Source organism: Bacteroidales bacterium, assembly GCA_035353855.1.
Classification (GTDB): Bacteria; Bacteroidota; Bacteroidia; order Bacteroidales; family CG2-30-32-10; genus DAOQAK01.
This window is the reverse complement of sequence record DAOQAK010000035.1, coordinates 1-42,932: the sequence shown is the minus strand read 5'-3', so window position 1 is coordinate 42,932 and position 42,932 is coordinate 1. Positions and strand designations below refer to the sequence as shown.

The window sequence follows — 42,932 nt, the reverse complement described above, 5'->3', positions numbered from 1 at the left end:
TGAAACCGAAAAATGAAATATTTGGAACATTGATATAATCAGCAGACCCTAATTAGTTGAATTTTTTAAGTTTTTTCAAATAGGTATAATAAAATCATAAAAGCAAAAGAATGCTCTTTTCTTTTAGGTTAAAACTTGTTCTCTTTTATAAATGCAATTGCATTAGTAATGTTTTAAATAATGTGTTTTGCGTAATTCAATATTATTTTAATTTTATATTTCCCCAATACCATTTCACTGCTTCTTTCAACCCTTGCTGTAAGTTATGTGATGGATTGTAACCCAATATTTTTTGCGCTTTTGCAATACTAGCATGCGAATGGGGAATATCGCCTTTCCTTTGCGGACCATAAATTATATTGATATTTGCAATTTCAGGATCAAAAGTGCTGAGATATTCTTTTAAATATTTCACCAGCATATTCAAATCATTACGTTCTCCAACTGCAGTATTAAAAACTTGTCCGATGGCTTCTGCTTTTGTATTGAGAGAAGCTATATGATTCATCTGGATTACATTGTCAATATATGTGAAATCGCGGCTTACTGTGCCATTGCCATTAATTACAGGCGATTCATGAGCTATGAGTTGTATCACAAATTTAGGAATCACAGCGGCATAAGCGCCGTTGGGATCTTGCCGGCGACCATATACATTAAAATAACGAAGTCCAATAATATCCAGCCCATAATTCAAATGAAAAACATGAGCGTACAATTCGTTAACATATTTTGTAACAGCATAAGGAGAAAGAGGCATACCAATACGTTCTTCAATTTTTGGTAATTCAGTACTGTCGCCATAAGTAGAAGAACTGGCAGCATAAACAACACGTTTTACTTTAGCATCACGTGCCGCTACTAATATATTTAAAAATCCATTAATGTTGTTATCATTAGTGTTTAATGGATCATTTATAGAGCGGGGAACAGAGCCCAATGCGGCTTCCTGTAATACATATTCAACTCCATCAACAGCCTTTTTACATATTGTAATATCACGGATGTCGCCTTCGATCAAATGAAAATTTTTAAACTTAATAAAATCAGCAATATTTTCATGTTTGCCTGTAGAAAAATTGTCCAGGCATATTACTTCGTTATTATATTTTAGTAAATCTTCACAAAGGTTGGAGCCTATAAAACCGGCGCCGCCGGTAACTAGTATTCTTGAGTTGCTAATTTTTAAATAAGACATTAAAGTTTAAAATAGTTATTTATAGCTTCGCCCTTTCACTTACATTTTTAATATAAGTTAAGAGCATGAAAAATAGTTTGCAAAGATACAAAAAATACCTGCATATGTTTTCTTATTTTTCAATTTTTTCAATAAGTGTTTTGCTCGTTTCAATTAAGAGGCTTTTTCCAATAGAATCAATGGAGATCATTATTTTACGATTGTTGTTGTAATTAATTACTTTTCCATAGAATCCTTTAAATGGTCCTGATTTTATACATATTTCTTCACCTTCAGAAAAGTTTTGTTCAATTACATATAGTTTGTCCGGAATTTCTTTAATAGCGATGTCTATTGCTTTAACCTGTGTATCGGAAATAGTTGCGTCAGCATTGTTATATCTTAAGAAACGTACAATACCGGGAGTATTTAAAACCTGAAACCGTTTTGATTCATCATAACGAATAAATATGTATCCGGAAAATAAAGGAATTTCAACAATTTTTTTTCTGTCGCTCCATTTACGCATTACTTTTTGAAGTGGAAGAAATACTTCAAAACCTTGTTTGATTAAAAGTTGTTCACACTTTTTTTCATGACGGGAGCGTGTAGTTAAAACATACCAGTTTTGATTGTTTTCAGTATTCATATTAAAATTTTATAACTGATATATTTCTAAAATTAATTTATAAAGGTAATTTATTTTTTCTCGTCAATTTTAAATTGTCTTTCCATGAATTCCTTTAACTGCTCTACATTCAATCTTTTTGCAAGAATCTTTTTATTTTCATCGAGTAGATAAATTACCGGAGTGCTAATAATATCATAGGTTGCATGAAAGCCGGTAATATTTTGTATGTCCATCACATTTAACCATTCCAGTTTATTGTCGATTATATATTTTTTCCACTCGTTAATATTAGGATCGGTGCAAAAGGCAAATACATCAAACCCTTTTATTTTAAGACTATCGTATAAAGCTTTTAATTTTGGTGTTTCTTTTTGGCAGTGGCCACAGGTGGGATCCCAAAAATAGAGCACGGTATATTTTGCCTTAATATTATAGAGTGTATGATATACACCACTTGTATCCTGAACAGTGATATTAGGAATTTTCACTCCTAATAGCAAATTCTTTAAAACTTTCGCGCGGTTGTTAATTTTTTCAAGATTGGTTTCGGTTACCCAATAAGCCTGGTTTGTCATATAATATTTTTCCACCATATGCACGAATATTGCATCGAATCCCATAATTTTAGATGTTTCTGACCAGTTAGTGAAATACCATACCAAATATTTAAATACTTCTTTGTTAACACGTGCTTTTTCAATTAACGAGTCACATTCTTTATTTATTGAATCAGGATGCTGAACAGTAAGGGTTGTTATGTATTGGTTTATTTTACTGTGAAATACGGGTGTTCTCAGGAGTCTGTCATCAGAAAAATCAACATTGTCAAAAAAATGTTTTTTATAATATTTAAAAACATATAACGAATCTTTTTTGCCATTTGGAAGAATTGGGGCTTCAGGAAGTTCGGGTTCCATAGATGTTTTGAATACTTTTGCAAGAAAGGTTTCGGAATGTTGCTTTATATAGTTGAGTTTATAATTTTGTACATCTTTGTCAATCGCATTGATATTGTCTTTTAAAATTTTAGAAGAATCTTTATTGTCTTTTAATTTGGTTAAACTTTCACGTAGCGGTGCAACCTTTTTTTGTTGGATATTGATGTATTTTTGATAGTCATAAAAAAGCTGGTTCTCCTTAGAGTCTTTTATTTTCATGGTACCTATAAAATCAGAAGTGTCGGTTTCTAATGAGAAAAATTTTTCTGTATTTATTATAAGTTCGAAATATTTTTTTGAAGGGATTATTACAACGTAGATTCCGCCTAAAAGTTCTTTATTCCCTTTAAATTCACAAAGCCCTTTCGAGTCAATTTTTGCTGTATCTACAACACTTATATGAGGTGATTCGCCATAATAATTTCCCAGGAGGCAAGTTGTGTCTTTCAAATTTGCAAACTTTATTTTAATATCGTATTTTGGTTTTTCCGCAAAGAGTAGGGAAGGAATAAAAAAAGCTAATAGTAAAAAGTTCCTGATATTAGTATTCATAGTTTAATTATTTTGTTAGCAAAAATACAAAAACCATAAACATTTTTTATTTTCTGAAATATTAATATTTGTTAAATACTAATTGTTGAATTATAAAAATGGAATTCATTAAATTTATTTGAAGAATATTTATACGGATATTTTCTTATTTTTGAAAAATAAAAATCATCAATATGAAAAATATTTCACTTGTTTTATTATTTATAGTAACATGGCAATTCTCTTTATTCGCAGAACCAATTGATAGCTTAAAGTCAAGACGAGAATTACTATATCAGAAATATACTGAAAAAAATATTCCAGGCAAAAGGCTTTCCAGGGATGATTTAAAAGACATTGTTGATATTTTGAAAGACATCGTAATTGTTGATACACGTATTATAAAGGAATTTGCTGCTGATGAAAATGAGTTGAAAGAAAAAGCAACAGAGATCAAAAATTTAAATTCAGAAATAGATTCCATTGAAAGCGAAAAAAATGATGTTACAGGATATCTTTATGTGATATATATTACAGGCGGTTTTATTATTGCTATTTTGACGATTGCTTTGATACTTCTGGTTATTTACATGTCAAAATATTATAAGCTGAAAAATAAACAAAATATTTATTCCGATAAATTAAAAGAGGCGGATAGCGATCGTGTGAATATGGCGAAATTAAATGAAGACATATCATTAAAAGTTAAAGAAATTGAAATGTTGGAAAAGAAAATACAGGATTATAAAAACAGGAATGAATTATTGGATGAAAAGATTAAAACTCTTGAAGGCTCATTGGATGATTTACAACAGTCCGATTCGGAATATAACGATGAGATGGAAAAAGTAAACATTAATATGTCGAAAATTGAAAAGTTGGGGAGAATGCGTGAATTAGGAATTGTAACCGATGAAGAATTTAATACTTTTAAGAAAAAGTTTTTAGAAGACATAAAATAATGAAACTGAAATTTAAATTTCAGTTTCATTAGGTACACCTGGGAAAATAATATTATGTAATGCCATTTGAAGTTTAATAATTTTATTTCCCCAATGCGTTGCAAATAAACGATAACATTCTGCCACTGCATTAATTTTAGCTGCCTGAGTGTTCTTTTGATAAAGAATAATAAAATCTTTTAAATCCTGGTAAATATCGGCAATTTGCTCGGAGATACTTTGTTTTATAATATTCTTTTCAGAAACATCTTCATTGTTATTAAATGATAAGAAATTATCTTCCTGTCCTATTTTTTTATTTAATGAAATAAAAATATGCTCCCAGATTTCTTCGGTTACATATCTTTCGGTAATTTCAAAATCACATTCTTCAACAGAAGGAAGAAGTATTCCTTTTAAATATAATAGAGGACAAATTTTTAAATAATAATAAATAATATCTTCTTTCTGGTACTGCTCTGCCTTCTCCGTAAAAAGGCAGTATTCGTTAGCAACAGTTAATAATTCTATTATATTTTTTGAATAAATAATTTCGTTTTTATTTTCAGTTAGCATCGTTTCTAAATTTAATTGCAAAATAAATGAAAATAATTATTGATATTTTTTAAATAAAACTATAACATTAATCTTAGATTTTCGTTTAACTACAGAATTATATGAAAAACAGTATTATAGCTTAGTCAGCTAAATATATTTTTCTTAACTTCAGTTAAAATATTTAATTTTGCAAATTCTTTTGAAGTTGGGACAAAAATATGTAACCGACAGGGCGAAGCTGTAAATAGGAAAATCAAAATATTAATATGAAAACTGCACTGATTAGTGGTATTACAGGTCAAGATGGATCGTATTTAACAGAACTATTAATTGAAAAAGGGTACACTGTTCATGGAATTATTCGTCGCTCCAGCTCTTTCAATACTTTTCGGATCGACCATCTTTATTCTGATAATTCAATTTTAAATAAAAAGTTATTTCTGCATTATGGTGATTTAACAGATTCAAGTAATCTGAATCGTTTAGTTGAAAAGGTACAGCCCAATGAAATATACAACCTTGGTGCTCAAAGTCATGTTCAGGTTTCATTCGAAGTGCCTGAGTATACAGCAGAAGTAGATGGAATTGGTACTCTTCGTTTTTTGGATGCTATTAAAGAAACAGGGTTGAAAACTCGTTTTTATCAAGCTTCAACATCAGAATTATATGGGAAAGTACAAGAGATTCCTCAAAGTGAGAAGACACCTTTTTATCCACGTAGTCCTTATGCTGCAGCAAAATTATATTCATACTGGATTACGGTGAATTATCGTGAAGCATATAATTTGTACGCATGCAATGGAATACTTTTTAATCACGAAAGTGAAAGACGAGGAAAAACTTTTGTTACTCGTAAGATATCGGTTGCTGTGGCTAAAATAGTTTTAGGTCAACAGGAAAAATTATTACTTGGTAATTTGGATGCAAAACGAGATTGGGGTTATGCTCCTGAATACGTTGAAGGAATGTGGAGAGTATTGCAGGCTGATAAACCTGATGATTATGTTCTTGCAACAAATGAAACTCATACTGTGAAAGAGTTTGTTGAGGAATCGTTTAAAGTTTTGGATGAAGAAATAATTTGGAAAGGCAAAGGGAAAGATGAAGTTGGAATATTGAAGTCATCAAATAAAGAGGTGGTTGCAATAGACCCAAAATATTTTCGTCCGACAGAAGTAGAGATATTAATAGGAGATTATTCTAAAGCAAAAAATATATTAGGATGGAAGCCAAAAACTACTTTTAAAGATTTGGTGAAAATAATGGTGCAGGCTGATTATAAAAAAGCTAAAAAAAGAGCTTTATAAATAATGATGAAAAAAGATTCAAAAATTTTTATTGCCGGGAATACAGGATTGGTGGGTTCTGCAATACATCGTTGTTTGTTAGCAAAGGGATATTCTAATTTTGTTTTTGCTTCAATCGAAAATATTGATCTTACTCGCCAGGCAGAGGTTGAAACTTTTTTTGAAAAAGAAAAACCTGATTATGTAATTGATGCAGCTGCTAAGGTTGGTGGTATTCTTGCTAATAGTACTTATCGTGCACAGTTTATATACGAGAATCTGGCAATTCAAAATAATATTATTCATAGTGCATATAAATATGGTGTAAAAAAATTATTATTTCTTGGAAGCTCGTGCATATATCCTAAATTAGCTTCGCAGCCATTAAAGGAAGAATATTTATTAACAGGAGAACTGGAAAAAACAAATGAGCCTTATGCCATTGCTAAGATTGCGGGAATTAAAATGTGTGAAAGTTATTATCAGCAGTATGGTTCAAATTTCATTTCAGTAATGCCCACTAATCTGTATGGGCCTAATGATAATTATGATTTGGAAAAATCGCACGTTCTTCCGGCAATAATTCGTAAAATGCATTTGGGGAAATGTTTGGAAAATAACGATTGGTCAGCAATAAAAAAAGATTTGAATAATAAACCTATTGAAGCTATTGACGGTTCATCTGATGAATATAAGATTATTGAAATATTATCTAAATATGGTATTACAAAAAAATCATCAGAAGTTGTAGTTACATTATGGGGAACTGGGAATGTTTATCGTGAATTTTTGCATGTGGATGATATGGCATCGGCTTGTGTTTATGTATTAGAAAATATCGATGCGGAAAAATTAATTAAAACAGAAGGTGTCTCATTTCTGAATATAGGAACAGGAGCTGATTTAAAGATATATGATTTAGCTTTACTAATTAAAAAGATTGTCGGATATAAAGGAACTATAAATTGGGACAATTCAAAACCTGATGGAACCCCAAAAAAACTTTTAGATGTCTCAAGATTAAATAAATTCGGATTTAAGCACAAGTATAATCTGGAAGAAGGAATTACTATGGTATATAATGAATACATTAATTAATAATTCAATCATATAATGGAAAAATATAAAAATATTATAATAGTTTTTGTTCTGGTAATTTTTACTTCATTTTATAATAATGCTTTCTCTCAATCGCAGAAAATAGATAATGTCGATTTAAGTAAAGTAAAAGTTGATGAACTTTCAGATACGCAAGTAAAAGCTATTGCTGAAAAGGCAGGAATGTCGGGCATGTCAGAAGATCAAATTGAAACTTTAGCAAAAGCAAAAGGAATGTCTGATTCTGAAATTCTTAAACTTAAAAGCCGTATTTCAAAATTAAAGACTACTATAAAAGATGATAATAGTTCAACAGGCAGAACTCGTAGTGCTGAAGTTAAAAATGATTCGCTTGATAAAGAGGTAAATCCTTATGCAAATAAAATTTTTGGATTTTCATTGTTTACAAATAAATCGTTAACGTTTGAACCAAGCACCAACATTGCAACTCCATTAAATTATCAGTTAGGTCCGGGTGATAAATTAATAATTGATGTGTGGGGTGCATCCCAGGAAACATACGAACAAAAAATCACTGCCGAAGGTTATATTATAATAAGTAATGTTGGTCCTATTTATCTTAGCGGTATGACAATCGAACAGGCGACAAATAAAGTTAAAAAAGAGCTTACTTCAATTTATACCGGTTTATCAATTGGAAATACATTTTTAAAAGTTAGTCTTGGTGCTGTAAGAAGTATTAAAGTTAATATTGTTGGAGAAGTTGCACTTCCCGGAACATATACATTATCATCATTAGCTACAGCATTAAATGCATTGTATGTAGCAGGAGGTCCTTCAGAAAATGGTTCCTTGCGTAATGTGAAAATTATAAGAAATAACAAGACTGTGGCGGAACTGGATATTTATGAATTTCTGTTAAAAGGTGAACTACCAAAGAATATGAGGCTTCAGGACGAAGATGTGATTTTTATTCCAGCATACGACAACCGTGTCGAAATAAAAGGTGAAGTAAAACGAACAGGTTTATTTGATTTGAAGACTTCAGAAAAATTAAAAGATTTAATTTATTATGCCGGAGGTTACACTGACAAGGCATATACTGAGAATGTAAAAGTATTAAGAAAAACAGGGAAACAATATAAAGTCTTTGATGTACCATCAATACAACAGGATTCATTTAAACTATCAAACGGTGATGAAGTTTCAGTTGACACAGTTTTGAATAAATACGAGAATCGTGTTGAAATAAAAGGAGCGGTGAATCGTCCGGGAATATTTGCTTTAGACAATAATACGACTTTAGGTGAACTGATTCGTAAAGCCAGTGGCTTGCGTGAAGATGCATTTAAAAGTCGTGTTATAATTTATCGTACTTTAGATGATTTGACAATAAAAACAATTCCTGTAGAAATAAAAGATACTACACAATCGTATCAAACTTTATTATTAAGAGAAGATGTTGTATCTGTATCATCAATATTTGATATACAAGAAGAATATACAATTAAAATTGATGGAGAGGTCCGTGTACCGGGAGAATATCCTTATACAAAAAATACAACCATCGAAGATTTAATAGTAAAGGCAGGAGGTTTGCTCGAATCTGCATCATATGCAAAGATTGAAGTTGACAGAAGAATAAAAGATAATTATGCTACAGCATCAAGTGATAAAATTGCGGAAGTTTATCAATTTCAAATTTCAAAAGATTTGAAAGTGTCAGATTCCGCATCAAATTTTGAGTTAATGCCTTTTGATAATGTTTTTATTCGTAAATCTCCCGGATATTCATCGCAAAGTATTGTTAAAGTTGATGGCGAAGTTTTATTCCCCGGTTTTTATAGTATAACAACTAAAACCGAACGTATATCAGATTTGATTAAACGTGCTGGAAGCACTACTCCTGAAGCATACGTAAAAGGAGCAAGATTAACAAGACAAAATTCTGCTGCGAAAAAACTTCAATTAAAAGATATTGAAAAGTTAAAAGAAAGAGTGAATGATACCTTACCTATAGATGACCAAACAATTAATAAAACAGAAACAACAATAAGTATTGATCTGGAAAAAATTCTTAAAAAAGCGGGGTCTAAGTATGACTTATTCTTAGAAAAAGGAGATGTTATAAAAATTCCAAAAGAACCGCAGACAGTTGGTTTAAGCGGAGCATTATTATACCCGGTTGTGGTAAGATATATGAAAGGCTACGGAGTAAGAAAATATATTTCTTCATCGGGTGGTTTTTCGGACGATGCAAAACCTTCTAAAATATATGTTGTAAATATTAATGGTTCTGTAAAAAGAACATCTCGATTTTTATTTATTAAAAATTATCCTAAAGTAGAGCCGGGAGCAGAGATTGTCGTCCCACAAAAAACATTGAAAAAAGGTATGAGCACGACAGAAGCAATAGGTTTTGGGACAGCTATGTCATCTTTAGCTTTGATTATAATAACAATTGTGAATGCTTTAAAATAAATTTTGAAATAATTCATAAATGACAGAAACGCAAACAAAAAAAGAAAATAAAGATAGCGAAATCGATTTAATTGATATTGCAAAAAAAATATGGAGTGGACGAAAAATAATAATAAAATCCATGATTGTTTTTTTTGTATTAGGTATTTTTATTGTTATATTTTCTCCAAAAGAATATAAATCAGAAATTACTTTAGTAGTTGAAACCAGTAGTAGTGGAAGTGGCATGTCAGGTTTATTGCAACAGTTTGGAGGATTGGCAGGAATTAGCATGAATAAAACTGATAAGGAAGCTCTTGTGCCTGATTTGTATCCTGAAGTTATTAAAAGCACACCATTCCTGCTTGAAATAATGAAACAGAAAGTTATTGAATCGAAATATGATTCCACATTAACTGTTGAACAATATCTTGACAGGCATACTCGTTCTTCGTTAGCAGGTTTCGTGGCTAAATATACAATTGGATTGCCCGGAAAAATAATGGAATGGATAAGAGGTAAAAATGATAATATTACAGGTAAAAAACTTCTTGTTGTTTCATCAGATTCACTAAAAGATATATCAGTAGAACCTATTCGTATTACAAAGAAACAGTCTGATATTATTGAGGCATTAGCGGGATGTATAAGCACAGAACAGGATTTTAAAAAATCAAATAAGTTTGTTATTGGTGTTGAAATGCAAGACCCACTTGTTGTTGCTCAAGTTACAAGTTATGTAGTAAAAGACCTTAAGAGATATATAATTGATTACAGAACTAAAAAAGCAAAAACCGATTTAAAGTTTGTTGAAGCACGTTCGAATGAGGCTGAAGCAAAATATATGGAAGCACAGCAGGCATTGGCAATATATAAAGACCGGAATAAAAATGTGATATTAGCCTCTGTTCAAACTGAAGAAGAAAGACTTCAGTCCGAATATGATCTATCGTTTAGTTTATATAGTGCTTTAGCGAAACAATTAGAACAATCAAAAATTAAAGTTCAGGAAGAAACACCTGTTTTTAATGTAATGGATCCTGCTCAAATTCCTTTAAAAAAAAGTAGCCCTAAATCAAGTTTAATTATAATTACAATGTTATTTTTAGGAGGATGTGTAGGAGTGGGTATAATTTTATTAAAAAACATGAAAGTTATTTTAATTAATAATAATCAAAAAAACAAATAATATCTGTGAATTTAAAGTATCAGCTTTCTATTCTTAAAAAATATTTAAAATCAATTTTTCCTGAATTTATAATTAATTATTTTACTCAAGGAAATGAAAGAAGTTTAAAAACTAAAAAGAATATTGCTGCATCAGTAATAATAAAAGGGTTAAATATAGCTATAAGCTTATTATTAGTTCCTCTTACCATAAATTATATAAATCCGACAAAATATGGTGTATGGCTAACATTAAGTTCTGTTATTGGATGGTTTGGTTTTTTTGATATTGGTTTTGGCAATGGATTGCGAAATCGATTTGCCGAAGCATTAGCAAAAGGAAAGCATGAATTGGCACGTATATATGTTAGTACTACATATGCTATCTTGAGTATAATTATTGGAGTTGTTTTAGTAATATTTATTTTCATTAATCCATTTCTAAATTGGGCAATAATAATAAATACGCCTTCTACTATGACAACTGAACTTTCGCTATTAGCTATGATTGTTTTTGTATTTTTTAGTGTGCAGTTTGTATTACAATTAATAACTACAATTATTACAGCAAACCAGCAACCAGCTAAATCTGCATTCTTATATTTATTAGGAAATATATTCTCGTTAATTGTGATATTTATTCTTACAAAATCAACGTCAGGAAATTTGCTATACCTAGGGATAGCATTAAGTTCAGCACCAGTATTAGTATTAGCATTGTCTAGCCTTTGGTTTTATGGACACAGTTATAAAAATTATGCTCCTTCTTTTAAATATGTAAGATTTAAATTTGCAAGAGATTTAATGAGCCTTGGGGTTAAATTTTTTGGTTTGCAAATTGCTGTAATTTTATTATATCAAACTAGTAATATTATTATTTCTCAGCTTTTTGGCCCCGAACAAGTAACTCCATATAATATAGCTTTTAAATATTTTAGTATTATTACAATGGTATATAGTATTATCCTTACACCATTTTGGAGTGCATTCACAGAAGCTTATACCAAGAAAGATTTAAACTGGATAAGACTTTCCATGAAAAAATTAAAATCTATATGGTTGCTTTTAATTGGAGCTATAATATTAATGATATTATTTTCTAATACATTTTATTTTCTTTGGGTAGGGAATACAGTTCATGTTCCTATGTCAATCACGATAGTAATGGCACTTTACGTTATGATAAATTTATGGAATGCCATATATAGTACTTTTTTAAATGGTGTTGGTCATATTAAATTTCAATTGGTTGCAGGATTGATAGGTGCTTTAGTAAATATACCTCTTTCAATATATTTGGGTAAAACAATAGGAATATCAGGTGTTATTCTATCAACAGCTATACTAGGGTTGCCAGGGTTTATTTTTTATCCTATGCAGTATCATAAAATAATACACTTCAAGGCGAAAGGAATTTGGAGCTAATGAATATTTTACATATCTCTTCTCCGGATTTTAAAGCATCCGGAATAATGACTGAAATTTTTCATCTTGAATTAAAGAAAAGAGGCTATAATTCAAAAGTGTTGCTATTGCATACTCATAAAGCTACAAATGATATTAATGCTGTTTATGTAGGCTGTTTTTCAAAATTATATTTGCGGGGAATTAATTTTTTTAAAAGAAAAATATATACTTTTTTTGCAAAGTTTAGCATTGTGAAAAATATTAAAGCTGATGCAAAGTATTGTTTTTTATACCTAAATCAATATAAAACACTTGTTAGAACTAAGCAAATTGTAAGAAAAATTTCAATTAAACCAGATGCAATTATTCTTTATTTTTTACAAGATTTTATTCATCCCAAAAATATTTATGAGCTCTATATAATTTACAAAGTACCTATTTTGTGGGTGTTTCCGGATATGAACCCTATGACTGGAGGTTGTCATTATAATTGGGGGTGCGAAGGTTATAAGTATGAATGCGGTAAATGCCCGGCTCTTAAATCTAATGATCCAAATGATATTACACATAAAAATTTTATTTTTAAACAAAGGTATTTCAAGTCGGTAAAATTTATAACTTTTTTTGGCGGGGATGAAATAAATTATAGCTCTATTTTTAAAAATATCACAAACAAAAAGCTTCAGGCTCCTATAAATCCTGATATTTTTAAGCCTAATAATAAAATTGAAGTAAGGGCAAAAATGGGACTTCCTACAGATAAAAAAATTATATTTTTTGGTGCTCAGTATATTAACGAGGAAAGAAAAGGAATTAAGCTTCTTATCCATGCATTGAATTTAATAAAAAAATATAAACCTCAGAATATTGAAGATGTTTTTTTAGTTCTTGCTGGACGATGTGATGATACATTATTAGAATCATTACCATTTCCATATAAATTTTTAGGGTTACTTGATGCAAATAGAGAGTTACCGGCTGCTTTTCAGGCAGCAAATGTTTTTGTAAGTCCTTCTATTCAAGATGCGGGGCCAATTATGGTAAATATGTCAATAATGTGTGGAACTCCTGTTGTCTCTTTTAATATAGGTGTGGCAAAGGATTTGGTAGTTGATGGGGAAACAGGTTACAGAGTAGAGTTGGGAGAATTAAATAAATTTGCTGAAGGGGTTCAGCGAATTTTGGATTTGAATTCTTCTGAATATATTAAAATGTCGAATAATTGCAGAGAACTTGGATTAAAATTATCTACAACAGAACGGCAGGTGGATGTTATTCTGGAAGCTATAAAAAATAATAATTAATAATGATAACAAATTTATTAAAAAAAAATAGTAATTGAATCTATCTTTTCCAGTATGAAGATTAACATCATTGAATATTTTATAGACACAGTTAATGTTGCTAATAATAAGATAGCAGTGATTGACGGCGATCGAAATGTTTCTTTTTCAGAACTTAATGCTAAAGCAAAAATAATTGCTTATGAAATTATTCGATTAAATAACTGTATCAACAAACCTATTGCGGTTTTCTTGCCCAAAAGCATTGAAAGCGTTGTTGCTGATATTGCGATCATTTATAGCGGAAATTGTTACATGAATCTGGATGTAAAGTATCCGCAGGCTCGGTTGAAAAATATTATCGAACAGGTCAGGCCTCAGTTCATTATTACCAGCTCGGCGTATTCGTCGGCTCTTGAAGCATTGGGTAGCCATGTACCGGTAATCAATATGGACCTGATCAATGTTGATATTAATTTCAATGAAGAAAAACTGCGATCAAATGTAAAACGGATCATAGATACAGATCCATTATGCATAATCAATACTTCGGGTTCTACAGGTACTCCCAAAGGAGTTGTGCTTAATCACAGGAGCTTCTTTGATTTCACGGAATGGGCTGTTGAAACCCTGGGCATCACCGACCATGAGATTGTTGGATCCCTGTCGCCTTCGATATTCGATATTTACAGTTTTGAATTGTGCATGCTGATGGCAAAAGGAAGCACTCTTGTTCTTATCCCGGAGCAAAACAGCGCATTTCCTGCCACGATTCTAGATATCATGCAGAAAAATGAAGTAAGTTTTATTTTCTGGGTGCCTACCATTATGGTGAACATTGCCAATATGGACCTGCTGAGCAAGATCGCACTGCCCAAACTGAAGACCGTTTGGTTTGCAGGAGAGGTTTTTCCCACCAAGCAATTTAATTACTGGAAGAAGAATTTACAAGGAACTAAATTTGTGAATCTATATGGTCCCATTGAGATCACCCTTGATTGCACGTATTATATTGTTGAAAGAGACCTGAAGGACGAAGAACCCATTCCGATAGGCTTTCCCTGTCGCAATACTGACATCCTGGTGCTGAAAGAAAATGACCAGCCCGCCGGGATCAACGAAGAAGGCGAATTGTGTGTGCGCGGAACGTCATTGGCCATGGGTTATTATAATAACCGTGAAAAAACAGAGGCTGCTTTTGTACAGAATCCACTGAATACTTCCTATCCTGAGATCATTTACCGTACTGGTGATATTGTCTTCATGAACGAACGGAGCGAACTCATCTTCAAAGGCAGAAAAGACAGCCTGATCAAGCATCTTGGTTACCGCATCGAGCTGGGCGAGATCGAACATGTTATCATTAATACCTTGAAACTGGTAGATAACGGATGCGTAGTATATAACACAACAAAAAAAGAAATCACGCTTATTTATGAATCAACCCAAGAAAAATCTATTGCCGAAATGAAGCGCGCTATTGCTCAGATGTTTCCAAAATATATGGTACCAACCGCATATCATAAGATGGAAAAATTGCCAAGAAATACAAATGGAAAAATCGACAGGCTGAAATTAAGCAGCGAGATCTGTTGACAAAAATAAAAACCTATGGAGTCGAAAATCTTAGAGATCATAAATTATATCAGAGAAGGAAAAGGCATGGATAAGCTGAATGAGTTGACACCTGCAGATAAACTCCGTGATGATTTTGGATTTACCTCATTTGATCTGGCCGAATTGACCGTACGCATTGAAGATGTTTTTGATGTAGATATTTTCGAAGACGGTCTGGTCTCTACCGTTGGCGAGATATTATTAAAACTAAAAAAATAATGACGTTGTTCTTGTCCGACATAGAAAAGGAGAAGAGCTATGAAGAGCTTATTCGTGATATAAATGAATCGAAAGGCTATTGTAGGGTCTTTAAATCTGGAGGATTGTACGATTTTTTCCTCAATTTTCTTGTAGGACTTGTTGCCGGAAAGCAATTGGTTCTGCTTGACTCAGACCTAAGCAAGGATGAGATCGGTAAATTAAACATCGATGGAATAAATGTCAGTGAAACATTGTTACAGAATGATTTCAAAGATTTTAATGCTGTAATTGACAAAATTCAGAATTCGGCATCTGAGATCATTATTTTTACTTCAGGAACCACCGGTCAGCCAAAACAGATACTGCATTCTGTATCATCGCTGGCCAGGGCTGTTCAGAAGAAACAAAATTTCACCAATACAGTCTGGGGTTTTGCACATAATCCTACCCACATGGCCGGGCTGCAGGTTTTTTTTCAGGCATTTATGAATAAACACCCCCTGATCAACCTGTTCAAGAAAGAAAGAACGGGTATTTACAATGCCATTTCAAAATACCAGATAACACATATTTCGGCAACTCCTACATTTTACAGGCTGTTGCTCCCTTTTGAAAGGTCTTATCCGTCTGTAATCCGCTTGACCTTTGGAGGCGAGAAGTCGGATAAAAAATTACATGAAAATATGCTTGGGATCTTTCCGAATGCCAAGATCAATAACATCTATGCTTCAACAGAAGGGGGGTCTTTATTGGTGTCCAAAGGAGAATATTTCCAAATTCCTGAGCATTTGAAAGAAAAGATCATTGTTGCAAATAATGAATTATGGATACATCAGTCCTTGCTGGGAAATTCGGCAGAGATAAATCTGGACCACGAATATTATCACACCAGCGATTTGGTGGAATGGGTCGATGAGACGACAGGGACCTTTAGGTTTCACGGCAGAAAGAATGAACTGATCAATATTGGAGGTTTTAAAGTTAATCCTGCAGAAGTGGAGGAAGCATTATCCGGGAAACCTGGCATAAAGCATGCGATCGTATACAGCAAGCCGAACTCTGTACTGGGAAATATCTTGTGTGCAGATGTTCAACTGTACAGCGGCATAAATATTTCCGAAATAGAAATTAGAAAATATCTATCAGAAAAATTACAAGACTATAAAGTACCGAGAAAAATCACTTTTGTTGAAAACATCAGTTTAACAAGAACCGGAAAAATAAAGCGATCATGAATGTACTCGTCACAGGCGCATCAAGAGGAGTGGGCATTGCTATCTGCAGGTCTTTGCTTGAGCAGGGTAATAAGGTATATGCCATCAGCAGGAGTTTTTCTTCCGAATTAAAAACGCTTGAGAAAAAATATCATGGCAAGCTCTTTTTTAAAAGTTATGATCTATCTGATACAGCAAATATTCACAAGGTTATATTCAAGGAATTCATCCCTAATACCATCGTAGTTCATGGGTTTGTGAACAACGCAGCAACAGCCTATGATGATATCATCACCAACCTAGACTTGTATCAATTGGAAATGATGTTCAGGGTGAATGTATATGCCCCAATGATGCTTACCAAATATGCCATACGCAATATGATATTCAATAAGACCAGGGGAAGTATCGTGCATATCTCATCGGTCAGCGTGCATACCGGTTACAAAGGACTTGCCATGTATGCTTCCAGTAAAGGCGCACTAGAGGCATTCTCGAAGAATACGGCAAGAGAATGGGGATCAAAAGGGATCAGGTCCAATGTGGTGGTTCCTGGTTTTATGGAAACTGCAATGAGTGCGACACTTACTACCGAACAAAAAGAAAAGATATACAACAGGACATCGTTAAAAATTCCCACAAACATTGATTCGGTTGCTCAAACTGTTTCATTCATGTTATCTGAAAAAGCAAGTTCAATTACAGGCCAAAATATTCATGTAGATAACGGAACGATCTGAAAATGGAAGGTGTAGTACAATTTAAAATATATAATATTAGCGACTTCAGGACTATTTTGAATGATTATAGAAAGCGAAAGATTATTTATAATAATTTTTATGATTATTCGGAGAATTCTGAGATAGAGGCTTATTGCGGTGATAATACTATTTTAATACGGAAACCAGACAATGATTTTTATCGTTGCTATATTACCTCGTCCGACCATCAGGAAACAGTCCGGGTTTTAAAGAAATTACGTTTTGAACATGCTATAAATATTCCATCAAAGAGTTCAATTGATAACTGGAATAAAATACTTGATGAAAGTGGATATACCTGTATAGGTATTTACGAAAGAATGTATTATAAAGATGTTAAAAAAAGGACAAGTCGTAGTACCCAATTTGCTGAACGTTCTCATTTAAATGATATATATAATTCATTATATTCTACTTTTAATAAAATTGTTGATCATTTGCCTACAATTGGAGATATAAAAAAAATGATCGATAATCAACAAATTGTAATTAGCCAGAATAATAGTGTGCAAAAAGGATTTCTGATTTTTACAATAAAGGATAAAAAGTGTTATCTTAATGCTTGGTTGGATAAATCAGGTGAAGGCTTGTTACTTTTATTGGATATTTTCAATATTATGATTTTGCGAGGAATAAATTATGCGTATTTTTGGGTGAATTCAGAAAACACAGAAGTGAAAAAAATTCACCATTTACTAGGTGCGAGATTCGATGGATTAAAAGATTATACTTTTATTAAAACAAAACAACATGAAGAATAAAATTATTGAAATATTAAAGGAATTACGACCTGAATTTGATTTTATGGAAAATTCAGATTTTATTGAACAAGGTATGTTAGACTCATTTGATATTGTAAACCTTGTAACCTCGCTCGATAAGCATTATGGTATTTCCATTGATGGTATGGATATTATACCTAAAAATTTTTCAAGTATTGCTGCGATTATATCATTATTGAAAAAAAACGGAGTAAGCAATGAATCTTAAATTCAGGAATAAAAAAATAGAAGGTATACTCACTATACTTCCAGCCAATGAAGTTAAATTTGAAGATGAGATGGGAAATTATAATTTCTCTGAGGCTAAATGTATGAAATTAAAATTGGCAATGGGATATAATAAACACAGAATAGCAAATGATGATGTATGTGTTTCCGATTTTGCTGTATTTGGTATGGAGTACCTGCTTGAAAAAGGGTTGTTAAAAAAGGAAGAGATCGATGCACTTATCCTGGTTACTCAGTCATCCGATTATATCATGCCGCCTACCAGCAATGTCATTCAGGGGCGGCTGAACCTTAAGCACGACATGATATGTATGGACATTAATCAGGGCTGTGCTGCATACGAGATTGGGCTAATTCAGGCATTTTTATTGCTTGAGCAGGATGCTATAAAAAAAGTAATATTGATTAATGCGGATATTCTAAGTAGAAAAGTTTCTAAACGCGACAGAAATAGCAATCCTCTTACCGGAGATGCTGCTTCAATTACAGTTGTTTCTAAAACAACAGATGAAAATACAATTTTTGGAAACATAAAAATGGATGGCACAAATGCTGATGTACTTATGATTCCTGCTGGCGGCTTTAGAATGCCATCAACTCCTGAAACTGCTTTAATGGAAGAAGATAAAAACGGGAATTTCAGGTCTAAAGATAATTTAGTTATGAAAGGCGATGATGTTTTTAATTTTGTTCAAACAGCTGTTCCTCCAATGATAAACGACCTACTTGAATACTCTGGCTGCCCGAAAGAAAATGTAGACTATTTTATGTTTCATCAGCCCAACAAATTCATGCTGCAAAAACTTGCCGATAAAATGGGTGTTCCCTATGAAAAGATGCCCAATAACATTGTTGAAAACTTTGGAAATGCCAGCGGAGTAACTGTGCCTACTGCAATCACTTTCAATTTAGGTGAAAGACTGCTTACGAAAAAATATAAAACCTGCCTTGCTGGTTTCGGTGTTGGTCTTACATGGAGTTCATTGCTCACCGATCTTGGTCCTCTTGATTTTTGTGAAATGATAGATTACTAATTTAACTTAATTGAATATGGAAGAATTTTTGAAAAAACTTGCAGATATACTGGAAGTTGAGAAAGTAGAAATGAATAATGTGCTTACCGATTTTGATGAATGGGATTCTCTTACCTCGTTATCAATCATTGCCACAATTGATGCAGATTTTAATGTAAATATATCTGCGGAGCAACTGGTATCTGTTTCTACTGTTGGCGATCTGATTAACCTGATAAATGAAAAAATAAAAAGATAATGTCACGGGATTTTATTCTGATTACAGGCGCTGCATCCGGGATCGGGCAAAAAATTGCTGTTCATCTTTCCCGGGATCATCGCTTGCTCTTGTGCGACAAGAATCGCGACGGACTGAATTCAACACTTGAGCTGTGCTCGGGTAATGCGGCACACCTGCTTTGGGAATTCGATCTTTCCAATGTTGCAGAGATAAGGGTTTCGATCGAGAAGATACTGAAGGATTCCTATTCCCATGTGGAAGCATTTGTTCATTCGGCCGGGATCATGAAAGTGATGCGCATGAAAGACGCCGATTACCAGAATGCGATGCAGATATTCAATGTGAACTTTTTCTCTGCAGCCGAGATTATTTCATCGCTGCTTAAGAAAAATATCAACCAGAACAGCCTGAAAAACATCATTTTTATTTCTGCGATTTTGGGAAAATTCGGGGCAAGAGGGCATAACCTGTATTCCTCCACCAAAGCAGCACTTGACGGTTTAATGAAATCTCTTGCTGTAGAATTGGCACCTGCAGTAAGGGTGAACAGTATTTTGCCGGGAGGTGTCAGAACCCCGATGGCTGAATATGCGCTGACCGATCCTGATATTGTAGAGAAAATCAAACAAGATTATCCTTTAGGGTTAGGCGAGACATCGGATATTGCCAACCTGGTCGAGTTCCTTCTTTCCGAAAAATCACGCTGGATCACAGGCCAGCAGATTATCATCGACGGCGGCAGGACAGCCAACATGTCGCAGAAATAAAATAGAAAAACTAATTTGTCTTCATCATGGAAGAAATAAAACTTTTTCAGACCATAAAGAATGAATGGGTCTCCAATCATGATATCCTGAAAGCCCTCGAACAATGCGATGCTCATCGATGCAAGATATTATATATCCATACAGGACTTTCCTTCGGGATACCGAATCCTGCTCTGCATAAAAATGATATCCTGCAGATTCTTTACCAGACCATACAAGAATTAAAAGTTCCGACCATCTGCGTTCCTACCTTTACTTTCAGTTTCTGCAATGGCATGGATTTCGACCTTAGAAAATCCAAATCAAAAATGGGTTCCCTGAATGAATTCATCCGTAAACAGCCTGAGGCCGTGCGATCTGTTGATCCGTTGATGTCGGTAGCCATGGTAGGCGAAGATAAAGATATTGCCACTGGTATAGGCCATGAGTCCATTGGAGAGAATTCCACGTTCTCCAAATTGCATTTCAGAAAAGACGTGCGTTTTCTTTTCCTTGGGGTGAGGCTGGGAGATTGTTTTACCTATATGCATTTTATCGAAAAATTCCTCAATGTGGATTATCGTTACGACATGGATTTTACAGGAAAGATCACCATCGATGATAAAACCTATACCGATACATTTAAGTTGTTCGTAAGGTTCCGCAATATACTTCCGGGCAAGGGAAGTTATGTGTATGAGGATATGCTGCTGGAAAATAAAATGGCAAAAAGAGCGCTCTGCGGAAACAGTTTTATTTCCAGCGTTGAAGAACCCCCTGCATTTGAACTTTACAAAAAGCTCATCGAAAAAGATCCGAATTATTTCATCGACCCGAAATCCGTTTTTGATCAGGATAAAACATTTGAAGTAAAAGATATGGTGGCATTATAAAAAAATACTATGGAAGCAATAAGGAATTATACGGATTCAACAGTCTATGGAAAAAATTTTCTTGATATCCGAGACTTCAACTGTAATGAGAATTTTGAGGAGTTTGAAAAGGAATATGTAAAGAAATACGAACCCTTTTATGTTGCCGCAAAACTGCCTATTGAAAATATTAGCGATATCCATTGCCTGGAGAGATACGGATTCCGGTTTATCGAAACACAGATCCGCGAAACATTGAAGCTGAAGGATTCTTTCAGCCCCTTTGCTTTCTTTCCTTATGATATGAAATTGGTCAGCACCGAAGCAGAGCTCAATGCCGTTCTCGATATAGCTGGCAGCACATTCAGGCATGACAGGTTTTCTGTAGATCCGCTTGTTCCCCAGAATTTTTCGGGCGACCGGTACAAGTCATTGGTCAAGCAATCATTTAAACTTGATAATGAATACCTTTACAAGCTAATTAATACCCAAACAAAAGAGATACTGGGATTTAAAACCCATAAAATAATTTCGGAGAATGAAGCCCTGATGTACCTTGGAGGAATTGCAGAAAAATATAAAAGATCGCCTCTTCCCGCTATCAGCGGCTATCTCGAGCTGAACAAATTATTCGAAAAAGGTGTTCGGAAAATAACAACGCATATATCTGGAAGCAACTACGGTGTCCTTAATCTAGAAGTAAAGGAATTTGGCTATAAAGTTTCACAGGCATTTGTTGTACTTAGAAAAATTTATCAATGATTGAGGTTTTAACTTTTTTTTCACCCGAATATAATTCAAATACATATATCCTTGTAAAAAAAGATTCGGGTCGGGCTGTAATAATTGATCCCACTCTTTCAAGCATAACAAATATTCTGGCTTATTTAAAAAAAAAATTACTACAGGTTGATTATATCATTCCCACCCATGGTCATTTTGATCACATTGAAGGTGTCGACGAATTACGCAGGCACTATAAAACAGATGTGATTGCAAATAAGGAATGTGCACTGTCTTTTCAGAATCCCAAAAAAAATTATTCCACTTACTTTGAGAATAAAAATATAGTTATTTCTCCACCGTCGGTGATTATTGATAATGATGAACATCAGTTAAACTGGAAAGGAGATATTCTTCATATCATAAGAACACCAGGGCATTCTCCATGTAGTATCTGCATATATACCGAATATTTTTTATTTTCTGGCGATACCATTTTGATAGAATATAGCCCATTCAATAAATTTCCCGATAGTAATGCTGTTTTGCTAAAAGAAAGTATTAAGAAAATCTTCACGATGTTCTCAGGAGATTTATTAGTTTATCCAGGACATGGGCTCCCCTTTAAACTAGGAACAATTTCTTCAAAGTTTGAATTTCTTATTTCATAGGAATAAAATATTCAGAAAGAATATTTTATACTTTAATGGAGTAGCAATAAAATACCTATAGGTTAGATTTAGTTTGCAATAAAATTTAAAAAATGATTCCTTTCAATAAACCCTATTTAACAGGTAAAGAAACAGAATATATTAAAAAATCGGTTCTCTCGGGTAAAATCTCAGGTGATGGGATTTATACTAAAAAATGCAATCTGTTTTTTGAAGAAAAGTATAAATTTAAAAAAGTATTGCTTACTACTTCATGCACCGATGCTCTTGAAATGTGTGCTATTCTTTCCAATATTCAACCCGGTGATGAAGTTATAATTCCATCTTACACTTTTGTTTCTACAGCAAATGCTTTTGTATTAAGAGGAGCTAAGATTGTATTTGCTGATAGCCGAAAAGAAAACCCGAATATTGATGAAACCCAAATAGAACAATTAATTACTAAAAATACTAAAGCTATTGTAGTAGTTCATTATGCAGGAATCGCTTGCAATATGGATACTATAATGGCTATTGCAAATAAATATAATTTAATAGTTATTGAAGATGCTGCACAGGCAATTGATTCATTTTATAATGGAAGAGCGTTAGGTTCAATAGGTCATTTGGCTGCTTTTTCTTTTCATGAAACTAAAAATGTAATATCTGGTGAAGGGGGAATGATTGCTATCAATGATGAACGATTTATAAAAAGAGCTGAAATTATTCGTGAGAAAGGCACCAACCGTTCTGCGTTTTTCCGCGGTGAAGTAGATAAATATGGTTGGGTCGATATTGGTTCTTCTTTTTTGCCTTCTGATATTATTGCTGCATTTTTATATGCTCAACTGGAGAATATTATAGATATTCAAAATAAAAGAAAAAAAATATGGGATACTTATTATCAAAATTTAATTCCATTAGCAAATAAAGGTTTTATTAAGCTTCCTTTTATACCTGATTTTGCTACAAATAATGCACATATGTTTTATTTGGTATGCAGAAATATTGAGGAGAGAACTGGTTTGATACATAAACTAAAAGAAGAAAATATTAATGCGGTATTTCATTATTTATCCCTCCATAAATCTCCCTATTATAAGGACAAACATGATGGTCGCAACTTGAATTTCACCGATATGTATACTGATTGTCTGGTGAGATTACCTTTATTTTATGAATTAGATAATATAAACGTGAAGAGAATTTGTAAAGTAATAAATGATTTTTATTTATAGTATTTTAAATATATGCATGACATTTTCTATAAGATAATCGCTTAAGGAATTTAAAAAAATAAATATATGAAACCTTTTTTAAAGTTGGGAAAATTATATTATCCTCCATAAATCATTATTAAAGATAAATAGTCGTTAATTTTCGAAAAAGTAGACAACATCATTTAAATTTAATTTTTTTAAAACAATTATCAATGCGCAAAGATACTTTAATGGATTATATTAACCTTAATGACATGACAGGTTATATGCATTACCATGCACCTCGATACAAAGTTCTGCACAAATTAATCCATGATTATAATTTTGATAAAGCAAAAATACTTGATATCGGAAATTCCAAATTTTCAGAAATGTTGTCTGAGTTGATTAATTGTCAAGTGGATGAACTTGGTTTTAACAAAGATTCTAACCGGTCATTTGGAAAAACGATTCAGTTTGATCTTAATGAAGCTCAAAATAGAGAACTTTGGCGAAAAGATATTGGGTTGTATGATATAATAGTATTTGCCGAAGTATTAGAGCATTTATATACTTCTCCATGTTTGGTGCTTAAATTTCTTTATTCCTTGTTAAATAAAAACGGAAAACTCATCATCCAAACTCCAAATGCAGCAGCCATTCATAAAAGACTTAAACTTCTTTGGGGTATAAATCCATATATGCTAATTAGAGAAAACAATAGTGATCCAGGTCATTATAGGGAATACACAAAAAGGGAGCTAATAAATTATGCGATAGAAAGCGGATTTGAAATTGAAGGTTTTTCTTTTTGTAACTATTTCGATTATAAATATACAAATCATCAATCAGATATTATTAATAAAGCAAAACATATGGGTATAATTAACTTTATGTTTTCAATTTGTCCACCTGATTTTAAACCAGGTATGACATTGATACTTAATAAACGAAATGATTCCTAACAGTCTTTTGCTTTCAGTGATAGGTTAGTGCTTCCTTAAATAATAGCCTAAGTAAATATCAACGAAAAACCATCAACTTGTTGATTGCAATTGAGGATTTCGAATAAAATGGAAAGTTAATGAATAAATATATTAGTTATAATAAAATAAGTTCAAAAAGATAAGAGAAATTTAAAATAAATATCATGAAAATAAAAATTAAAAATTTTATTAAATTTTTTATTTTTTTTAAATTCATAACGATTACCTACAATTTTATTATTTTGAAAATTGCCAGAATAAAGATGGCTAATTTCCCTACAATATATGGTAGCATTTATATAAGGAATCGTGGAAAAATATTAATTGGAAAAAATGTCACGATTAGCAGTGGAAAAAATTATAATATAATTGGTGGCGACACTCGCACCTCTATTTTGGTTAATAAAAATTCCAATTTGTCGCTTGGAGATAATGTGGGAATTTCAAATTCAACAATTCTTTGTTATAATTCCATAACAATTGAAAATAATGTTCTGGTGGGCGGAAGTTGTAAAATATATGATACGGATTTTCATTCCATCGATCCAATCCAAAGAATGAATCCTTATGTAAACAATATTCCTGATAACAATATTAAGTCTTTTCCGGTAGTAATAAAATCTGGAGCATGGATCGGCGGACATTGCATTATTTTGAAAGGAGTGACCATTGGCGAAAATTCTATAATTGGAGCAGGGAGTGTTGTTAATAAGAATATTCCTGCTAATGAAATCTGGGGTGGAGCTCCTGCCAAATTTTTAAAGAAAGTTCAATGATTCCTTTACGTTTCTTGAAAATATTTGAATATATCCTTGCTGTAATATTTGTATATGCTAATGGCTCATGGGCTATTTTTGAAAATAAATATTTTGTATGGGGTATAATGTTTATTTGCTTATTCATTTATCTTTTTTTACTTTTATGGAATAGTTCATTTAAAATACAAATTCCAAATATATTTGTTCTTTTTTTAGCAGGTTTTCCAATTTTAAGCTCTATTATAAACTTTCAGAATAATATAAATTATTTAAATGTTCTTAATCTTACGCTTACCTATATAATTCTCTCTCTCTTCTCTAATGATAACTTAATATCAATTTTAGATAAATATGCCAGAGTTATTTTCATCCTTTCGATTGTAGCTATAGTGTTTGGTTCCATATCCCTGATTGATTATTCAATTATTACAAGATTTCCTGTGAGATACGCTGTCGGTTTTGGTGGCGAATTGGATCGGAAGGGTTATTATAATATATTCATATATACGGACAGATTTATCAATGATTTTAGGGTTCAAAGCATTTTCTGGGAACCTGGTGCATGGGCTTTTAATCTGGGCTTTAGTTTTTATTGGTTGATTTTTAAAATGAAGGAGTATAAGAAACTTCCATTCTATATATTATCATTTCTTTTAGCTTTTTCAACATCAGGTTTTTTATTATTATTGCTCGGATGTTTAATAATATTTTTTTTTAATGATAATAATATTAGGAATAGAGTATTTATGTGGTTAATAGTTTCGTTAGTTGGAGTTATTAGCCTTATTAATTTTGCAGAGAGTAAATACGGTATACCCATAAGTTCATATATTAAAGAGCAGGCTATTGAAAAGCTTTCAAAAAAAAGTGATAATAATTTGTCGTTGGAATCTAGATTGTCAAGCACAGATAAAGCATTTAAAATTGCATCAAAGAATATAGTTTTTGGTATAGGCAAAATTAATGATAGTTTGTTTGTTACTTCAACGATTGCCGAAATAGTTTATCAATTAGGTTTTTTCTATTTATTATACTTTATATTTTTGTTTAAAAAAGCATTTGATTCATTGCCTTTCATTGCTTCGTGGTTATTTATTTTAATCATGTTAAATGGTGAAGCATATGGAGGTTATATTTTAACTTCGTTATTATTAGTATATGGAGCAAATACCATAAGAATTAAGTTTAAGTATGCATAATAATATATTGGTATCAATTATTACAATTATATATAATGGCGAAGATCATATACAGGAGTGCGTTGATAGTGTTAGATCGCAGACCTATAAAAATATTGAATACATTGTTGTAGATGGTGGTTCAACTGATTCGAGTCTTGATATTATAAAAAAAAATTTAGACATAATTACAGCATGGAAATCTGAAAAAGATAATGGAATAAGTGATGCATTTAATAAAGGAATAAAGCAGGCAAAAGGTGATATAATTGGAATATTAAATTGTGATGACAAATACTATCCGGAAACTATAGAAAGCGTAGTTAATGCATATCAAGAAAATGGATTTAGTGAAGCTGTTTTTTATGGAGATATCACTTATTTTAATAATAAAAATGAATATTCCCTCATTCCTGAGATTTCTAAAATTTGGAAATATATGTCAATATTTCATCCGGCTACTTTCGTTTCAAAATCGTTATATAATAAGTTTGGGGTATACTCTTTAGAATATAAATATGCAATGGATTCGGAACTTATTCATCGATTATTATTTAACCATTGTAATTTTATATATATCCCTAAAACGTTAACAAAATTTAGACTAGAAGGGAAAAGTGATATAAATTATATCAATAGCTATAAGGAGTTTTTTAAGTCAGTTAAAGGATACAATGGAAATGAATTTGGAAAGCTTTATATGTATTATGGTTTGTTGAAAAAAAGATTATTACATTCATCATTAGGAACGTTTATTAATAATAATCGAAGGAAATTGCCATTTCTTTATTCGGGCAAATTGAAAAAATAATAATTTGAAAAGAACTGTATATATTAATGCTCGTTTTTTAACACAAAGAATTTCAGGGGTACAACGCTTTGCTTATGAAATTTCTCAGTCTATTCTTAACTTAGATATAAATTTAATATTTTTAGCTCCCCAAAAAGATTCTTTATATCAATTACTACCAGAAAATGCAGAACTCATTCGTTTTGGTAAATATTCAGGCCATATATGGGAACAATTTGAATTACCTAATTTTTTAAAAAAAAAAGCTAACCCACTTTTAATTAACTTGTGTAATACGGCGCCAATAATTTATAATAACAAAATAAGCACTGTTCATGATATTGCATTTATCCGTTTTAAGGAATCATTTTCTTTTAAATTTAGAATATTTTATAAATTTTTAATTCCACGATTATTAAATTCATCAAAAGCTATTATAACAGTAAGTGAATTTTCAAAAGGAGAAATATCATCCTATTATGGAATTAATAAAAATAAAATCATAGTAGTACCTAATGCTGTGTCTTCAAATTTAAATATAACAGAAAATAAAAAAAACAAGAAAAGATATCTACTTACAGTTTCTTCAATTGACCCTAGGAAAAATTTAAAAAGATTAATAGAAGCATTTAATAACATTAATGATGATTCAATAGAATTACTTATTATAGGATCACAGAATTCAAATTTTAAAAAAAATTATGAATTAGTTAATGAAAACAACATTAAATTTTTAGGTTATGTATCAGATGATGAATTAGCATTTTATTATGAAGGTGCAATAGCATTTATTTATCCATCTATTTATGAGGGGTTCGGGATACCTCCTTTGGAAGCAATGCGTTTTTCTTGCCCTGTATTAGTGTCAGATATTCCTGTTTTAAGAGAAGTTTGTAATTCAGCAGCAATGTATTTCGATCCTTATAATATAGAGAGTATTTCAAATGCGATAAGAGATATAGTTGCCAATGAAAATCAAAGAATAAATTTGATAAAACTGGGAACTGAAAATGTAAAAAGGTTTAATTGGGATAAATCAGCAAAAAAACTATTAAATATAATAAACAATTTGTAATGAAAATAGCATTAATTCATGATGGAATAATATGCAGGGGAGGAGCAGAAAGAGTATTTTTATATTTTATTCAGGCATTTCCTGAAGCTGATATTTTTTCTTCTGTATATTACCCAGAAGCTACATTTCCTGAATTTAGGAATTATAAAATTCATACTTCATGGTATAACAAAATAACCAAGAATGAATTTTCGTATAAAAAACTTTTTTTCCCTTTTGGTGTATGGGCAGCAAAATCAATAGATTTAAAAAAATATGATGTAGTTTTGCAATCAACTACAACTGGTGCAAAATATGCAAAGTATGGAAAAAAAACTATTGTGATTTCGTATTGTCATCAACCATTTCGCTTATTATGGTATCCAAACTCATATACTCAATATAAGAATGCAGGAAAACTAAAAAAAATAATTTTTGATTTGTTACGTTGGTATTATAAAAAAATTGATTATAAATCAGCACAAAGAGTAGATATTTTTATAGCAAATAGTAAATCTACTATAAGTGCTATTAAAAAATCATATAATAGAGAATCTGATTTTTTAATAAATCCCCCTATTAAAGAGAATAAATATACTGGTGAAGCAAAAGATGAAAACTATTATTTGATTGTTTCCCGAATGGAGCCATATAAAAAAGTAGATATTGCTATTGAAGCATTTAACCAATTAAATTATAAATTAATTATTGTTGGTTCGGGTACTCAAAAACAATATTTACAATCAATAGCAAAAAACAATATAATCTTTAAAGATGGCGTAAATGACGAAGAATTAGAGAAACTTTATACAAATTGTAAAGCATTGATTTTTCCTCAACTGGAAGATTATGGCATAACTCCACTTGAGGCAAATGCTGCCGGAAGACCTGTAATTGCTTATGGTAAGGGAGGTGTTTTGGAAACACAAATTGCATATAATGGTGCTAATATAGATGAATCAACAGCTTTGTATTTTGAAAAACAAGATCCTGATGATATTATTGATGCTGTCATGAAATTTGAAAAAATAAAATTCAATAAAGATTTTATTATTGAACATTCTAAAAAGTTTAATAACCTTTCTTTTGTTAATCAAATTCAAAAAGTAGTTATTAAATCAGTTGAATCCAAAAGTATCACATTTATTGATCGTAAATAAAAATTATTTCAGAAACTGTTTAAAATTATGTTAAGATAAATTATAACGTACATCGAGAACCGATAGGATAATCTATTTTATTTGAGGTCGACCAAAACTTCAAAAAAATGTACCCTACCGATTCAAGCGATGCACAGTGGAAAATTATAGAAAAATATTTAGATAGCAATAAAAGAAAGCGAAAACATGATTTGCGAGTTATATTCGATGCGATATTTTACCTGCTTGTTACAGGTTGTCAATGGCGTCACTTACCCAAAAATTTTCCTAAATGGCAGTTGGTTTACTACTATTTTTCAAAGTGGCGAGACGAAGAAATGTTCACATATATCAACGATATGCTTGTAGAGAAGATAAGAATATTGTCAAACAAGCCAGCAGAATGTTCAATGGCTATTATTGATTCGCAATCCATCAAAACAACACGTATTGGTGGATTAAGAGGATATGATGGCAATAAAAAGATCAATGGCAGAAAACGCCATGTTATTGTTGATTCTTTAGGTAACATAATATCAAATCTTGTGCATCCTGCAAATATTCATGATAGTGTAGGTGCGCAGTTGACAATCAAAAATTTATTTGAAAATACTTTTGGAATAAAACGTATGTATGCAGACTGTGGCTATAGGGGTAATCTTATTGAGAAAGTTAAGCAAGAACATGATTTATCTTTATTTATTTCTCCCAAAATAAAGTGCCAATTTATCAATAAAGTAAGTCCTAAAAGATGGTTGATTGAAAGAACTTTTTCTTGGTTTGAAAACTTTAGAAGATTAAGTAAAGATTTTGAGTATTTACTTGAAACTAGTCAAGCAATGATTTATATTGCTTCTATAAAATTATTATTGAATAAATTTTAAACAGTTACTAATATTATTTTGAAATACTACGAATATAAAAGATATTAGAGAACTTTAATGTAAAAATATTTGATAGATTATAATATAATTACAATTACTTATTTATGATTGTTCATTAATAGATATTAAATCATTATAAAAAATGTCAAATAATCAAGAACCCAAGGAAGCTTTTCCATATAAGCCTCCTACAGAAGAGATAAAGATTAAATATAAAAGTCTATTTGAAATAAAAAAACCATTGGAAGTACCTATATTCAAGTTGATTTTTGATAAGATTGTGTCTTTTTTAATTTTGTTATGTTGTTCTCCAATATTACTATGTCTATTAATCTTTAATTTAATAGAAGGAATATTAATTCCGGAAAATAGAGGTCCTTTGTTTTTTTATTATAATGCTGTTAGTGCCGGTAGAATATTTAAAAAATATAAAATCAGATTAATTAAAGAAAAATATATTGATAAAGAATTACAAGCAAAAGGAGACTGGCATGCATTTTCAAAAGAATGGACACCTGAATCAAGAACTCATTTAGGAAAATTTGTGAAGAAATTTTATTTAGATGAAATACCGCAATTTTTTAATGTTTTAAAAGGAGATATGTCTATTGTTGGTCCCAGACCATTGGCTATCCATCACTATGAAAGAGATTTGCAACAAGGTAATGTTACAAGGTTTCTTATTCGAGGGGGATTATTGGGCCTTGGGCATATTAAAAAAGGAACTCCTGAAATGGGAAATCCTATTTACGAATATGAATATATTGACAAATATATCAATTCTTCATCTTTTAATTTATTGATGCTTGATATAAATATTATCTGGAAGGGTATAATCGTAATGTTAAAAGGGAAAGGATTGTAAATAAATATCATCTATCAACCCAACCTTACCACTTATCCCCAATTTCCTACCATTTATAAATTCATTCATTTTTTATTAAAAAGTTTTTTATTAATTTGTAAATTTTGATTTGCGAGAATCGGGATTTAAAGTATTTGTATTGGAAAACATGGAACTTTTTAAATTTAAATACGTACAATTTCCGATTTAAAAATATTAAATCAAGTAAGGTACTTGGTTTATTTGCTTGATTTGTGTGTTTTTATTGTATATATTTAAAAAAAATATGAATAAATTTATTATTTATATAATTTGTTTTTTATCGTAAAATATTGGAGTTTTATAAGTAAATTTGCGAAATTTTTTGGAATTAAGAAATGTTAATGAATTATATTGATTATTGGATAATTATTGCTGTAGCTTTACTTTCAGCTTTAATTATCAGTTATATGTCTGTTCCGCCTATTGTTAAATTGGCAAAAGCAAAGTTGTTATGTGCATTACCTAATGGTAGGACATCGCATTCAGGTGCAGTTCCTACACTAGGAGGTATAGCAATTTTTGCGGGTTTTAAATTTTCGGCATTAATTTTTTGTTCATATACACCTTTTCCCGAATTACCTTTTATTGCTGCTAGTTGTTTGTTGATATTTTTTAGTGGACTTAAAGATGATATTTTTGTTATCTCTCCATTTAGTAAAGTAGCTACGCAAATTTTATCAGCTGCTATTATTATTGTTTTTGCCGATGTAAGGTTCACAAACTTGCACGGATTTATTGGCATAACTGAAATACCATACTTATTTAGTTTTATACTAACCATGTTTGTAATTATTGTTGTGGTAAATTCATTTAACTTAATTGATGGTATTGATGGGCTTGCAACTGCAATAGGAATGGTTTGTTCTTTAGCATTTGGAATTTGGTTTTATTTGGTTGAAAATTATCAATGTGCTATACTTTCGTTTTCATTAACAGGAGCACTTATTGGTTTTCTGCCATATAACTTATCTAAAGGAAAATATAAAATTTTTATGGGTGATACAGGCTCATTATTAATAGGTTTTATTATTGCTGTATTAGTCATTGAGTTTAATGAGGCTGATGCTGTAACTACAGGTAAATATTATATTGCGTCATCGCCTGCTGTTTCAATTGCTGTACTTTTTCTTCCTTTATATGATACAATCAGAGTGATGATTGTAAGAATTATGCGTCAGCAGTCACCGTTTAAAGCAGATAGAGGGCATATTCATCATAAATTACTTGATTTAGGATACTCCCATTCGCAAGCTACTTTAATATTGTCTATTTCTACAATTGTATTTATAATAATTGCTTATCAATTACAGCATATCGGAATATTTTGGCTTACTCTTACTCTTGTTGTTATTGCTACGCTTTTATATTTGATTCCAATCACAATGATATTAAGAAGACTGAAAAACGCAATTTTGCCATCGAAAAATAATAAATGTGGTGATAAAGAAAATATAGAAACAGTGGTACTTGAAGACAAATAAAATTTTATGAAACAAAAAAATATTCTTTTATTATCATTTATTCTTTTTTCATTTTCTCCGCTATTTTCTCAACAATTAAACTTTCCTTTAATTAACGATTATAACAATGATATTTCAAGAAGTTTATATTTCCCACGGAATAGTTTTCATACAGCTGTTAAACCTTGGTTAACTTCTGAAGTAAATAAAGAAATAAATATTGACTCGGTAAAGAATCAAAATAATTATAGAAGTAATTTCAAGAGAAAAGCTTGTAATGGAATTTTTAATAAAGTTTTTAATGAAAGCTTGATAAGTCTTGATAAAGAAGGTTTGAAATTATTGATAAATCCGGTTTTTAATTTTGAATTAGGTAATGATTTAAATGATAGCAGTAGTAATAAATTTGTGAATACGCGCGGTTTTCAGGTTGAAGGTTCGATAGAAAATAAATTTTCTTTTTTTACAACATTTTACGAAAACCAAGCAACGTTTATTGATTATCTTGATAATAGTATAAAACATAATATTGTGGTTCCCGGGCAAGGCCAGATAAAAGAATTTAAAGGTGATGGTTTTGATTATGCATGGGCTAGTGGATATATTTCATACACTCCTACAAAATATGTAAACCTGCAATTTGGGCATGGGAAGAATTTTATTGGTGATGGTTATCGCTCATTATTACTTTCAGATAATGCATTTAACTATCCATATTTTAAAATAACCACCAACGTTTGGCGACTTAAGTATGTTAACCTTTATGCACAGTTTCAGGATTTAAAAACACCACATGCATACGATTTAGGTTATAAGAAAAAATATGGAACTTTTCATTATTTAAGTTATGCTATAACACGAAGATTGAATGTTGGGCTTTTTGAGGCAATAATTTGGAAAGCTGCTGACAGTACAGGCTATCGAGGATTTGATGTTAATTATTTAAATCCAATAATCTTCTTCAGACCTGTTGAATTTTCACTAGGTTCGCCGGATAATGCATTACTTGGCTTAAATGTTTCATATAAAATCAGAAGAAGCAATGTTATTTATGGTCAGTTGATGATTGATGAATTTAAAATTCATGAAGTATTGTCTGATAGCGGTTGGTGGGGAAATAAGCAAGCTGAACAAATCGGGTTGAAATCGTTTGATATTTTTGGAATAAAGAATTTATATTTTCAAACAGAGTATAATATTGTACGTCCATATACTTATTCAAGCCGTACCTCACTGCAAAATTATGGGCATTATAACGAAGCTCTGGCGCATCCGCTGGGAGCGAATTTCAGGGAATCGGTTACATTTTTAAAATACAATTACAAAAGATTTTTTGCAGAGTTAAAGTTTAATTATGCCGTGTATGGCGCTGATAGTGCCGGTGTAAACTATGGTAAAGATATTTTTGAATCATATGAAACACATCCGCATGAATATGGTAATTTCATTGGGCAAGGTATTAAAACAAAGTTAATGTATAAAGATTTTAGAATTAGCTATCTTGTTAATCCTGTTACAAATTTAAATATTTCCATTGGTGTTTCTGATAGAACGGAATCTTCTTCAGTTGCTGATAAACACAGCACCTTTGTGTATTTTGGACTTCGTACAAGCCTGAATAATTTCTATTATGATTTTTAAATCATAACTTTTCTTTTCAAGACAGAAATTCAATGTTTGTGAAAGACATAGTGTGAATGATAGTGTTTATGAACTTCTTCGCCATGCCTGTGAATATGTTCATGAATAAGGTTAACGCTTATTAAAAATTCCTCATCAGTTAAAATTTCTGCAGCTGTTCCAATTTTCTGAATAGTATGTTCTTCCGAAAGCACTGCGACTGTTGGCTGAAGATGGTCTATCAGGTCGAGATGATGAGTTGTGAAGATTATTGTTTTGCCCGCTTTATTTAATTCGAGGATTAGTTCAATAAAAAATGTTTGTGTTTTTGGGTCAAGTCCAGCCAGCGGTTCATCAATTAAAATGATTTCCGGGTTTATTGTTAATGATGATGCAATGGCAACCTTCTTTTTTTCGCCGCCGGAAAGCATGTAAACAGGACGATCTTTTAATTCGGTTATTCCTAAATATTCCAAAGTTTTTTCAACTCTTTCTTTCGCTTCTTCAATTGAAATTTCCAGTTGAAGAGGAGCAAACAATAATTCGTCCATAACAGTAGGGCAGAAGAGTTGAATTTCGGGATTCTGAAATATAAACGACATGCTTTTACGAAATTCCAATGAGAAATTTTTATCCTTTAAACTTTTGTCACTTACTTCTTTTCCTTTGAATAAATATTTCCCGCTTTCTGCTTGTATCAAGCCATTAATAATGTGAAGCAGGGTTGATTTTCCACTTCCGTTCTGACCAATAACAGCAAACATTTCCCCCCTGTTTATTTTAAGATTTATGTTTTTCAGAGCTGCTATTTTATTAAAATAAGAATAGCTTATATTTTGTAATTCAATAATATTTTCCATCTTACCCGATAATGATTATGAATATCCCGAATGTGACAGCAATTGATAAAGCTATATAATCTGTTGTCGATAATTTCTTTTCTGATATGAGTTTTATTTTTCCCATATAGCCTCTTGAAAGCATTGCCTGATAGGTTTGCTCATAAGTTAAATTCGATTTCCTGTAAATGAAATGGATCCTGCCTGTGATTATTCTCCTGATATTTTTATTTTTTACATTACCAAACAATCTTGATTTTAAAGACATGTAAGTTTCTTCAATTGTTTTTGAAAGAATAAAAATAAATTTGTATGCAAGTGAGATTATCATCAGGAAAGTATCAGGAATACCAATAATTTTAAATGATTTTATAAAAGCAGGAAATGAAGTTGTGAAAACAATAAGCAATGCAAATGAAACGGAGTTTAATACTCTTAAAAAAAATAATGCTACAACTCCGAGTCCTTCCATTGTAATCCCAATGTTTTCGGGAACATGATAAATCCAGAATTTTGTTGATTCGGAAAAAGAAAAAATATTTAAAATAATTTTTCCCGGTGTAATGACATTCAGGGATGCAGGAAGCGTAACAAGAAGTCCAAATATAAATGCAATAAAAAGTATTTTTTTGTAGATATTTAAAATGTTGAGATTTGAAGAGATAATGATTAGCAGGATAAAACAGCTTAATAAAAATTGAGAAAAGATATTATTTGCAAGACTTATTACTATAGCAATGTAGAGTAATGATATGAATTTTATTTTAGGATTGATTTCATTAATGATGTTTTTTTTCGAAGCGTTTTCGGCTTGTGTGTATATTGATTTTATTGCTTTTGCAGAATTGTGAATAGTTCTGTCAATAAAAGGAAGTTTATTCCTTTGGAAACTGTGAATATTTATTTCTTCAGTGTTTAGTAGATATGAAGGAATTTTATTTTCCATTTTTTGCAATTAATTTAGAAAACAAAAGCATCACGATGTATGAAATACTAGCGCCCATTATTCCTGAAACAATATAATATCCCGATTGATGAACAACGGATGCGTCTTCGCTGTTTACCGTATAATCAGGTACAGGAGCTTTCCAGGTATCAGAATATTTCATTAATCCTTCGGGTATATAACCTATTAAATCTTTCATTGTTTCAGCCGACCATTCGCCCCATGCGTCTCCTGCATTAAAAAACACAGGAAGCAGAATTCCGATTGGGGTCAACAAACATAATACAATTAAAATTATTAATATTCTTTTTTGTGTTTTATTTATTTTCATTAGCTACTCCTTTCTGGATTGAATGAATTATTCCCGGTTCATTTTTAAGAAAATATCTTACAATTAATGCAGTAATGATGCCTTCTGCAATACCAAATAATATTAAATGTTCTATAGCCATTGCGGGAATTGATATAGATAAATCGTATGGGCAATACAATGCTTTGCCGTCAGGATCCGTGGCTATTAGTGGTTGAACTCCAAATTCAACCGCAGTTAAAACAGCTGCTAAAACAAGACTAATATAACCGGATAAAAAAGAAGAGAAAAATACTCTTTTTTTATTTAGTGAATTTGCATTGAATAATTTGAAAATATAAAATGCAACAAAGGGCATAAAAATAGCCATGTTGAAACAATTAGCCCCAATAGCGGTTATGCCGCCATCACCAAAAATTAAAGCTTGTATTATAAGTGCTACAGATACTGCAACTGTTGCTGTCCACGGCCCAAGTATAATTGCAATAACCGCCGAACCAACTGCGTGTCCTGTAGTTCCACCAGGTATTGGTAAATTAAACATCATAATGATAAATGAGAATGCAGCAGCCATTCCCAGGTAGGGAATATTTTTTACTGAAATCTCCTTTTTTACTTTTTTTACTGCAATAGCAGTAACTGTTACAAATGCCGCTGCTAAAGGAATATAGGTTTGCGGACTTAAATATCCATCGGGAATGTGCATAATTTAAAATCTTAATGTTATACCATATATGAAAGAATGCTGTGTCTCAGCTGAAGTTATTCCATGTTTATAACCTGTACTTATTTCGCAATTATCATTAATACAATAATAAATGCCAATTAATCCGAATATCGGATACGTTTTATCGGTGGAATCAGGGTTTTTTTCAATTCCTGAGTTAAGAATAATATGTAGGTTTTGTTTTGTTGAATAATCGGCGGCAAGAGAGAAATGCCAAATGTTAAGTGCATCACCACATTTATTTGCATTTTGTATATAACCAATGTTGCAGTTTATTTCAACAGGGGATAAATTAATCGATGAAATAAGAAATGCAGAACTGCTTATTTTTCCACTGCCTAATCCTTGTTCATATTTGCCCATTGGAAAAGATAAGCCGGGTTTTATTGCAACTGAAAAATTATTATTATTGTAAAAACAATATTTTACTTCAATGCTTATATCTGAGAATCCTGCTACTCTGGTAATGCCTGAATCATCCTGAATATTCGAAAAAAGAAATGGATATCCGATTACCAAATCCATATTATCCAGAAGTCCAAAAGTAAATACCGGTGCAATTTCCGTAGAATTTTCTATACATCGATGCTCGTTATGAAAGCCCAATCCGTTGCTTATTTCAATTTGTCCGTTGTATTTACCAAGAGTACCTGTGTTATCTGTAATGCAGGGAAGCTGTGCTTGTATGTAAACAGGTGTTGTGACTAATAAAAAAATATATATAATATGTTTTGATAGATTCATGGTATGTTACTTTATTAAATAATCGTGTTACTTTATTTTTAAAAAAAATTATTCGATATCGGTCATCACAAATTTTCCATGTTTAATACCTTTTGTCCCAACTATTTTATCGGCCAATGTAAGTAATGATTGCGCTTTTCCTTTAACAGCAATAGTTTCAAGACAAAGGTCGTGGGCGAGGTGAACATGTTGTGTAGATAATATCAGTTCGTGATAATCGTGCTGAACGTGCATTAATTTGTTATTCAGTTCGCGTTTGTGATGGTCGTAAACAATAACAATAGCGCCGGCAACAATTTTATTCTTATCAACTTTCTCAGAAACTAAAGTTCCTTTAATAAGATTCCTGATAGCCTGTGAACGATTGGGGAATTTATTCTTCATCACCAACTCATCCAGGGCTTTTAGTATATCTTCCTCTAATGAAACTCCAAAACGTTTTACCTGCATTGTGTTACTAATTTATAAAAATGTGGCACAAAGAAAATAATAATATTTGAAATAAAAAAATAAAATTAAACCTAATCGGGTTTTTATAAATGCTATTACCTTATAAAAAGGGTATATTTGTAAAAATGTTTGAAGGTTATGTAATGTTTATGAAGGCTTTTTCGCTTAGTGAGATAAAAAATGAATTGGGTACGCTTTCGCCTGCCAGGGTGATGGCGCTTTGCATGCGCCTCGCAAAATATAAAAAGGATAATAAAGAACTTTTAACTTACCTGCTTTTTCATGCGCATGACGAAGAGTCTTATAAAACAAATATAAAAAGCGAGATTGATGAAAAGTTTGATGAGATTAATATGAGTAACGTATATTATATTAAGAAAAGTCTGCGTAAGATTTTAAGAAATACAAATAAATATATAAAATATTCCGGCTCTGCACAAACTGAAACAGAATTACTTTTATACTTCTGTATGAAAATAAAAAATGCTGAAATGCCCTTAAATAAAAGCGTGGCTCTTGAAAACATTTACCTGAATCAAATAAAAAGGTTACATAAAGCAATGGGAAAATTGCACGAAGATTTGCAGTATGACTTTAAAAAAGAAGCAGATGCTTTATTGAATTAATACTTTATTATAATGATGTCAAAGTTTAATTCTTAATTTTGTTTTAAAGATTTTAAAATAATTATGTCGCGATATTTTATAAAGCTCTCATACGATGGAACACATTACCATGGCTGGCAATCGCAGGATAATGCTGTTACCATTCAATCGGGATTAGAGAAAGCTTTATCAATAATTATTTCAGAAGAAATTGAAGTAACAGGTGCAGGCCGCACAGATACTGGTGTTCACGCACGTGAATATTTTGCGCATTTTGATTTAGATAAAAAACTTTCGGATGAAGAAAAAAAAGATATTGTCTATCGGCTCAATGCAATATTAAGTAAAGATATTTCGGTTTCGGAAATTATTGATGTGGAAGCATCGGCTCATGCGCGTTTTAGTGCTGTTTCAAGAACATATAAATATTATATTTCAAAAACAAAAAATCCTTTTAATAAAGAGTATTCATGGTTCGTTTACGGAAATATTGATGTTGTAAAAATGAAAGAAGCTTCAAAAATATTATTTGAATATACTGATTTTACAAGCTTTTCAAAACTTCATACCGATGTGAAAACGAACAATTGTAAAATAATGTATGCAGAGTGGAACGAAGAAAATGATATGCTGATATTTACCATTAAAGCTGATCGTTTTCTTAGAAATATGGTAAGAGCAATTGTTGGAACACTTGTAGATGTGGGCAAAGGTAAAATCAGTCTTGATGATTTTCGGAAAATTATTGAAAATAAAAATCGCTCCGATGCCGGTTATTCAGTTCCTGCCAAAGGATTGTTCCTGGAAAAAATTGAATATCCTTTTATTGTATGAATATTTAAATAATAGAAAGATTCATATATCAGACGCTGATTTGACGCGGAAAAAGCTGATGATACAGATTTATTCGGATAATCATTGAAAGAAATGAATGGGAGAAATGGTGAATGGGTGATTTTTTTGCTGTGGAAAATAGAAAATGAAATTAATTGAAATTATGAAATTCAGTTAACAAGAAAAAATTCCTTCTGCTGTATGCTTAGCAGCCAATCGTTTTTAGCTAACATTTTTTTAATCAATTACTAATGACCTTTAGTACCAACAGCAAAACGTTATGGCAATAGAGCAATAGAATAACAGAACAACACGAACAGCAAACGATAAACTCTGCCATGACGGAAAAACAAACGTTATATCTTTTCCTTAAGCAATGCTACTCTTGCTTTTAGCGATGCCTGATGCTCTTCTTCAGTGGAATTCGGGTCTTTCATTTTTAAAAATAATTCGCAGGGTAATTCTTTGCAATCGCCGCAATCATTGTATTTACGCTGGTTTATGGCGCACTCAAAAAGAGGACAGGTTTTATTTGGCATCATTTCCAACGCCCAGAAAGTTTGACCTTTTACTGCTTTACAGCCATTGCATTTGTTTCCGAAGAATTCACATTCATCGCATTTTAACCCACAACTTGAGATAATCATAATAAATTTTATTTAAGCTTTTGCTTTTTTCTTTTCTTCCAGTTTCTTTAATACGTCTTCCTGTACACTTTTTGGTGTGGGCATGTATTGAAAGAATTCCATTGAATAATTTGCTCTACCACTGGATATATTCCTTAACTGATTAGCATATCCAAACATTTCCATTAATGGAACAAATCCGTTTAATTTTTGTGAACCTTTACGGAAACGGCGCATGGCTTCAATTTTACCACGACGTTTATTTAAATTACCAACTACATCGCCAATATAATCGTCAGGTGTGTTGATTTCGATTTTCATTACCGGTTCTAAAAGAATTGGATTTGCTTTAATGAAAGCTTGTTTAAAACATATGGAAGCACATGTCTGGAAAGCCATATCTGATGAATCAACAGGGTGGAAGGAGCCGTCAATTAATACCACTTTTACATCAACAACCGGGAACCCTGCAATAATGCCTTTTTCCAGTGTTTTTAAAATTCCTTTCTGAACCGAAGGAATGTATTCCGATGGAATTGCACCACCTTTGATTTTATCAATAAATTCAAATCCTTTTCCTTCGTTTGGTTCAATTCTCATTACTGTACGTGCGAATTGTCCTTTACCACCTGATTGTTTAGCATATTTATAATCGCATTCTTCTTCTGCTGTTATTGTTTCTCTGAATGCAACAGCAGGTTCGCCAACTTCAACTTCACAATTAAATTCACGTCGTAACCTATCGATAATAATTTCAAGATGCAGTTCGCCCATTCCTGAAATAACTGTTTCTTCAGTTTCTTCATCAAAACGTACCCTGAAAGAAGGGTCCTCATTTACTAGTTTTCCAAGAGCTTCACCAAGTTTCTGCTGATCTTTGGGTTTGGGCGGCATTATTTTTAATTCAACAACAGTTTGAGGAATATGAATAGATTCTAGTAAAAGCGGGTGTTCCATATCGCATAAAGTGTCGCCTGTTTTAGTGAATTTCATTCCAATCAATGCAACAATATCGCCGGGACCGGCTTCAAAAATTTCTTCCCTGTCTTTTGCGCTAATCCTAAGAATTCGTCCGATCCGTTCATTTTTTCTTTTCGTGGAATTCATAATTTGTAATCCACTTTTCAGTGTTCCTGAATAAATTCTTACGAAAGTTTGTTGTCCAACAAATGGGTCGTGTATCACTTTAAACGCAAGAGCAGAAAAAGGTTCATGAGCAGAAGGATTTCTTGTACGTGTTTTTTCCGAATCATCTATATCTGTTCCGATAATTGCGCCTTTATCCAGGGGTGATGGTAAATAATCCACAATCGCATCAAGTAAAAGCTGAATGCCTTTATTTTTATATGCAGCGCCACAAAATACCGGTGTTATCAGTAGTTTTAATGTTGCTTCACGAGCTGTATTTTTTAATAATTCATTTGGAATTTCTTTTTCATCAAGGAAAAGTGACATGATTTCTTCATTAAAATCAGCTAGTTTTTCAGCAATTATATTTCTTGCTTCTTCAGCAGCAGCTTTATATTCTTCAGGAATTTCCGATTCGATACGTTCTTTATCTACAAATGTGTATGCTTTACGCTCAATAACATCAATCATCCCAACGAAACTATCTTCAGCGCCCATTGGTAGTTGTAGTGCAATTGCTTTAGCATCGAGGTTTTTATTTAACTGCTTTACCACGCTATTAAAGTCAGCTCCTGTACGGTCCATTTTATTTACAAAAGCGATACGGGGAACTTTGTACCTGTCGGCCTGATTCCATACTGTTTCACTTTGCGGCTCCACGCCACCAACTGCGCAGAATAAAGCAACCATCCCATCAATAACGCGTAATGATCTTTCTACTTCTACAGTAAAATCAACGTGTCCGGGAGTATCAATGATATTTATCTGGGAATCGTTCCATGAACATGATATTGCAGCAGAAGCAATAGTAATGCCTCGTTCCTGTTCCTGTTTCATAAAATCCATGGTAGCCTGTCCATCGTGAACTTCTCCCGTTTTTCGATTTACTCCTGTAAAAAACAGGATACGTTCAGTACATGTTGTCTTACCTGCATCAATATGTGCAGCAATCCCAATGTTTCTAAGTTTTCTTAAAGGCATATTTCCCCTTTGCTTCAATAAATGTTGTTACCGTTTTTACGGCAAAATTAATAGTATAAATTATTTGTTTTTGCTGGCAATGAAAAGCAAAAAATTTACATAAGGTTTAAATTCAGCGCCAATTGCCATAAAAAGTGTGCAAATATAAGAAAAAGCTTGCAGATAAAGAAACTCCGCAGTACAATATATTATTTATTTCGTTCGATAAATAAATGCTTGTGATTAAACAACGAAAAGAACGTATATAATAAATCATTGATGTCCGAGAAAAAATAGGCAAGCATACCCAAAGTTATTGATAT

At 31.7% G+C, this 42,932-nt stretch carries 44 protein-coding genes; 32 read left to right on the top strand and 12 right to left on the bottom strand.

Annotation, left to right across the window (positions count from 1 at the left end; genetic code table 11):
• Positions 1-202: 202 nt before the first annotated feature.
• The 3 genes from PKK00_10055 to PKK00_10045 all read right to left on the bottom strand — a co-directional run bounded on the left by PKK00_10055 (position 203) and on the right by PKK00_10045 (position 3,298).
• Positions 203-1,198, bottom strand: a complete 996-nt coding sequence (locus PKK00_10055) for an SDR family oxidoreductase (protein ID HNW98738.1) — start codon at positions 1,196-1,198, stop codon at positions 203-205.
• A 112-nt stretch (positions 1,199-1,310) separates the two neighbouring features.
• On the bottom strand, positions 1,311-1,826 hold the full coding sequence (locus PKK00_10050; protein ID HNW98737.1) for a UpxY family transcription antiterminator: 516 nt from the start codon (positions 1,824-1,826) through the stop codon (positions 1,311-1,313).
• A gap of 50 nt (positions 1,827-1,876) precedes the next feature.
• Complete coding sequence (locus PKK00_10045) at positions 1,877-3,298, bottom strand: DUF5106 domain-containing protein (GenBank protein ID HNW98736.1); 1,422 nt, start codon at positions 3,296-3,298, stop codon at positions 1,877-1,879.
• Between the two features lie 173 nt (positions 3,299-3,471).
• Between PKK00_10045 and PKK00_10040 the strand changes: the two genes are divergently transcribed.
• On the top strand, positions 3,472-4,239 hold the full coding sequence (locus PKK00_10040; protein ID HNW98735.1) for a hypothetical protein: 768 nt from the start codon (positions 3,472-3,474) through the stop codon (positions 4,237-4,239).
• Positions 4,240-4,251: 12 nt separating this feature from the next.
• Here PKK00_10040 and PKK00_10035 read toward each other — a convergent pair whose 3' ends face one another.
• The gene (locus PKK00_10035) at positions 4,252-4,794 is read right to left on the bottom strand and encodes a DUF5063 domain-containing protein (protein HNW98734.1); all 543 of its coding nucleotides are present in this window, start codon (positions 4,792-4,794) and stop codon (positions 4,252-4,254) included.
• Between the two features lie 248 nt (positions 4,795-5,042).
• On the opposite strand from PKK00_10035, the gene gmd reads away from it, so the two are divergent.
• From gmd to PKK00_09890, 29 genes are all read left to right on the top strand, one after another.
• Positions 5,043-6,083, top strand: coding sequence for a GDP-mannose 4,6-dehydratase (gene gmd / locus PKK00_10030; GenBank protein HNW98733.1), 1,041 nt, complete (start codon positions 5,043-5,045; stop codon positions 6,081-6,083).
• Positions 6,084-6,089: 6 nt separating this feature from the next.
• Positions 6,090-7,160: a GDP-L-fucose synthase gene (locus PKK00_10025; GenBank protein ID HNW98732.1), complete on the top strand. Its 1,071-nt coding sequence runs from the start codon at positions 6,090-6,092 to the stop codon at positions 7,158-7,160.
• Between the two features lie 15 nt (positions 7,161-7,175).
• The gene (locus PKK00_10020; GenBank protein HNW98731.1) at positions 7,176-9,602 is read left to right on the top strand and encodes an SLBB domain-containing protein; all 2,427 of its coding nucleotides are present in this window, start codon (positions 7,176-7,178) and stop codon (positions 9,600-9,602) included.
• Between the two features lie 19 nt (positions 9,603-9,621).
• The gene (locus PKK00_10015; protein HNW98730.1) at positions 9,622-10,770 is read left to right on the top strand and encodes a Wzz/FepE/Etk N-terminal domain-containing protein; all 1,149 of its coding nucleotides are present in this window, start codon (positions 9,622-9,624) and stop codon (positions 10,768-10,770) included.
• Between the two features lie 5 nt (positions 10,771-10,775).
• Positions 10,776-12,173, top strand: a complete 1,398-nt coding sequence (locus PKK00_10010; GenBank protein ID HNW98729.1) for an oligosaccharide flippase family protein — start codon at positions 10,776-10,778, stop codon at positions 12,171-12,173.
• Positions 12,173-13,459, top strand: coding sequence for a glycosyltransferase (locus PKK00_10005; GenBank protein HNW98728.1), 1,287 nt, complete (start codon positions 12,173-12,175; stop codon positions 13,457-13,459). The genes PKK00_10010 and PKK00_10005 overlap by 1 nt, the downstream gene beginning before the upstream one ends.
• A gap of 54 nt (positions 13,460-13,513) precedes the next feature.
• Positions 13,514-15,034: an amino acid adenylation domain-containing protein gene (locus tag PKK00_10000; protein HNW98727.1), complete on the top strand. Its 1,521-nt coding sequence runs from the start codon at positions 13,514-13,516 to the stop codon at positions 15,032-15,034.
• 15 nt (positions 15,035-15,049) lie between these two features.
• Positions 15,050-15,274: a phosphopantetheine-binding protein gene (locus tag PKK00_09995; GenBank protein ID HNW98726.1), complete on the top strand. Its 225-nt coding sequence runs from the start codon at positions 15,050-15,052 to the stop codon at positions 15,272-15,274.
• Positions 15,274-16,491 carry a fatty acid--CoA ligase family protein gene (locus tag PKK00_09990; GenBank protein HNW98725.1) on the top strand — a complete coding sequence of 406 codons (1,218 nt, stop codon included), beginning with the start codon at positions 15,274-15,276 and terminating at the stop codon, positions 16,489-16,491. The genes PKK00_09995 and PKK00_09990 overlap by 1 nt, the downstream gene beginning before the upstream one ends.
• A complete protein-coding gene (locus PKK00_09985) occupies positions 16,488-17,210 on the top strand; it encodes an SDR family oxidoreductase (GenBank protein HNW98724.1) in 723 nt (240 codons plus the stop codon). Before PKK00_09990 ends, PKK00_09985 begins: the two co-directional genes overlap by 4 nt.
• A 2-nt stretch (positions 17,211-17,212) precedes the next feature.
• The gene (locus PKK00_09980) at positions 17,213-17,992 is read left to right on the top strand and encodes a hypothetical protein (GenBank protein HNW98723.1); all 780 of its coding nucleotides are present in this window, start codon (positions 17,213-17,215) and stop codon (positions 17,990-17,992) included.
• Positions 17,982-18,221 carry an acyl carrier protein gene (locus PKK00_09975; protein ID HNW98722.1) on the top strand — a complete coding sequence of 80 codons (240 nt, stop codon included), beginning with the start codon at positions 17,982-17,984 and terminating at the stop codon, positions 18,219-18,221. The genes PKK00_09980 and PKK00_09975 overlap by 11 nt, the downstream gene beginning before the upstream one ends.
• Positions 18,211-19,275: a ketoacyl-ACP synthase III gene (locus PKK00_09970; protein HNW98721.1), complete on the top strand. Its 1,065-nt coding sequence runs from the start codon at positions 18,211-18,213 to the stop codon at positions 19,273-19,275. Before PKK00_09975 ends, PKK00_09970 begins: the two co-directional genes overlap by 11 nt.
• Before the next feature lie 16 nt (positions 19,276-19,291).
• The gene (locus PKK00_09965; GenBank protein ID HNW98720.1) at positions 19,292-19,513 is read left to right on the top strand and encodes an acyl carrier protein; all 222 of its coding nucleotides are present in this window, start codon (positions 19,292-19,294) and stop codon (positions 19,511-19,513) included.
• Entirely contained in the window at positions 19,513-20,262 is a 750-nt protein-coding gene (locus tag PKK00_09960; protein HNW98719.1) for an SDR family oxidoreductase, read from the top strand. The genes PKK00_09965 and PKK00_09960 overlap by 1 nt, the downstream gene beginning before the upstream one ends.
• 26 nt (positions 20,263-20,288) lie before the next feature.
• Entirely contained in the window at positions 20,289-21,134 is an 846-nt protein-coding gene (locus tag PKK00_09955; GenBank protein HNW98718.1) for an AAC(3) family N-acetyltransferase, read from the top strand.
• Between the two features lie 9 nt (positions 21,135-21,143).
• Positions 21,144-21,875, top strand: coding sequence for a hypothetical protein (locus tag PKK00_09950; GenBank protein HNW98717.1), 732 nt, complete (start codon positions 21,144-21,146; stop codon positions 21,873-21,875).
• Entirely contained in the window at positions 21,872-22,507 is a 636-nt protein-coding gene (locus PKK00_09945; GenBank protein ID HNW98716.1) for an MBL fold metallo-hydrolase, read from the top strand. Before PKK00_09950 ends, PKK00_09945 begins: the two co-directional genes overlap by 4 nt.
• 92 nt (positions 22,508-22,599) lie before the next feature.
• Positions 22,600-23,724 (top strand): dTDP-4-amino-4,6-dideoxygalactose transaminase, encoded by a 1,125-nt coding sequence (gene rffA, locus PKK00_09940; GenBank protein ID HNW98715.1) that lies wholly within the window; start codon positions 22,600-22,602, stop codon positions 23,722-23,724.
• A 194-nt stretch (positions 23,725-23,918) separates the two neighbouring features.
• The gene (locus PKK00_09935) at positions 23,919-24,650 is read left to right on the top strand and encodes a class I SAM-dependent methyltransferase (protein HNW98714.1); all 732 of its coding nucleotides are present in this window, start codon (positions 23,919-23,921) and stop codon (positions 24,648-24,650) included.
• 263 nt (positions 24,651-24,913) lie between these two features.
• Entirely contained in the window at positions 24,914-25,447 is a 534-nt protein-coding gene (locus tag PKK00_09930) for an acyltransferase (protein ID HNW98713.1), read from the top strand.
• A 14-nt stretch (positions 25,448-25,461) separates the two neighbouring features.
• Positions 25,462-26,628 (top strand): O-antigen ligase family protein, encoded by a 1,167-nt coding sequence (locus PKK00_09925; protein ID HNW98712.1) that lies wholly within the window; start codon positions 25,462-25,464, stop codon positions 26,626-26,628.
• Complete coding sequence (locus PKK00_09920; protein ID HNW98711.1) at positions 26,621-27,418, top strand: glycosyltransferase family 2 protein; 798 nt, start codon at positions 26,621-26,623, stop codon at positions 27,416-27,418. Before PKK00_09925 ends, PKK00_09920 begins: the two co-directional genes overlap by 8 nt.
• Positions 27,419-27,422: 4 nt before the next feature.
• On the top strand, positions 27,423-28,472 hold the full coding sequence (locus PKK00_09915; protein HNW98710.1) for a glycosyltransferase family 1 protein: 1,050 nt from the start codon (positions 27,423-27,425) through the stop codon (positions 28,470-28,472).
• The gene (locus tag PKK00_09910) at positions 28,472-29,611 is read left to right on the top strand and encodes a glycosyltransferase (GenBank protein HNW98709.1); all 1,140 of its coding nucleotides are present in this window, start codon (positions 28,472-28,474) and stop codon (positions 29,609-29,611) included. The genes PKK00_09915 and PKK00_09910 overlap by 1 nt, the downstream gene beginning before the upstream one ends.
• A gap of 107 nt (positions 29,612-29,718) precedes the next feature.
• Positions 29,719-30,474: an IS5 family transposase gene (locus PKK00_09905; GenBank protein ID HNW98708.1), complete on the top strand. Its 756-nt coding sequence runs from the start codon at positions 29,719-29,721 to the stop codon at positions 30,472-30,474.
• Positions 30,475-30,616: 142 nt separating this feature from the next.
• A complete protein-coding gene (locus PKK00_09900; GenBank protein HNW98707.1) occupies positions 30,617-31,339 on the top strand; it encodes a sugar transferase in 723 nt (240 codons plus the stop codon).
• A 362-nt stretch (positions 31,340-31,701) separates the two neighbouring features.
• Positions 31,702-32,841 (top strand): MraY family glycosyltransferase, encoded by a 1,140-nt coding sequence (locus PKK00_09895; GenBank protein HNW98706.1) that lies wholly within the window; start codon positions 31,702-31,704, stop codon positions 32,839-32,841.
• A 6-nt stretch (positions 32,842-32,847) separates the two neighbouring features.
• Positions 32,848-34,461, top strand: coding sequence for a hypothetical protein (locus tag PKK00_09890; GenBank protein HNW98705.1), 1,614 nt, complete (start codon positions 32,848-32,850; stop codon positions 34,459-34,461).
• Between the two features lie 29 nt (positions 34,462-34,490).
• Here the strand turns inward: PKK00_09890 and PKK00_09885 are convergent, their stop codons facing one another.
• The 6 genes from PKK00_09885 to nikR are packed head-to-tail and all read right to left on the bottom strand — an operon-like array spanning position 34,491 to position 38,456.
• Positions 34,491-35,300, bottom strand: a complete 810-nt coding sequence (locus PKK00_09885; protein ID HNW98704.1) for an ABC transporter ATP-binding protein — start codon at positions 35,298-35,300, stop codon at positions 34,491-34,493.
• Position 35,301: 1 nt separating this feature from the next.
• Positions 35,302-36,225, bottom strand: a complete 924-nt coding sequence (locus PKK00_09880; GenBank protein ID HNW98703.1) for an energy-coupling factor transporter transmembrane component T — start codon at positions 36,223-36,225, stop codon at positions 35,302-35,304.
• Positions 36,215-36,556 (bottom strand): hypothetical protein, encoded by a 342-nt coding sequence (locus tag PKK00_09875; protein HNW98702.1) that lies wholly within the window; start codon positions 36,554-36,556, stop codon positions 36,215-36,217. The genes PKK00_09880 and PKK00_09875 overlap by 11 nt, the downstream gene beginning before the upstream one ends.
• Positions 36,543-37,241 (bottom strand): cobalt transporter CbiM, encoded by a 699-nt coding sequence (gene cbiM, locus PKK00_09870; protein ID HNW98701.1) that lies wholly within the window; start codon positions 37,239-37,241, stop codon positions 36,543-36,545. The genes PKK00_09875 and cbiM overlap by 14 nt, the downstream gene beginning before the upstream one ends.
• Positions 37,242-37,244: 3 nt before the next feature.
• Positions 37,245-38,006: a transporter gene (locus PKK00_09865; protein ID HNW98700.1), complete on the bottom strand. Its 762-nt coding sequence runs from the start codon at positions 38,004-38,006 to the stop codon at positions 37,245-37,247.
• A 48-nt stretch (positions 38,007-38,054) separates the two neighbouring features.
• Positions 38,055-38,456 carry a nickel-responsive transcriptional regulator NikR gene (nikR, locus tag PKK00_09860; protein ID HNW98699.1) on the bottom strand — a complete coding sequence of 134 codons (402 nt, stop codon included), beginning with the start codon at positions 38,454-38,456 and terminating at the stop codon, positions 38,055-38,057.
• A 125-nt stretch (positions 38,457-38,581) separates the two neighbouring features.
• Between nikR and PKK00_09855 the strand changes: the two genes are divergently transcribed.
• Entirely contained in the window at positions 38,582-39,082 is a 501-nt protein-coding gene (locus PKK00_09855) for a hypothetical protein (GenBank protein ID HNW98698.1), read from the top strand.
• A gap of 63 nt (positions 39,083-39,145) precedes the next feature.
• On the top strand, positions 39,146-39,895 hold the full coding sequence (truA, locus tag PKK00_09850; GenBank protein ID HNW98697.1) for a tRNA pseudouridine(38-40) synthase TruA: 750 nt from the start codon (positions 39,146-39,148) through the stop codon (positions 39,893-39,895).
• A 356-nt stretch (positions 39,896-40,251) separates the two neighbouring features.
• Here truA and PKK00_09845 read toward each other — a convergent pair whose 3' ends face one another.
• A complete protein-coding gene (locus tag PKK00_09845; protein HNW98696.1) occupies positions 40,252-40,542 on the bottom strand; it encodes a DUF3795 domain-containing protein in 291 nt (96 codons plus the stop codon).
• Between the two features lie 12 nt (positions 40,543-40,554).
• Complete coding sequence (fusA, locus tag PKK00_09840) at positions 40,555-42,630, bottom strand: elongation factor G (GenBank protein HNW98695.1); 2,076 nt, start codon at positions 42,628-42,630, stop codon at positions 40,555-40,557.
• Positions 42,631-42,932: the final 302 nt, after the last annotated feature.

Coding starts and splice junctions, on each gene's coding strand:
- PKK00_10055 (HNW98738.1), bottom strand. CDS start 1,198: ATGTCTTATTTAAAAATTAGCAACTCAAGAATACTAGTTACCGGCGGC.
- PKK00_10050 (HNW98737.1), bottom strand. CDS start 1,826: ATGAATACTGAAAACAATCAAAACTGGTATGTTTTAACTACACGCTCC.
- PKK00_10045 (HNW98736.1), bottom strand. CDS start 3,298: ATGAATACTAATATCAGGAACTTTTTACTATTAGCTTTTTTTATTCCT.
- PKK00_10040 (HNW98735.1), top strand. CDS start 3,472: ATGAAAAATATTTCACTTGTTTTATTATTTATAGTAACATGGCAATTC.
- PKK00_10035 (HNW98734.1), bottom strand. CDS start 4,794: ATGCTAACTGAAAATAAAAACGAAATTATTTATTCAAAAAATATAATA.
- gmd (HNW98733.1), top strand. CDS start 5,043: ATGAAAACTGCACTGATTAGTGGTATTACAGGTCAAGATGGATCGTAT.
- PKK00_10025 (HNW98732.1), top strand. CDS start 6,090: ATGAAAAAAGATTCAAAAATTTTTATTGCCGGGAATACAGGATTGGTG.
- PKK00_10020 (HNW98731.1), top strand. CDS start 7,176: ATGGAAAAATATAAAAATATTATAATAGTTTTTGTTCTGGTAATTTTT.
- PKK00_10015 (HNW98730.1), top strand. CDS start 9,622: ATGACAGAAACGCAAACAAAAAAAGAAAATAAAGATAGCGAAATCGAT.
- PKK00_10005 (HNW98728.1), top strand. CDS start 12,173: ATGAATATTTTACATATCTCTTCTCCGGATTTTAAAGCATCCGGAATA.
- PKK00_10000 (HNW98727.1), top strand. CDS start 13,514: ATGAAGATTAACATCATTGAATATTTTATAGACACAGTTAATGTTGCT.
- PKK00_09995 (HNW98726.1), top strand. CDS start 15,050: ATGGAGTCGAAAATCTTAGAGATCATAAATTATATCAGAGAAGGAAAA.
- PKK00_09990 (HNW98725.1), top strand. CDS start 15,274: ATGACGTTGTTCTTGTCCGACATAGAAAAGGAGAAGAGCTATGAAGAG.
- PKK00_09985 (HNW98724.1), top strand. CDS start 16,488: ATGAATGTACTCGTCACAGGCGCATCAAGAGGAGTGGGCATTGCTATC.
- PKK00_09980 (HNW98723.1), top strand. CDS start 17,213: ATGGAAGGTGTAGTACAATTTAAAATATATAATATTAGCGACTTCAGG.
- PKK00_09975 (HNW98722.1), top strand. CDS start 17,982: ATGAAGAATAAAATTATTGAAATATTAAAGGAATTACGACCTGAATTT.
- PKK00_09970 (HNW98721.1), top strand. CDS start 18,211: ATGAATCTTAAATTCAGGAATAAAAAAATAGAAGGTATACTCACTATA.
- PKK00_09965 (HNW98720.1), top strand. CDS start 19,292: ATGGAAGAATTTTTGAAAAAACTTGCAGATATACTGGAAGTTGAGAAA.
- PKK00_09960 (HNW98719.1), top strand. CDS start 19,513: ATGTCACGGGATTTTATTCTGATTACAGGCGCTGCATCCGGGATCGGG.
- PKK00_09955 (HNW98718.1), top strand. CDS start 20,289: ATGGAAGAAATAAAACTTTTTCAGACCATAAAGAATGAATGGGTCTCC.
- PKK00_09950 (HNW98717.1), top strand. CDS start 21,144: ATGGAAGCAATAAGGAATTATACGGATTCAACAGTCTATGGAAAAAAT.
- PKK00_09945 (HNW98716.1), top strand. CDS start 21,872: ATGATTGAGGTTTTAACTTTTTTTTCACCCGAATATAATTCAAATACA.
- rffA (HNW98715.1), top strand. CDS start 22,600: ATGATTCCTTTCAATAAACCCTATTTAACAGGTAAAGAAACAGAATAT.
- PKK00_09935 (HNW98714.1), top strand. CDS start 23,919: ATGCGCAAAGATACTTTAATGGATTATATTAACCTTAATGACATGACA.
- PKK00_09920 (HNW98711.1), top strand. CDS start 26,621: ATGCATAATAATATATTGGTATCAATTATTACAATTATATATAATGGC.
- PKK00_09910 (HNW98709.1), top strand. CDS start 28,472: ATGAAAATAGCATTAATTCATGATGGAATAATATGCAGGGGAGGAGCA.
- PKK00_09905 (HNW98708.1), top strand. CDS start 29,719: ATGTACCCTACCGATTCAAGCGATGCACAGTGGAAAATTATAGAAAAA.
- PKK00_09900 (HNW98707.1), top strand. CDS start 30,617: ATGTCAAATAATCAAGAACCCAAGGAAGCTTTTCCATATAAGCCTCCT.
- PKK00_09895 (HNW98706.1), top strand. CDS start 31,702: ATGAATTATATTGATTATTGGATAATTATTGCTGTAGCTTTACTTTCA.
- PKK00_09890 (HNW98705.1), top strand. CDS start 32,848: ATGAAACAAAAAAATATTCTTTTATTATCATTTATTCTTTTTTCATTT.
- PKK00_09885 (HNW98704.1), bottom strand. CDS start 35,300: ATGGAAAATATTATTGAATTACAAAATATAAGCTATTCTTATTTTAAT.
- PKK00_09880 (HNW98703.1), bottom strand. CDS start 36,225: ATGGAAAATAAAATTCCTTCATATCTACTAAACACTGAAGAAATAAAT.
- PKK00_09875 (HNW98702.1), bottom strand. CDS start 36,556: ATGAAAATAAATAAAACACAAAAAAGAATATTAATAATTTTAATTGTA.
- cbiM (HNW98701.1), bottom strand. CDS start 37,241: ATGCACATTCCCGATGGATATTTAAGTCCGCAAACCTATATTCCTTTA.
- PKK00_09865 (HNW98700.1), bottom strand. CDS start 38,006: ATGAATCTATCAAAACATATTATATATATTTTTTTATTAGTCACAACA.
- nikR (HNW98699.1), bottom strand. CDS start 38,456: ATGCAGGTAAAACGTTTTGGAGTTTCATTAGAGGAAGATATACTAAAA.
- PKK00_09855 (HNW98698.1), top strand. CDS start 38,582: ATGTTTGAAGGTTATGTAATGTTTATGAAGGCTTTTTCGCTTAGTGAG.
- truA (HNW98697.1), top strand. CDS start 39,146: ATGTCGCGATATTTTATAAAGCTCTCATACGATGGAACACATTACCAT.
- PKK00_09845 (HNW98696.1), bottom strand. CDS start 40,542: ATGATTATCTCAAGTTGTGGGTTAAAATGCGATGAATGTGAATTCTTC.
- fusA (HNW98695.1), bottom strand. CDS start 42,630: ATGCCTTTAAGAAAACTTAGAAACATTGGGATTGCTGCACATATTGAT.